This window comes from Pseudomonas sp. (assembly GCF_048265905.1).
Classification (GTDB): Bacteria; Pseudomonadota; Gammaproteobacteria; order Pseudomonadales; family Pseudomonadaceae; genus Aquipseudomonas.
This window is the reverse complement of record NZ_JBLXAP010000008.1, coordinates 56,831-112,997: the sequence shown is the minus strand read 5'-3', so window position 1 is coordinate 112,997 and position 56,167 is coordinate 56,831. Positions and strand designations below refer to the sequence as shown.

Annotated in this window: 57 protein-coding genes and 1 tRNA gene (2 of these 58 cut by a window edge); 33 read left to right on the top strand and 25 right to left on the bottom strand. The window is 52.8% G+C overall.

What is annotated here, in order from left to right; all coding sequences use genetic code 11:
* Positions 1-111, bottom strand: the 5' end (the start) of a protein-coding gene (gene gloB / locus ACN0UH_RS12825) for a hydroxyacylglutathione hydrolase (RefSeq protein ID WP_417662402.1). It extends 663 nt beyond the left edge of the window; only the first 111 of its 774 coding nucleotides appear in the window; it begins with the start codon at positions 109-111; its stop codon lies off the left edge, out of view.
* A gap of 77 nt (positions 112-188) precedes the next feature.
* On the opposite strand from gloB, the gene ACN0UH_RS12820 reads away from it, so the two are divergent.
* Both ACN0UH_RS12820 and rnhA read left to right on the top strand, forming a co-directional pair.
* A complete protein-coding gene (locus ACN0UH_RS12820; RefSeq protein ID WP_417662401.1) occupies positions 189-965 on the top strand; it encodes an SAM-dependent methyltransferase in 777 nt (258 codons plus the stop codon).
* A gap of 53 nt (positions 966-1,018) precedes the next feature.
* Positions 1,019-1,471 carry a ribonuclease HI gene (gene rnhA, locus ACN0UH_RS12815; protein ID WP_339512465.1) on the top strand — a complete coding sequence of 151 codons (453 nt, stop codon included), beginning with the start codon at positions 1,019-1,021 and terminating at the stop codon, positions 1,469-1,471.
* A 30-nt stretch (positions 1,472-1,501) separates the two neighbouring features.
* Here rnhA and ACN0UH_RS12810 read toward each other — a convergent pair whose 3' ends face one another.
* Together ACN0UH_RS12810 and ACN0UH_RS12805 are read right to left on the bottom strand one after the other, a co-directional pair.
* A complete protein-coding gene (locus tag ACN0UH_RS12810; protein ID WP_417662400.1) occupies positions 1,502-2,158 on the bottom strand; it encodes a CoA transferase subunit B in 657 nt (218 codons plus the stop codon).
* Positions 2,159-2,184: 26 nt separating this feature from the next.
* On the bottom strand, positions 2,185-2,883 hold the full coding sequence (locus tag ACN0UH_RS12805; protein WP_417662399.1) for a CoA transferase subunit A: 699 nt from the start codon (positions 2,881-2,883) through the stop codon (positions 2,185-2,187).
* 116 nt (positions 2,884-2,999) lie between these two features.
* On the opposite strand from ACN0UH_RS12805, the gene ACN0UH_RS12800 reads away from it, so the two are divergent.
* The 6 genes from ACN0UH_RS12800 (at position 3,000) to nudC (ending at position 10,756) form a co-directional block, all read left to right on the top strand.
* Positions 3,000-3,887: a LysR family transcriptional regulator gene (locus ACN0UH_RS12800; RefSeq protein WP_417662398.1), complete on the top strand. Its 888-nt coding sequence runs from the start codon at positions 3,000-3,002 to the stop codon at positions 3,885-3,887.
* 51 nt (positions 3,888-3,938) lie between these two features.
* Positions 3,939-4,715, top strand: coding sequence for a DNA polymerase III subunit epsilon (gene dnaQ, locus ACN0UH_RS12795; protein ID WP_417662397.1), 777 nt, complete (start codon positions 3,939-3,941; stop codon positions 4,713-4,715).
* Positions 4,716-4,835: 120 nt separating this feature from the next.
* A complete protein-coding gene (locus tag ACN0UH_RS12790; RefSeq protein WP_417662396.1) occupies positions 4,836-7,091 on the top strand; it encodes an Orn/Lys/Arg decarboxylase N-terminal domain-containing protein in 2,256 nt (751 codons plus the stop codon).
* A gap of 295 nt (positions 7,092-7,386) precedes the next feature.
* Positions 7,387-8,199, top strand: a complete 813-nt coding sequence (locus tag ACN0UH_RS12785) for a crotonase/enoyl-CoA hydratase family protein (RefSeq protein WP_417662395.1) — start codon at positions 7,387-7,389, stop codon at positions 8,197-8,199.
* 50 nt (positions 8,200-8,249) lie between these two features.
* Complete coding sequence (locus ACN0UH_RS12780) at positions 8,250-9,926, top strand: ferrous iron transporter B (protein ID WP_417662394.1); 1,677 nt, start codon at positions 8,250-8,252, stop codon at positions 9,924-9,926.
* Positions 9,926-10,756, top strand: a complete 831-nt coding sequence (gene nudC, locus ACN0UH_RS12775) for an NAD(+) diphosphatase (protein WP_417662393.1) — start codon at positions 9,926-9,928, stop codon at positions 10,754-10,756. Before ACN0UH_RS12780 ends, nudC begins: the two co-directional genes overlap by 1 nt.
* Here the strand turns inward: nudC and ACN0UH_RS12770 are convergent.
* On the bottom strand, positions 10,724-11,503 hold the full coding sequence (locus ACN0UH_RS12770; protein ID WP_417662459.1) for a TSUP family transporter: 780 nt from the start codon (positions 11,501-11,503) through the stop codon (positions 10,724-10,726). The two genes, nudC and ACN0UH_RS12770, sit on opposite strands and share 33 nt — an antisense overlap.
* A 107-nt stretch (positions 11,504-11,610) precedes the next feature.
* On the opposite strand from ACN0UH_RS12770, the gene ACN0UH_RS12765 reads away from it, so the two are divergent.
* Entirely contained in the window at positions 11,611-12,258 is a 648-nt protein-coding gene (locus ACN0UH_RS12765; protein WP_417662392.1) for a hypothetical protein, read from the top strand.
* Positions 12,259-12,339: 81 nt separating this feature from the next.
* Here the strand turns inward: ACN0UH_RS12765 and ACN0UH_RS12760 are convergent, their stop codons facing one another.
* The 4 genes from ACN0UH_RS12760 to ACN0UH_RS12745 all read right to left on the bottom strand — a co-directional run bounded on the left by ACN0UH_RS12760 (position 12,340) and on the right by ACN0UH_RS12745 (position 15,607).
* Positions 12,340-13,107: an SDR family oxidoreductase gene (locus ACN0UH_RS12760; RefSeq protein WP_087516525.1), complete on the bottom strand. Its 768-nt coding sequence runs from the start codon at positions 13,105-13,107 to the stop codon at positions 12,340-12,342.
* 25 nt (positions 13,108-13,132) lie between these two features.
* Positions 13,133-14,200 carry a phosphotransferase family protein gene (locus ACN0UH_RS12755; RefSeq protein ID WP_417662391.1) on the bottom strand — a complete coding sequence of 356 codons (1,068 nt, stop codon included), beginning with the start codon at positions 14,198-14,200 and terminating at the stop codon, positions 13,133-13,135.
* 330 nt (positions 14,201-14,530) lie between these two features.
* On the bottom strand, positions 14,531-14,842 hold the full coding sequence (locus ACN0UH_RS12750) for an SCP2 sterol-binding domain-containing protein (protein ID WP_417662390.1): 312 nt from the start codon (positions 14,840-14,842) through the stop codon (positions 14,531-14,533).
* Positions 14,843-14,896: 54 nt separating this feature from the next.
* A complete protein-coding gene (locus ACN0UH_RS12745) occupies positions 14,897-15,607 on the bottom strand; it encodes a histidine phosphatase family protein (RefSeq protein WP_417662389.1) in 711 nt (236 codons plus the stop codon).
* A gap of 364 nt (positions 15,608-15,971) precedes the next feature.
* On the opposite strand from ACN0UH_RS12745, the gene sohB reads away from it, so the two are divergent.
* On the top strand, positions 15,972-16,991 hold the full coding sequence (gene sohB / locus ACN0UH_RS12740) for a protease SohB (RefSeq protein WP_417662388.1): 1,020 nt from the start codon (positions 15,972-15,974) through the stop codon (positions 16,989-16,991).
* A gap of 123 nt (positions 16,992-17,114) precedes the next feature.
* Positions 17,115-18,107: a YhdH/YhfP family quinone oxidoreductase gene (locus ACN0UH_RS12735; RefSeq protein WP_417662387.1), complete on the top strand. Its 993-nt coding sequence runs from the start codon at positions 17,115-17,117 to the stop codon at positions 18,105-18,107.
* A 54-nt stretch (positions 18,108-18,161) separates the two neighbouring features.
* Here ACN0UH_RS12735 and ACN0UH_RS12730 read toward each other — a convergent pair whose 3' ends face one another.
* Positions 18,162-19,166, bottom strand: a complete 1,005-nt coding sequence (locus ACN0UH_RS12730; protein WP_417662386.1) for a DUF2860 family protein — start codon at positions 19,164-19,166, stop codon at positions 18,162-18,164.
* Between the two features lie 318 nt (positions 19,167-19,484).
* A complete protein-coding gene (locus ACN0UH_RS12725) occupies positions 19,485-20,528 on the bottom strand; it encodes an AraC family transcriptional regulator (protein WP_417662385.1) in 1,044 nt (347 codons plus the stop codon).
* 359 nt (positions 20,529-20,887) lie between these two features.
* Between ACN0UH_RS12725 and ACN0UH_RS12720 the strand changes: the two genes are divergently transcribed.
* Positions 20,888-23,170: a tetratricopeptide repeat protein gene (locus ACN0UH_RS12720; RefSeq protein WP_417662458.1), complete on the top strand. Its 2,283-nt coding sequence runs from the start codon at positions 20,888-20,890 to the stop codon at positions 23,168-23,170.
* Positions 23,171-23,234: 64 nt separating this feature from the next.
* Here the strand turns inward: ACN0UH_RS12720 and ACN0UH_RS12715 are convergent, their stop codons facing one another.
* The gene (locus ACN0UH_RS12715) at positions 23,235-23,672 is read right to left on the bottom strand and encodes a group II truncated hemoglobin (protein ID WP_417662384.1); all 438 of its coding nucleotides are present in this window, start codon (positions 23,670-23,672) and stop codon (positions 23,235-23,237) included.
* Between the two features lie 107 nt (positions 23,673-23,779).
* Here ACN0UH_RS12715 and ACN0UH_RS12710 point away from each other — a divergent pair, with 107 nt between their 5' ends.
* Entirely contained in the window at positions 23,780-23,962 is a 183-nt protein-coding gene (locus tag ACN0UH_RS12710) for a PLDc N-terminal domain-containing protein (RefSeq protein ID WP_417662383.1), read from the top strand.
* Here the strand turns inward: ACN0UH_RS12710 and ACN0UH_RS12705 are convergent.
* Positions 23,957-24,454: a methylated-DNA--[protein]-cysteine S-methyltransferase gene (locus ACN0UH_RS12705; RefSeq protein WP_417662457.1), complete on the bottom strand. Its 498-nt coding sequence runs from the start codon at positions 24,452-24,454 to the stop codon at positions 23,957-23,959. The genes ACN0UH_RS12710 and ACN0UH_RS12705 overlap by 6 nt on opposite strands.
* Before the next feature lie 2 nt (positions 24,455-24,456).
* Entirely contained in the window at positions 24,457-25,344 is an 888-nt protein-coding gene (locus ACN0UH_RS12700; protein WP_417662382.1) for a DNA-3-methyladenine glycosylase family protein, read from the bottom strand.
* Positions 25,345-25,576: 232 nt separating this feature from the next.
* Between ACN0UH_RS12700 and speE the strand changes: the two genes are divergently transcribed.
* The 10 genes from speE to ACN0UH_RS12650 all read left to right on the top strand — a co-directional run bounded on the left by speE (position 25,577) and on the right by ACN0UH_RS12650 (position 38,094).
* A complete protein-coding gene (gene speE / locus ACN0UH_RS12695) occupies positions 25,577-26,446 on the top strand; it encodes a polyamine aminopropyltransferase (RefSeq protein ID WP_417662381.1) in 870 nt (289 codons plus the stop codon).
* A gap of 408 nt (positions 26,447-26,854) precedes the next feature.
* Positions 26,855-28,939 carry an LTA synthase family protein gene (locus tag ACN0UH_RS12690; RefSeq protein WP_417662380.1) on the top strand — a complete coding sequence of 695 codons (2,085 nt, stop codon included), beginning with the start codon at positions 26,855-26,857 and terminating at the stop codon, positions 28,937-28,939.
* A gap of 270 nt (positions 28,940-29,209) precedes the next feature.
* Positions 29,210-31,603 carry a flavin-containing monooxygenase gene (locus ACN0UH_RS12685; RefSeq protein WP_417662379.1) on the top strand — a complete coding sequence of 798 codons (2,394 nt, stop codon included), beginning with the start codon at positions 29,210-29,212 and terminating at the stop codon, positions 31,601-31,603.
* A complete protein-coding gene (locus tag ACN0UH_RS12680; RefSeq protein WP_417662378.1) occupies positions 31,600-32,361 on the top strand; it encodes an SDR family oxidoreductase in 762 nt (253 codons plus the stop codon). The genes ACN0UH_RS12685 and ACN0UH_RS12680 overlap by 4 nt, the downstream gene beginning before the upstream one ends.
* Positions 32,362-32,710: 349 nt before the next feature.
* Positions 32,711-33,058 (top strand): ribonuclease E inhibitor RraB, encoded by a 348-nt coding sequence (locus ACN0UH_RS12675; RefSeq protein ID WP_087516541.1) that lies wholly within the window; start codon positions 32,711-32,713, stop codon positions 33,056-33,058.
* Between the two features lie 125 nt (positions 33,059-33,183).
* Positions 33,184-33,918 carry a type 1 glutamine amidotransferase gene (locus ACN0UH_RS12670; protein WP_417662377.1) on the top strand — a complete coding sequence of 245 codons (735 nt, stop codon included), beginning with the start codon at positions 33,184-33,186 and terminating at the stop codon, positions 33,916-33,918.
* Between the two features lie 222 nt (positions 33,919-34,140).
* Entirely contained in the window at positions 34,141-35,550 is a 1,410-nt protein-coding gene (locus ACN0UH_RS12665; protein WP_417662376.1) for a circularly permuted type 2 ATP-grasp protein, read from the top strand.
* 2 nt (positions 35,551-35,552) lie between these two features.
* Entirely contained in the window at positions 35,553-36,503 is a 951-nt protein-coding gene (locus ACN0UH_RS12660; protein WP_417662375.1) for an alpha-E domain-containing protein, read from the top strand.
* Positions 36,500-37,297 (top strand): transglutaminase family protein, encoded by a 798-nt coding sequence (locus ACN0UH_RS12655; protein ID WP_417662374.1) that lies wholly within the window; start codon positions 36,500-36,502, stop codon positions 37,295-37,297. Before ACN0UH_RS12660 ends, ACN0UH_RS12655 begins: the two co-directional genes overlap by 4 nt.
* Positions 37,298-37,359: 62 nt before the next feature.
* Complete coding sequence (locus ACN0UH_RS12650; RefSeq protein ID WP_417662373.1) at positions 37,360-38,094, top strand: peptidase; 735 nt, start codon at positions 37,360-37,362, stop codon at positions 38,092-38,094.
* 36 nt (positions 38,095-38,130) lie between these two features.
* Here ACN0UH_RS12650 and ACN0UH_RS12645 read toward each other — a convergent pair whose 3' ends face one another.
* Entirely contained in the window at positions 38,131-38,943 is an 813-nt protein-coding gene (locus tag ACN0UH_RS12645; protein WP_417662372.1) for a c-type cytochrome, read from the bottom strand.
* Entirely contained in the window at positions 38,940-39,173 is a 234-nt protein-coding gene (locus tag ACN0UH_RS12640; protein ID WP_417662371.1) for a hypothetical protein, read from the bottom strand. The genes ACN0UH_RS12645 and ACN0UH_RS12640 overlap by 4 nt, the downstream gene beginning before the upstream one ends.
* 773 nt (positions 39,174-39,946) lie before the next feature.
* Here ACN0UH_RS12640 and ACN0UH_RS12635 point away from each other — a divergent pair.
* Both ACN0UH_RS12635 and ACN0UH_RS12630 read left to right on the top strand, forming a co-directional pair.
* A complete protein-coding gene (locus tag ACN0UH_RS12635; RefSeq protein ID WP_417662370.1) occupies positions 39,947-41,152 on the top strand; it encodes an acetyl-CoA C-acetyltransferase in 1,206 nt (401 codons plus the stop codon).
* 88 nt (positions 41,153-41,240) lie between these two features.
* Complete coding sequence (locus ACN0UH_RS12630; protein ID WP_417662369.1) at positions 41,241-43,385, top strand: 3-hydroxyacyl-CoA dehydrogenase NAD-binding domain-containing protein; 2,145 nt, start codon at positions 41,241-41,243, stop codon at positions 43,383-43,385.
* Between the two features lie 70 nt (positions 43,386-43,455).
* Here ACN0UH_RS12630 and ACN0UH_RS12625 read toward each other — a convergent pair whose 3' ends face one another.
* The 3 genes from ACN0UH_RS12625 to ACN0UH_RS12615 form a co-directional block, all read right to left on the bottom strand.
* Entirely contained in the window at positions 43,456-43,695 is a 240-nt protein-coding gene (locus ACN0UH_RS12625) for a hypothetical protein (protein WP_417662368.1), read from the bottom strand.
* A gap of 203 nt (positions 43,696-43,898) precedes the next feature.
* Complete coding sequence (gene ptrC / locus ACN0UH_RS12620; RefSeq protein WP_417662367.1) at positions 43,899-44,093, bottom strand: type III secretion system co-regulatory protein PtrC; 195 nt, start codon at positions 44,091-44,093, stop codon at positions 43,899-43,901.
* A 39-nt stretch (positions 44,094-44,132) separates the two neighbouring features.
* Positions 44,133-44,276, bottom strand: coding sequence for a hypothetical protein (locus ACN0UH_RS12615; RefSeq protein ID WP_417662366.1), 144 nt, complete (start codon positions 44,274-44,276; stop codon positions 44,133-44,135).
* A 314-nt stretch (positions 44,277-44,590) separates the two neighbouring features.
* Here ACN0UH_RS12615 and ACN0UH_RS12610 point away from each other — a divergent pair, with 314 nt between their 5' ends.
* Positions 44,591-45,316: an amidotransferase gene (locus tag ACN0UH_RS12610; RefSeq protein WP_417662365.1), complete on the top strand. Its 726-nt coding sequence runs from the start codon at positions 44,591-44,593 to the stop codon at positions 45,314-45,316.
* A 49-nt stretch (positions 45,317-45,365) separates the two neighbouring features.
* Here ACN0UH_RS12610 and ACN0UH_RS12605 read toward each other — a convergent pair whose 3' ends face one another.
* The 6 genes from ACN0UH_RS12605 to ACN0UH_RS12580 all read right to left on the bottom strand — a co-directional run bounded on the left by ACN0UH_RS12605 (position 45,366) and on the right by ACN0UH_RS12580 (position 49,559).
* Positions 45,366-46,340 (bottom strand): magnesium and cobalt transport protein CorA, encoded by a 975-nt coding sequence (locus ACN0UH_RS12605; RefSeq protein WP_417662364.1) that lies wholly within the window; start codon positions 46,338-46,340, stop codon positions 45,366-45,368.
* A 137-nt stretch (positions 46,341-46,477) separates the two neighbouring features.
* Positions 46,478-47,200 (bottom strand): lysophospholipid acyltransferase family protein, encoded by a 723-nt coding sequence (locus ACN0UH_RS12600; protein WP_417662363.1) that lies wholly within the window; start codon positions 47,198-47,200, stop codon positions 46,478-46,480.
* A 145-nt stretch (positions 47,201-47,345) separates the two neighbouring features.
* Entirely contained in the window at positions 47,346-48,035 is a 690-nt protein-coding gene (locus ACN0UH_RS12595) for a crotonase/enoyl-CoA hydratase family protein (protein ID WP_417662362.1), read from the bottom strand.
* 132 nt (positions 48,036-48,167) lie between these two features.
* Positions 48,168-48,608, bottom strand: coding sequence for a DUF2628 domain-containing protein (locus ACN0UH_RS12590; protein WP_417662361.1), 441 nt, complete (start codon positions 48,606-48,608; stop codon positions 48,168-48,170).
* A gap of 45 nt (positions 48,609-48,653) precedes the next feature.
* Positions 48,654-49,106, bottom strand: a complete 453-nt coding sequence (locus ACN0UH_RS12585; RefSeq protein WP_417662360.1) for a hypothetical protein — start codon at positions 49,104-49,106, stop codon at positions 48,654-48,656.
* Positions 49,107-49,166: 60 nt separating this feature from the next.
* Entirely contained in the window at positions 49,167-49,559 is a 393-nt protein-coding gene (locus ACN0UH_RS12580) for a VOC family protein (RefSeq protein ID WP_417662359.1), read from the bottom strand.
* A 214-nt stretch (positions 49,560-49,773) separates the two neighbouring features.
* Between ACN0UH_RS12580 and ACN0UH_RS12575 the strand changes: the two genes are divergently transcribed.
* From ACN0UH_RS12575 to ACN0UH_RS12565, 3 genes are all read left to right on the top strand, one after another.
* Positions 49,774-49,863, top strand: a tRNA-Ser gene (locus ACN0UH_RS12575).
* A gap of 296 nt (positions 49,864-50,159) precedes the next feature.
* Positions 50,160-51,476, top strand: a complete 1,317-nt coding sequence (locus tag ACN0UH_RS12570) for a HipA domain-containing protein (protein ID WP_417662358.1) — start codon at positions 50,160-50,162, stop codon at positions 51,474-51,476.
* Positions 51,473-51,859 carry a helix-turn-helix domain-containing protein gene (locus tag ACN0UH_RS12565; protein ID WP_417662357.1) on the top strand — a complete coding sequence of 129 codons (387 nt, stop codon included), beginning with the start codon at positions 51,473-51,475 and terminating at the stop codon, positions 51,857-51,859. Before ACN0UH_RS12570 ends, ACN0UH_RS12565 begins: the two co-directional genes overlap by 4 nt.
* 60 nt (positions 51,860-51,919) lie before the next feature.
* Here the strand turns inward: ACN0UH_RS12565 and gcvA are convergent, their stop codons facing one another.
* The gene (gene gcvA, locus ACN0UH_RS12560; protein ID WP_417662356.1) at positions 51,920-52,852 is read right to left on the bottom strand and encodes a transcriptional regulator GcvA; all 933 of its coding nucleotides are present in this window, start codon (positions 52,850-52,852) and stop codon (positions 51,920-51,922) included.
* 195 nt (positions 52,853-53,047) lie between these two features.
* Between gcvA and ACN0UH_RS12555 the strand changes: the two genes are divergently transcribed.
* From ACN0UH_RS12555 to ACN0UH_RS12540, 4 genes are all read left to right on the top strand, one after another.
* Entirely contained in the window at positions 53,048-53,899 is an 852-nt protein-coding gene (locus ACN0UH_RS12555; RefSeq protein ID WP_417662355.1) for a transketolase, read from the top strand.
* The gene (locus tag ACN0UH_RS12550; RefSeq protein WP_417662354.1) at positions 53,896-54,894 is read left to right on the top strand and encodes a transketolase family protein; all 999 of its coding nucleotides are present in this window, start codon (positions 53,896-53,898) and stop codon (positions 54,892-54,894) included. The genes ACN0UH_RS12555 and ACN0UH_RS12550 overlap by 4 nt, the downstream gene beginning before the upstream one ends.
* Positions 54,895-54,963: 69 nt before the next feature.
* The gene (locus ACN0UH_RS12545) at positions 54,964-55,728 is read left to right on the top strand and encodes an SDR family NAD(P)-dependent oxidoreductase (protein ID WP_417662353.1); all 765 of its coding nucleotides are present in this window, start codon (positions 54,964-54,966) and stop codon (positions 55,726-55,728) included.
* A gap of 123 nt (positions 55,729-55,851) precedes the next feature.
* On the top strand, positions 55,852-56,167 hold the 5' end (the start) of the coding sequence (locus tag ACN0UH_RS12540; RefSeq protein WP_417662352.1) for a TRAP transporter substrate-binding protein. 659 nt of this gene lie beyond the right edge of the window; 316 of the gene's 975 nt are visible here — the first part of the coding sequence; the start codon lies at positions 55,852-55,854; its stop codon lies off the right edge, out of view.

Below are 56,167 nucleotides of genomic sequence, written 5' to 3'. Positions count from 1 at the left end.
AACGGGCGCTGCATCGCCTGGATCCACTACCGCGCAGTGGCGTAACGCGGGGTCTTGTAACAACCAGATATAGTTGTCGGAGAATGCAGGTAGGGCTTCGATGTTTATCATGGTCGTCATTCGCCAAGGTTTAAACAAACGTGCATCTTAGGCCTCACTGGCGCTAAGGGCTACGCAGGAACCGATTAATGTCAGATCAGCATCGCTCAGAAACACCTTTTGCCGACGCCGATGCCCAATGGTTGAATTTGATTACCAATGCTCGGGAATGGTTTCAAGGGCCTTATGGGCAACTACTGCTTGAAAGTGAGCAGCCCTTGCTTGAGGAAGAGCTCGCACGCTTTTTTGGCAGCTATATGTTGCACTACGGACCTTTTGCCGGCGAGGTGCCTGACGCTGCACAAATTCAACATAGTGTGCGGGTCGGCGCACCCTTTGCCGGAGTTGATATCGCCTGCGAAGAACAGGCTTGGCCAATGACCGAACATGCGGCTGATGTGGTGTTGTTACAGCATGGTTTGGATTTCAGCCTGTCACCCCACGGATTGTTGCGTGAGGCGGCGCACAGCGTTAGGCCCGGTGGACATTTATTGATCGTCGGAATTAACCCGGCAAGCTGCTGGGGCCTGCGTCATGTGTTGACGCGCGATGCCTTGCATCAGGCGCGCTGTATCTCAGCCAATCGGGTGTGTGACTGGCTGCATCTGCTTGGTTTTGCGCTGGAGAAACGCCGCTTCGGATGCTATCGTCCGCCGCTTGCTTCCCGTACCTGGCAGGCGCGATTGACCCCATTGGAATCATGGGGTGGCGCTTGGCAAGCTCCTGGCGGTGGTTTCTATCTATTGGTAGCGCGCAAGTTGGTCGTGGGTTTGCGGCCACTGCGTCAGTCCCGTCGTGAGCCTATGGGCGCAATGGTGCCGATGCCGGTGGCTAAGGTCAGTCGCCGAGATTCCGACAAACCTTAGGGGATGAAGGCGAGTTCGCCTGTTTGATTTAATTATTGAGAGAAATGCTCTGCATGTCAGAACAAGTTGAAATCTATACCGATGGCGCGTGCAAGGGTAACCCTGGCGTAGGTGGCTGGGGCGCTTTGCTGGTGTTCAAAGGTGTCGAGAAAGAGTTGTGGGGCGGTGAAGCCGAGACCACCAACAATCGCATGGAACTGACTGCGGCAATTCGTGGGCTGGCTGAACTCAAGCGCGAATGCGATGTACGTCTGGTGACGGACTCACAATATGTCATGCAGGGTATTCAAGACTGGATGCCTAACTGGAAAAAACGCGGCTGGAAAACTGCCGCCAAGCAGCCGGTCAAGAATGCAGATCTATGGCAACAGCTAGACGAGCAGGTTAACCGGCACAAAGTGACCTGGCAGTGGGTGCGCGGCCATACCGGCCATCCCGGCAATGAGCGCGCCGACCAACTGGCTAATCGTGGGGTTGATGACGTCAGGGCTTTGAAGCACGCCTGACTTCACCACCGCTGCCTGGCGGTGACGGAGTCAGAATGTCATTTCCGGCACTTGCTCGGGGATGATCAGCCGCCCCGCCGTTTTCTCGACAATTTCCTCGACACTAACTCCTGGCGCGCGCTCGCGCAGAATGAAGGCGCCGCCTTCAATTTCCAGGTAGGCGAGGTCGGTCAGCACTTTTTTGATGCAACCGGCACCGGTGAGGGGCAGGCTGCAGCGTGGTAGCAGTTTGGACTCACCGTCTTTGGATGCGTGGGTCATGGTCACGATGATATTGTCGGCACCCGCCACCAAATCCATGGCGCCGCCCATGCCTTTGATCAGCTTGCCCGGAATCATCCACGAGGCGATGTTGCCGTCGACATCGACCTCGAAAGCGCCGAGCACGGTGAGATCAACATGACCGCCGCGAATCATGGCGAAGGATTCGGCGGATGAAAAAATAGAGGCGCCTTTGACTGCCGTAACGGTCTGTTTGCCAGCATTAATCATGTCAGCATCGACTTGATCGTCCCTGGGGAAGGCGCCCATGCCGAGCAAGCCGTTCTCTGATTGCAGCATCACTTGGATGTTATCGGGCACGTAGTTGGCCACCAGTGTTGGAATGCCAATGCCCAAGTTAACGTAGTAGCCGTCCTTGAGTTCGCGCGCCACGCGTTGAGCCATTTGTTCGCGGGTAAGTGCCATAGTCGCCTCTTGTCAGTTCGGATGGGTCACGCCAGCACGGTGCGTTTTTCAATGCGCTTTTCGAAGCGGCCTTGAATGATTCTGTCGACGTAGATGCCGGGAGTGTGGATCTGTGCCGGATCGAGTTCGCCGGGTTCGACGATTTCCTCAACTTCGACCACGGTGATGCGCCCTGCAGTGGCGGCCAGTGGGTTGAAGTTCTGCGCTGTGTGCCGATAGATCACGTTGCCGAAGTGGTCTGCCTTCCAACCTTTGACGATGGCGAAGTCGCCGGTTATCGACGGTTCCAGGATGTAGTTGCGACCTGCGTACTCGCGTACTTCTTTACCTTCAGCAACTGGCGTGCCGTAACCGGTAGCGGTAAAAAACGCCGGAATGCCTGCACCGCCTGCACGTAGCTTCTCGGCAAGTGTGCCTTGTGGTGTCAGTTCCACTTCCAACTCGCCGCTAAGCAGTTGTTGTTCAAACAGTGAGTTCTCGCCGACATAGGAGGCAATCATCTTGCGAATCTGCCGGTCCTCAAGCAGCACGCCCAAGCCAAAGCCATCAACGCCGCAGTTATTGGAAACCACAGTCAGGCCCTTTACCCCAAGACGGCGTATTTCAGCGATCAGGTTTTCAGGGATTCCACAAAGGCCGAAGCCACCGGCCAGTACAGTCATGTCATCGGTGAGACCGGCAAGGGCCTCCGCATAGCTGTTAACGCGTTTATCTAGTCCTGCCATCTCGTTGCTCCTGTGGTAGTGGCATCGGTCGGGGACCGGAGATGGCTTCAGTGTCGGTTGCCAGGTATTATTTGTTAAGTTTGTTTTTTATTAGTATTGATAGGTTTTTCTGAATAATGTCGATCAAGCAGCTTCGTGCTTTTCTGGCTGTTGCTCAGTCCTTGTCCTTTGCGCAGGCTTGCCAGCATTTGCACCTGTCCCAGCCAGCGTTGAGCTTGGCGATCAAGACCCTTGAACAATCGCTTGGCGGCCCGTTACTGGTGCGTACCACCCGTAGCGTGGCGCTGACCCGTGAAGGTGAGGTGCTGTTGCCAATGGCGCGTAGGCTGGTTGCCGATTGGGACAATGCCGAAGAACACCTGCGCCAACACTTCACCCTCCAGCTCGGCCGGGTGGCGATTGCGGCGCTGCCGTCATTTGCCGCAAGCCTGCTGCCAGTAGCGCTCAAGGCGTTTCGCGACGGGCACCCAAATATCAATGTCACAGTGCATGATGTGATCAATGAGCAGGTGGTGGAAATGGTGCGCAACCACCGCGTTGAGTTGGGGGTAGTGCTGGAGCCTGAGTCACTTGAGGGTTTGACTTTTATCCCGTTGTATCTGGATCGATTTATTGCTGTGGTACCTGCAGCCAGCCCGCTTGCCGACAACGAAGAACTGCAATGGAGTGATTTGCTGGGCGAGCCTTTTATTGCCCTGCAACGACCCTCGGCGGTGCGTAGTTTGCTGGAGCGGTGTGTAAGCGAACGTCATGGGCGCTTGCCTGTGGCGTTTGAAAGCCATCAACTGGTGACCGTAGGGCGCATGGTTTCCCAGGGTTTGGGTGTCAGCGTGGTACCAGGTTTATGCCGCGAGCAAATGCAGGCACTCGGTGCACGCTGCGTGGCCTTGAGTCAGCCGCGGGTTGAGCAGCGGGTGGGCTTGATTCATCTGGCCGGGACAACGCTTTCGGCTGCGGCAAAAGCGTTGATCGAGAAGCTAATTGAGACTACTGACAGGCCCTAGGATGGATTTACCCATGTTAAGATTCAGCCTGTGTTTAGAGGCGGGTATACGATGACGGTTAACAATCAAGCAACTGATAGAAAAGTAGTTCTCGATACAGAAACGACCGGTTTGCCGGTTACTGATGGCCATCGGATTATCGAGATCGGTTGTGTTGAGATGATCGGCCGACGCTTAACGGGGCGTCACTTTCATGTGTACCTGCAGCCTGATCGCGAGATCGATGAAGGCGCCATCGCCGTCCACGGTATTACCAACGAGTTCCTCACCGACAAGCCGCACTTCAAAGACATCGCCGACGAGTTCTTTGAGTTTATCAACGGCGCCCAGTTGATCATCCATAACGCACCGTTCGATATTGGTTTCATCAACAATGAGTTTGTGCTGCAAGGTCGAATGGATCGTTCTGATCTGACCGATCATTGCTCGGTCCTCGATACCCTGGTGATGGCCCGTGAGCGTCACCCAGGCCAGCGCAACAGTCTCGATGCGCTGTGTAAGCGATACGATGTCGACAACTCGGGTCGTGATCTGCACGGCGCCTTGCTCGATGCCGAGATTCTGGCTGATGTTTACCTGGCCATGACCGGCGGCCAGACCAACCTGTCGTTGGCTGGTGACGGCTCCGAAGGTGATGGTACTGGCGGGCGTCAGCAACCGACGCCAATCAAACGCTTGCCAGCGGATCGTCCCATGACCAGGATTATTGCTGCCAATGAGACGGAGTTGAGCGAGCATGCGGCGCGGTTGGCTGCGATTGAAAAGTCTGCCGGGGCGCTGCCGTTGTGGCTGCAAATGGAGCTGCCCAAGGTCGAAGCCGAGTCTTGAGAATTATTCGCGCGCGACCTTTTCGTACACTGTGAAGCAGTGGGGGTTCCGCCAGCGTTGCGCAAGCTCTAACCTGAGGTGATAGGCAGGCCGTGGCCTGTCACTTTCAGGGACAACACAATGCATAAAGATCTAAAGTTTCCTGTACTCATTGTTCATCGCGACATCAAGGCCGATACCGTCGCCGGTGATCGCGTGCGGGCGATTGCGCAAGAGCTGGAGCAGGATGGCTTCAGTATTTTGTCGACAGCAAGCTCGGCTGAAGGGCGCATCGTTGCTTCAACCCACCACGGTCTGGCCTGCATTCTGGTGACCGCCGAGGGGGCGGGGGGAAACAAGCACCTGCTGCAGGATATGGTTGAGCTGATCCGCATTGCCCGTGCGCGTGCTCCGCAACTGCCAATCTTCGCCCTTGGTGAGCAAGTCACTATCGAAAACGCGCCCGCCGAGGCAATGGCTGATTTGAATCAGTTGCGCGGCATTCTTTATCTGTTTGAAGATACCGTGCCATTTCTCGCTCGTCAGGTGGCCAGAGCTGCACGTAATTACCTTGATGGTTTGTTGCCGCCGTTTTTCAAGGCCTTGGTGCAGCACACTTCACAGTCCAACTATTCCTGGCACACGCCGGGGCATGGTGGCGGTGTGGCCTATCGCAAAAGTCCGGTGGGACAGGCGTTTCACCAGTTTTTTGGTGAAAACACCCTCCGTTCGGACTTGTCTGTCTCCGTGCCAGAGCTTGGCTCACTGCTCGATCACACCGGGCCACTGGCTGAGGCTGAGGCGCGCGCGGCGCGTAATTTCGGCGCTGATCACACCTATTTCGTGATTAATGGCACCTCAACCGCAAACAAGATTGTCTGGCACAGCATGGTCGGACGTGATGATTTGGTGCTGGTGGATCGCAATTGCCATAAGTCGATTTTGCATTCGATCATCATGACTGGTGCGATTCCGCTGTATTTGTGCCCGGAGCGTAATGAGCTGGGCATCATCGGACCGATTCCCTTGAGCGAGTTCAGTCGCGAGTCGATTCAGGCGAAAATCGACGCCAGTCCGCTGGCCCGCGGCCGCGATGCTAAGGTCAAACTGGCTGTGGTCACCAATTCGACCTATGACGGGCTCTGCTACAACGCTGAACTGGTCAAGCAAACCCTTGGCGATAGTGTTGAAGTGCTGCATTTCGATGAGGCGTGGTTTGCCTACGCGGCCTTTCATGAGTTTTACCGTGGTCGTTACGGTATGGGCACCACCTGTACCGAGAACACGCCGCTGGTGTTTACCACACATTCGACGCACAAGTTGCTCGCGGCATTCAGTCAGGCATCAATGATCCATGTGCAGGATGGCGGCGTGCGTCAGCTCGACACTGATCGCTTCAATGAAGCCTTCATGATGCACATTTCAACCTCGCCTCAATACGGCATCATCGCTTCGCTGGATGTAGCCTCGGCGATGATGGAAGGTCCGGCTGGCCGTTCGTTGATTCAGGAAACCTTTGATGAAGCGCTCAGCTTCAGGCGTGCATTGGCCAACCTCGGGCAAAATCTCAGCGCCGATGATTGGTGGTTTACTATCTGGCAGCCGCCGCAAGCTGAAGGCACGGTTGACATCGCAACCGCTGACTGGGTGTTGCAACCGCAGGCTGATTGGCATGGCTTTGGTGACATTGCCGAAGATTATGTGCTGCTTGACCCGATCAAGGTCACCTTGGTCATGCCCGGGCTCACCGCTGGCGGCAAGCTGGATGAGCGTGGGATTCCCGCGGCTGTGGTCAGCAAGTTTCTCTGGGAACGCGGCCTGGTGGTCGAGAAGACTGGCCTGTATTCCTTCCTCGTATTGTTCTCAATGGGCATTACTAAAGGTAAATGGAGCACGCTGCTCACCGAGTTGCTGGAGTTCAAGCGCAGCTACGACGCCAATTTGCCTTTGAGCAGTGTCTTGCCATCCATTGCCAAGGCCGGTGGTGCGCAGTATCACGGGCTAGGGCTGCGTGATTTGTGCGATGCGCTGCACGATTGTTACCGTGAAAATGCCACGGCTAAAGCCCTTAAGCGCATGTACACGGTGTTGCCTGAAATCGCCATCAAACCAGCTGATGCCTATAACCAACTAGTACGTGGTGAAGTTGAGGCGGTGCCAGTGAGCCAACTGCAAGGGCGCGTGGCTGCGGTGATGTTGGTTCCATACCCGCCAGGTATCCCGCTGATCATGCCAGGTGAGCGGTTCACTGCGGCGACGCGCTCAATCATTGATTACCTAGAGTTCGCCCGTCGTTTCGATGACAGCTTTCCAGGTTTCGACGCTGACGTGCATGGCTTGCAACGCCGTGAAGATGCTGGTGCAGTGGTTTATACCGTCGACTGTATCCGCGAATAAACCCTTCTGTTGCGTGCTTTGCACCGCGCACCGACGGCAACGGGTTGCTGGGTTCCGCCACCACCCGTTGTTATCCGCCAAGATGTTATCCGCAAAGACCGAATCGGCCATAGGCCGATATCGATTCTCGGTAGATCAATACCTTAGCTACGCTTATCAAAGCTATGCTTTAGCCTGAGAAAGTGGCCTGCGTCACAGTGGATAGGATCGACATTTATGTCGTGCTTGATATAGTTGGGCGGCTATTTTTAGAAGAAAATTTTGCGCGCTCAATCTGCCGCTGAGGAACCAAGCCATGGCCGAATACAAAGCCTTTCAGGTTGAATTGGCAGATAAAATTGCCCATGTGCAAATCAACCGCCCTGAAAAAATCAATGCAATGAATGCAGACTTCTGGTCAGAGATCATTGAAGTCTTCCGCTGGATTGATGCCACGGACGAAGTTCGGGTTGTAGTGCTTTCAGGTGCGGGCAAGCATTTTTCATCGGGCATCGACCTGATGATGCTGGCGCAGGTTGGTAATGACTTAGGCAAGGATGTGGGGCGCAACGCCGAAACCCTGCGCCGCAAAATTCTAGAGCTGCAAGCGTCTTTTACTGCCGTGGATCTGTGCCGTAAGCCTGTGCTGGCGGCAATTCATGGTTATTGTCTGGGCGGTGCGATTGACTTGGTGTCGGCTTGTGACATGCGTTATTGCACTGAAGATGCCCAGTTCTCGATCAAGGAAATCGATATTGGCATGGCCGCCGACGTGGGTACATTGCAGCGGCTGCCACGTATCATCGGCGATGGCATGATGCGCGAGCTGGCCTTTACCGGCCGCACTGTCGACGGGCTTGAAGCACGCAGTATTGGTCTGGTTAACCGCACCTACGCCGACTATCACGCCTTGCTCGATGGGGTCATGCAGCTTGCAAGACAAATCAGCGAGAAATCACCTGTGGCAATCCGCGGCACCAAAGAGATGATTCGCTACATGCGTGATCACCGTGTCGATGATGGCCTTGAGTATATTGCTACCTGGAACGCCGCCATGCTGCAGTCGGCAGACTTGCGCGTGGCCATGGCTGCTCACATGAGTAAGCAAAAGCCGGAGTTCGCCGACTAATGCAATGCCCGCAATTTTTATTACCTACAGCGCGGGAGGCGCAATAGCTCATGGTTTCCGGTGCTACTTCGCTTAATCTGGTTCGTGAAGAACTGTTCGCCACAATGTTCGAGGCAGAGTCGAGCCTTGAGCAGTTCATTCTCGAGCGCCACAACGGCAGCCTGTTGCAGCAAGCTGTAGAAAGCTTGCATCAGGTGCGAGGCACGCTCAATTTGATTGAGCTGGCTGGTGCTGAGTTACTGGCTCAAGAAGTGCTCGATCAAGCCACCGATATTCCTGCAGGTGCCGGTGAAGAGCGAGATGTGCAGATCGCTGCGCTGAGCAATGCGCTGCACGTGTTACGTCGCTACCTTGAAAATCTTGATGCGCACCGTCAGGAAATGCCTGAGCTGTTGTTGCCCGCAATCAATGATCTGCGTAAAGCGGGCGGCCAGCATGCATTGCCAGAAAGTTTTTTCTTTAGTGTGCGAATCGATCAGCCGCGTCCGCGTACGGCGCCGCCTGCGCTGGATGCTGCTGCTAAAGAGGTGGAAGGTCGTCGTTTACGGCAGATGTATCAGGTCGGTCTGCTCGGTTTTATTCGCGAGCCGAATCCGCAAAGCAGCCTTAAATTGATGACTCGGGCGATGCAGCGCCTCGACGGCCTGTTTGCTAATGAACCCCGTGGCCGTCTTTGCTGGATTTGTGCGGCCGCATTAGAAGCGCAGAACGAAGGGTTACTGCTATCGCGTCAGCCACGTAAGCAATTGTTTGGCCGGGTTGATCGTGAGCTGAAAAAAATCCTTCTCAACAGCACCTATGAGCCGCCACGCAGCCTGCTCAAAGAGCTGCTTTACCTGGTCGCATTATCCGATAGCGCCGGGCCGCAGGTGTCTGCCTTGCGCAAGGTGTTTGGTCTAACCCCGCTGCCCTTTACCGATCACCTTCTTGAGCAAGAGTCGCAGCGTTTGGCTGGGCCGGGACAGTCGGTTATGCGCTCGCTTAGCACCGCGATTCGTGAAGAGCTTTCTAGCGTCAAAGACATGCTCGACCTGATTGAGCGCGGTACTGTGCAGGCCGATGTTCTAATGAGTCTGCATGCCTTGCTTGGCAAAATGAGCAAAACCCTGGGCATGGTCGGTTTAAGCTCTGCCGGCAACTCATTGAGTGAACAAGTGCTGGTCGTGGCAGGTTGGAGCGAGGGCACTGTGCCGTCGACTGCCGAATTGCACAAACTGGCTGATACGATTCTCTATGTTGAGGGTATGGTCTCCAGTCTCAACACGGATCAGCCGCGGATGCGGGCACCGGCTGAGCCACAGCGTAGCGAAGCAGAGTTGTTTGCTTACCATCAATTGCTCGAAGCGCGAATTGTCGTGATCGATGAGGCGCAAGCGGGGTTGGCCTTGAGCAAGCGGGCAATTACCGCTTATCTGGAGTCCAATGGTGACCGTATGCATCTGGCAAACGTGCCATTCAGTCTGCAAGCGGTACGTGGCGGGCTGTGGTTCCTCGGGCAGGAGCGGGCTGCTGAGTTGATCGGTGCGTGTGCGTCCTATATTCAAACTCAAATGGTTGATACGACCCAGATGCCAAGCGAGCATATGCTCGAAACGCTGGCTGATGCGCTCAGTAGCCTTGAGTACTACCTGGAAGCGGGTGCGGTGATGCGTGAAGAAACTCGCCCAAGTGTGCTGGATCTTGCGGCTGATAGCGTGCGTACGCTGGGCCTCTCGGTTGCTGCCTGATGAATACGCGCTGGCAGCCATCAATTATCGATCACAACCAGCCGGGTGGTTGGGCAATAGCACATTGTAAGCAACACTTTCTGGCCGACAGTAATGGTGTTTTGTTCCCACGTGAGTGGCTAAAAAAACAAGACATTGAGGTCATCGGCGAGCACGGTATTGGGCATTTCGATGGCGATGCCATCTACTTGCTCGAAGTCGATCAGCCGATTGAACTCGCCGGTTCCAGTTGGCAGGGTCTGCGTCAGTTCATGCTGCAGGGTGATGCGGATATGTTCCGCTTGCTGAGTTTTGCTGCGCAAATTGGTACTTGGTCGCGTGAGCATCGTTTTTGCGGCAGTTGCGCCGCAGCCATGCAGCAAGTACCGGGCGAGCGCGCGATGGAATGCACCCGCTGCGAATTGCGCAATTACCCGCGTTTATCGCCGAGCATGATTGTTCTGGTAACACGCGGCGATGAAATCCTTCTGGCGCGCTCGCCGCGCTTTGTCAGCGGTATCTACAGCACCTTGGCCGGCTTTGTCGAAGCGGGTGAGTCAGTTGAGCAATGTGTGGCTCGTGAAGTCTTTGAGGAAGTCGGCGTTGCAGTCAAAAACATCCAGTATCTAGGCAGTCAGGGTTGGCCATTTCCGCATTCGTTGATGCTCGGTTTCCATGCTGAATATGCCTCTGGCGATATCGTCATGCAGCCAGAAGAGATCGAAGATGCGCAGTGGTTTAACGTGCATGAACTGCCGCCATTGCCGGCCAGCCGTTCAATCGCTCGTTATTTGATTGATGTGTATGTGGCGCAGCGTTTAGGCCTGCCCGAACCAGTGTTGCCAAGCTAGGCGTGCAGTCAGTGCTAACACCACCAGAATAAACACCGGGCGGATAAACTTTGAGCCGCCTTTAATAGCGGTGCGCGCACCAATATAGGCGCCAACCATCAGCGCTGAACCCATGCAGATCCCGAGTACCCAAGCCACCTGGCCGCTGGCGATAAACACCGCGAGCGCACAGATGTTGCTGACGAAATTCATGGTCCGTGCAACACCGCTGGCGCGAACTAAATCAAGCGGGTAGAGCAGCAGTGTACTGACCGTCCAGAAGGCTCCGGTGCCAGGCCCAGCAACGCCGTCATACAAACCGAGGGTGATACTTTGGGGCCACTGACGACCTTTGGCGATTGGCGCATCAGGATTAAGTGGGGCGTCCGGTGACTTGCCGAAAAGCAAATACAGTCCGCAGCCGAATACCACCACAGGCAGCATTTGGTTGAGCCACTCTGCAGGTAGCCATTGAGCGATTGCTGCGCCGAGCAAAGCACCAATAGCGGTACCGATTAAGGCATTACGCCAGTTTATTGGGCTGAACAGCTTGCGCCGGTAAAAGGTATAGCTGGCCACGGCTGCGCCAAATGTGGAGCTGAGTTTATTGGTGCCGAGCACCAGATGGGGTGGCAAGCCCACGGTGAGTAGTGCCGGAATGGTGAGCAGACCGCCGCCTCCAGCAATTGCATCAATAAAACCGGCAATAAATGCGACGCCCGCCAGAATTAATAAAGTAGTTGGGTCAACAGCAAGCTCGAAAGGCAGTAGCATAAGAAAAGAAGACCTGTGTCCGGTTGTTCAGCTCTGGCGCTGGGCGGTGATGCAGTCGCTGCGCATAATGCCAGCATTTTCATCAATAAGGGATGTGCTTGATGCAATACGATGGCTTGGCATGGGCAACAGCGCTGCTGGCGATTATTACGGTGCTGGTTGCTGCGCGTATTTTATTTGGCGGCAACTGGCTACTGGGTTGGCTGCGCGGCACCTGTGGTTTGCTTTTCTTGGGATTGGCAGCCCTTATAGGCTTGGTTGCCTACGACCTTTATAGCTATTCACCGTTGCCAGAACGCGGGCCGGTTGCAACTTTGAGCTTTAAGGCGGATGGCGATCGCTATCAGGTGCAAATCACTGAAGGTGAAGCTGTGCACAGGGTGATCATTCAGGGTGACTTGTGGCAGCTGGATGCGCGTTTACTGCGCTGGAAAGGCATCGCTGATCTTATTGGACTTAAACCGGGCTATCGCCTGCAAAAGCTTACCGGACGCTTTTTGGCGATCGAGCAGCAATCCATGTCGCAACACGCTCAAGCGGAGCTTGGGAAAAGCCCTTACGGTATTGATCTGTGGCGCTGGATGCGTTTAGGTAAACACGACTTGATGATGTTTGATCCGCAGGCGCTTCGCGTGACCTATTTACCTATCGCCGACAATGCACAGTATGCGGTGAGCCTGACGCCGACTGGGTTGCTTGCAGAGCCGACTAATGAGGCTGCTAAACAGGCGCTCAAGGATTGGAAGTGACCCACTGAGCTGTTTGTGCCGCCTAAACAAAAGGGACCTTGATGGTCCCTTTTGTTTAGGTCTTGATTCTGCCAGTGGCTGCTATGAAAGGAAGCCACCATCGACATTCAGCGCAACGCCAGTGGTGTAGCTTGAGGCGTCGCTGGCAAGGTAGAGCACGGTCCCGGCCATTTCGCTTGGGTCTGCCACGCGCTTGAGCGGAATGCGTTGCAGTGCAATCTTGAGAATCGAGTCGTTCTTGGTTAGTGCCGAGGCAAACTTGGTGTCGGTCAAACCTGGCAGCAGGGCGTTGCAACGGATGCCGAACTGCGCGCATTCCTTGGCAAAAACCTTGGTCATGCTGATAACGGCTGCTTTGGTTACCGAGTAAATCCCCTGGAACTCGCCAGGCGATACGCCGTTAATCGAGGCGACGTTGATGATGCTGCCGCCGCCGTTTTGCTTCATCAGCTTGCCGCCTTCGATCGACATGAAGTAATAGCCGCGAATGTTGACATCGACGGTCTTCTGGAAGGCCGAGAGATCAGTGTCGAGCACGTTGCAGAATTGTGGGTTGGTCGCTGCGTTGTTGACCAGAATATCCAAGCGACCAAACTGCTCGCGGATCTGCGCGAAGACATTCTGGATTTGCTCCATCTCACCAATGTGACAGGCAATTGCAGTGGCTTTGCCACCCTCGGCGATGATCGCATCGGCAACGGCTTGGCAGCCATCAATTTTGCGGCTGGAGACGATCACGTGAGCGCCTTGCTGGGCCAACAATTTGGCAATGGCCTCACCAATGCCACGGCTAGCACCGGAAACAAATGCGATCTTGCCGTCGAGGTCGAACAGTTGCGTCTTGGACATACAATTCTCCTGAAATTGGGTCAGCTTAAAGTTGTGATTTATTGATGACCTGCAGGCTCATTTGCTCGAGTAGCTTGTTCATCTGGATGAACTGCGCAAAGCGTTTGTCCTGAGTCTGGCCATGGTAAAAGCGGTAGTAAATCTGCTGGACAATCCCAGCCAGACGGAACAAGCCATAGGTGTAGTAAAAATCGATGCTGGCGATTTTGATACCGGCGCGTTCGGCGTAGTAATCGGCAAACTCCTGGCGCGTAAGCATCCCCGGCGCATTGCTTGGCTGGCGGCGCATCAGTTGCATGGGGGCCGAGTCATTCGCTTCGATCCAGTAGGCAAGGGTGTTGCCCAGATCCATCAGTGGATCACCAATGGTGGTCAGTTCCCAATCAAGTACACCAATGATCTGCATTGGATTATTCGGGTCGAGAATGACGTTATCGAAGCGATAATCGTTGTGCACAATGGCAGACTTTGGATGGTCTGCCGGCATTTTGTCGCGCAGCCAGGCCTTGACCGGCTCCCATAGCGGCGCATCAGGGGTGAGGGCTTTTTCGTAGCGGTCTGACCAGCCGTTGATTTGACGTTGTACGTAGCCTTCAGGCTTGCCCAGATCAGCCAGGCCGCAGGCCTTGTAGTCAACGTTATGCAGGTCGACCATTTTGTCGATAAAGCTCATGCACAGTTGGCGCGTCTTCTCGGCGTCCAGGTTAAGTTCGGCAGGAATGTCTGAGCGCAAGATAATGCCGTTGACCCGCTCCATGACGTAGAACTCAGCGCCAATCACGCTCTCGTCCGTGCAGTGAACATAGGCTTTTGGACAGTATGGGAAGCCATCATTCAGTTGGTTGAGGATACGAAACTCACGACCCATGTCGTGAGCTGACTTGGCTTTGTGTCCATGAGGAGGGCGGCGCAACACAAACTCTTTATCGGCGTATTCAAGCAAATACGTCAGGTTCGATGCGCCGCCTGGGAACTGGCTGATGCGCGGTGTGCCGCTCAGACCTGGAATATGCGCCTTGAGATAGATATCGATTGTTGCCGCATCAAGCTCTTCGCCTTCGCGGATGCGGGTGGACTGATCAGTAAGCGCCATACTTATCCCTTTTACTTATGATTAGGGTCCGAGATTATTGACTAATCTAATGCCGAGACTGCACCGCTACAAGCAATTCGCACCGTTATAGACGGGGTTGTTTCTGCTAAATCAAGGTGCCTGATTCTTGCGTGCCCTGTGAGGTTTTCCAGATCACCAGCTCGTAAGGATAGGCGAGGTTCTTCCGCGTGTTTGCAGTGATCGACAGGGGTTATTTCTGATGAAAAAAAACCGGAGCCTGGGCTCCGGTTTTACAGATATCTGCATAACAGTCTTGATAACTGGGCTTGAGCAACAGGTCACTTGGCTCAGCCGGTCATCAAGCAGCTATCAAACTGGGAATAGTTCGCCCAGTTTCATTGCCAGCATCATGTCGCCTTCGGCGCGTAGTTTGCCAGCCATGAACGCTTGCATACCGTCGGTTTCGCCGCTGGTGATGCCTTTCAGGGTTTCAGTGTCCATGATCAGAGTCACGTTGGCGTCATCGCTTTCGCCTTGGTGAACGGCGCAGGTGCCGTCTTTAACGACCAGGTAGTGGTTCTCGCCATCTTCGATGTTGAACTGGAAAACCAGGTCCAGGCCCGCGGCTGCATCGGCGTTGAACTTGGAATTCATGGATTGGACGATGTCTGCAACGCTCATGGTGTATTCCTTTATTTTCAAGTTTTATTGCGCCTAGGCGCATGTATTTAGAACTCACCGATAAGTGATGAGTTCTGGGGTCTTCTCCAGCGCTAAATGCACATTGCTGTTGAAGGAAGCCAGGCTCACTTGTTTGCCGCGAAACCTCAGGCAACTCAGCGAGCTGTTAACGATTTGCCAGTTAAGCTCAAAAGCTTTATCCGGGCGTATACCAGTGATCAGCTGAAGCAGGGCGGTGATTGTGCCGCCTGAGGTAAATACGGCAATACTTTCTTTGTCGTGCGCGGTTTCCAGCAAGCGGTTGAGGCCTTGCTCAACTTGGGCAACAAAGCTGAACCAGCTTTGAAGCTCCGGTTTGTCGTGCTCACCACTGATCCAGCGACCGATCAGAAGGGCAAACAGACGTTGAAATTCGTTACGCTGCTGTTTGGCGTTGCGTAATATCTCCAGCGCTTGCGGTTCCTCCGCTGCTATGTCCGGGAGCAGAGCGCGAATAACCGCTTCGGCATCAAACTCGTTAAACGCTGAATCAATTTGTAATTGCGGTGCTGCATAACCCGACTTGCTCAACTCAGCCATGGCTGAGTTGGCTGTATGTTGCTGGCGACGTAAGTTACCGCTGATGCAGCGATCAAGGCGAATGCCCTGGGCGGCCAAATGCGCGCCTACTATCTCAGCCTGACGGATTCCTATCGGCGACAGCACATCATAATCATCACTGCCGAAGGAGGCTTGGCCATGTCGAATCAGGTAAATTTTGCCCACGTGCGCTGGTATCCAGGTACGTTGAAGTTTAGCGAGGGTATGAGCTTCACAGGGATGCTGTCAACGAAAAAACATACGCTTGTTTGAATCTCTGTGTTGCAGTGCTTCCCTCGCTGCGAAGTTGCTGGGTAATCGAACTATCCCGCAGCTGTTCCACTGTAATAGCGGATGCCGTGCGCCTGGCCTAGTACCTCTGCGTTGCTGTATGGGTTGGCATTAGTTGTTGTGATTGGGTTTGACCCACTCCCTAGGCGTTATCGGGGGAGATCGGTATGCTTGATCGATCTGCCACTAAGCTGCTTCCGACAACTGATTCGGATGAGCCCTGTGCGCTGTAGTGTTGACTCTATTTTGAGGGAATAACGTGGATTTTCTTGCTGATTACGCAGGTTTCTTGGCCAAAACAGTTACTTTGGTTGTTGCAGTTTTAGTTGTACTTCTAGCCATGGGTGCGGCACGTAGTAAGGGGCGGCGTGCGCCGGGGCAGTTGCAGGTTAAAAAGCTCAATGACTTTTATAAGCAGTTGCGTCATGGCCTCGAAGAGTCGGTGCTGAATAAGGATCAGCTAAAGCAATTGCACAAGGCTGAGGCCAAAGCGGCCAAGCAGGAAAAGAAATCCCCTTCGACAAAGCCTCGCGTCTTTGTGTTGGATTTCGACGGTGATATCAAAGCTTCGGCTACCGATAATCTACGTCATGAAATCACCGCTTTGCTAAGTATCGCGACTGCTCAGGATGAAGTTGTTGTACGTCTTGAAAGTGGTGGTGGAATGGTCCACAGCTACGGCTTGGCTTCGTCACAGCTGGTGCGTATTCGGGATGCAGGTGTGCCCTTGACCATTTGCATTGACAAGGTCGCAGCCAGCGGCGGTTATATGATGGCGTGCATTGGCGAGAAGATTATTTCTGCACCATTCGCGATTCTCGGCTCTATCGGTGTAGTTGCCCAGTTACCCAATGTGCATCGTCTGCTGAAAAAACATGAAATTGATTTTGAAGTTCTCACTGCCGGCGAATACAAGCGCACCTTGACGGTGTTTGGCGAAAATACCGACAAAGGCAGGGAGAAGTTTCAAGAAGATTTGCAATCTACACACGAGTTGTTCAAGGGCTTCGTTTCGCGTTATCGCCCGCAGCTTGATATTGATGCCATTGCCACCGGGGAAGTATGGCTAGGCATGGCTGCGCAGGAAAAACTGCTGGTTGACGAGCTGAAAACCAGTGATGAATATCTGGCAAACAGAGCGAAACACGCTGAATTGTTTCACCTGCATTTTGCCCAGAAAAAGACATTGCAAGAGCGCATCGGGATGGGCGCAAGTGTTGCGCTTGACCGTTTTGTGCTGAACTGGCTAAGCCGCCTGACTCAGCAACGTTTCTGGTAGAGATTAATGTAAATTGGTCTGTCAAAACCTGGTTACTTATTAGTCGTACTAAGCTGGCGCAATAACTGTGTGCCGGTTAACCCCAGCTAACAGCAGCTGATAACGTAGTTTTGGAGAGTTGCGATGAGTACATTCAATGCTTTGGTTGCGCGCGAGGGCGCTGACGGTAAATTTGAGCAAGTTGTTGTCCAGCGCGACATCAACGACTTACCGGCTGGCGACCTGTTGATTCGAGTTAAGTACTCATCGGTAAACTTCAAAGATGCATTGTCAGCCAGTGGCAGCAAGGCGGTGACCAGGCATTTTCCGCATACCCCGGGCATCGATGCTGCAGGTATTGTCGAACGCTCAACTGTGAGCGGTTTCAAGGACGGTGATGAGGTGATCGTCACCGGTTACGACCTCGGTATGAATACCTCCGGAGGTTTGGCTGAATACATTCGCATTCCTGCCGCTTGGGCGATCAAATGCCCGCAAGGCTTGACTCTGCGTGAGTCTATGGTTCTGGGAACTGCCGGCCTGACTGCTGCGTTGTGTATTGATAAGTTGCAGTCGGTGGGCGTTCGTCCAGAGTCTGGGCCGATATTAGTCACAGGTGCAACCGGTGGCGTTGGCACGGTTGCGGTGTCACTGCTGACCAAGCTGGGGTACAGCGTTACGGCCTCAACGGGTAAAGCGTGGCAGAGTGATTTTCTCAAGGCGCTTGGTGCTACCGAGGTGGTGTTACGCAGTGATTTACAGCAAGGCACTGAGCGGCCGCTGCTTAAAGAGCAATGGGGAGCGGCTGTTGATACGGTTGGCGGCGCGATTCTATGCAACGTGATCAAATCACTGCGCTATGGCGCAAGCGTCGCGGCCTGTGGTTTAACTGCGGGTGTAGACATGAACGGCACTGTATTGCCGTTTATTTTGCGCGGGGTCAACTTATTAGGTATCGATTCAGTTGAATTGCCGCTGGCAGTAAAGACAGCAGTCTGGAATAAGCTGGCAAGCGAGTGGAAGCTCGATACCTTAGACAGCTTGGTGACTGAGGTCAGCCTTGAGCAAGTCCCGCAAGCGCTGGAAAAACTGCTCGAAGGTCAGATGGTTGGCCGGGTAGTCGTTGCTTTGAATTAGGCTAGAGCCGGGCAAGTGTCATACCGCACTTGCCCGGAGCGTTTAGGCTGCAACCTAGAAGTTGTAGAGCATACCTAAGCTAAGACTCTTGATACTGGTGTCGTAGAAGTCGATATTGCTGTCTTCCTCGCCGTAGTTGGCAACAACTCGAGCACGCCAATTCTTCATGCCAAACGGCTCTTTGTAGGTCGCGGCAAAGGAAATACCCATGCGATCCAAGTCGGCCTTTTTGTCGTAGATCGGGTTGCTGTCATCGCTTTCCAAATGTCCGGCTGTCAAATTGGTCACCAGCTCCCAGCGGTCAAAACCGGTGTAAGCATAGTTAAGCTCCATTTGATAACCGTCCATGGCCATGGCATCGCCATCAAGGTCACGATTTATGTAGCTGAGGGTTGGGATCACAATGTGGTCACTGCCAATGCCCCATACATAACGCACGTCGAGTTTGGACTCATCGCCTTCACGATCAAGCAAGCTGCGCTGCGCCGAAGTCAGGCCCAATGCATCGCCGCTGTTTTCGTCGTCGATCTCGACCTTACGATGGGTATAGGTCACATCGAAACCAGACTCAAAGATGTGTTCCCAAGCCATGCGCGCACCGGAGCTTGAGCGGTCGGTTTCTTTGCGTTTGCCATTAACCAGATAAGGATCTTCCCAAACTTCCACTGGCGTCGAGGCAAGTACGCTGGCGCTGACATTGCCGAAGTGACCAATGCCCTGGCGCACACCCAAAGCAAGGGTGCCATCCTGGGTCAGGAAGTCTTCCAGTTCGGTACCGCCGAAGATAACGGTGCGGCTGCCTTGCAATTTATAGGACAGGCCAAAAGCAGGCACAATTTTGCTGAAGCTTTTGCTGTCCGGGGAGCTGTTTAAAGAGTCTATCCGGCTGTCACTGACATCTGTTCCGGCCAACGTTGCGACGGTGTTGCTTTCCATGCGGTTGGTGCTGGCGCCAAGGTATGCATAACCACTGAAGCCATCTTTTTCTGGGATTCGGTCGAAAGCTTGTGCAGAGCACGCTACCGCCATACCGAGAGTGGTAAGGATAAATCTACGCATGTGGAACTCCTGTAAACGCAGCTGGGCTTAAGAAATGATGCAAACGTGCATGGGACTTAGAAACACACGCTTGATAGGTGCGCGTAACAACGTCGTGGTCAGTTTGCTGAGCAAATTAGAGCATGTTCTAGTGGCTGCGAGCTAAAAATATTTGGAATTGAAGTTATGTTTTATGACTCTCACTCTAAAAGTTAATAACTCCTACGCCGGGGGTGTGACATTACTGAGTTTTGTGCAGAGACTATTGCAAGATAAATACAGTAAAGCTGATTGCCTGAGACGTACATTAATAGTCAAGTATTTGTTTGGCGGTAAATACTACAGGCGTTGTGATCTCACTCGATAGCGTTTGTTTAGTTGCTGGCTGGTGTTTTGTTTCTTCCACTGACGGGGGCTTACGCCAGTCCAGCGTTGGAATGCGCGTGAAAAAGCACTTAGCTCAGAGTAGCCAAGCAGTTCGGCAAGTTGAGTCAGGCTGGTTGATGAGTCGCGTAGATAGCGCGTTGCCAATGATTGCCGGGTCTGGTCGAGCAAGCTCTGAAATGAGGTGCCTTCCTCGGCTAAATAACGTTGCAAGGTCCGGGTGCTCAGCATCATGAAGTCAGCAATCTGTTCAATTGTGACGCGACCATTGGGTAAGAAATTACGCAGAAGCTGCTGTACGTAGCCGGGCAGTTCACCGAGTTGCAGCTCATCGAGGTTATCCAGATGTTTTTGCAGCAGCTTGTGTAGTTCTTCATCGGCAGAACTTAAAGGGATTTCCAGTAATTTGGCATCAAATAACCATGCGTGATAAGGGCTGTTGAACTGGGGCGTTACACCCCAGGCACGTCGATAGCTGTTCTTGCTGGCGAGTGGCGCATGCTGTAGCAGTACACCTTGCGGTTGCCAGCGGCTGCCGAGCAGGGTGCGCATAAGTTGTGCACCAACTGAAATAGCCAGTTCAGCTGCTTGGGGTAAACCCGGCAGATTTTGTTCTTCTATGTGATAACACAACAGCACATGGCTGCCTTGAACTTCGATACGTACTTCTGCGGCGCCCATATGCAGGTGGAAGTAGTTACCAAGGTCGCGTAACGCCTCACCGACATTGCGAGCATTACGGATTAAATAAATGAGCGGCCCAAATACACTTATGCCTTGGTGTAGACCATAGTGCAGTCCAAATAAAGGGTCATTGCATTTTAGGGCGCTAATGTTCAGCAAGTTGACAAACTTGCGATATGAAATCAACGTTTCCTGGCTATTGAGGGTATCGCTAGGCAGCTTGGCTTGAGCAAGAAGTTCGGTCGGGTTGAGCCCCTTGCTAAGGGCAAATGCATGATAACCGGACAGTGTGGAGGCGCGTGCAAAGTCGCTCATGTTGGGGCCATTTATTGTTATATGTTGAAAAGTTAAATGGTTAGTGTGGCGCTGATAGTCTTGTTGTTGTCATGAAATGTCAAGTTTTTGGTTGTTTTTCATCATGGCTCGGTTGGTTGAGAAAATGTTGCTGCTTAATGCTTGCAAACACAATGAAGTGACTATTCAATCGGCATCAGGACGCAGCGATCATCAGACGGGTTAGAAACCACTGAAAGCGACTCGCGCTCGATGTGCATTCGTAACAGCTTCACAACGCTGCACCGGTTGCCAAGCATCCCTAGCGCAATAGTTCCAGCGGTTCGTTAGCGCCTCCAAGCATATTTAAGGATTACGCTTTGCTTTACATTCGCTCTTTCATGATTAGTTTGCTGGTTGTTGTGTTGGGGAATACAGCTGTATTCGCAGGTGAGGCGCCAGTACCGGCTATGGCTCAACAGGCTGAAGGCTACGCGCCAGAAGGGGCCTGTGACAGTTGCCATACTCAGCAAGTTAAAGACTGGAAAGACTCTGATCATGCATGGGCAATGCGCAAAGCCACTGCAGATAATGTGTTGGGTGACTTCAATAACGCGATATTCAAAGATGGTGAAATTCAGGCGCGTTTTTTCAAGCGCGATCACAAGTATTTCGTCAATATTGAGGGCGAAGACGGCAAGCTCCATGATTTCGAAATTGCCTACATCTTTGGTCATGATCCGCTGCAACAATATTTGGTTGAGTTTGACCGCGGTCGTTTGCAAAGCCTGACTATCGCTTGGGATTCTCGTGCCAAGGCCGCTGGTGGCCAGCGGTGGTTCTCTCTGTATCCGGGGCAGAAATTTACCCCTGATGATGCATTGCACTGGACTGGGCGCTATCAGAACTGGAATGCGATGTGTGCAGATTGCCATTCAAGCAACCTGCAAAAAAACTACGACGACAAAACTGACTCATTCGCGACCACATGGCATGAGCAGAATGTCGGCTGTCAAAGCTGCCATGGCCCGGGCCAGGCGCATGTCGATTGGGCCGGCGAGGCTAAAGAGCAAGCATCAACAGAACAAAGCTACAGCATTGCTGCGGATATCGGGTTGCCGGTCGACTTCAAAAAGCTAGGGAGTCACGGTCAGGTAGAACAATGTGCGCGCTGCCACAGTCGTCGGCAGTCATTGGGCGTAGGCCCGCTACCGGGTGAGCCACTGTTGAACACGATGCTGCCATCGACTTTGCGCCCTGATCTTTATCATTCGGACGGCCAGATTGACGGAGAGGTTTACGTTTATGGTTCATTCACCCAAAGCAAAATGTCTGCGGCCGGGGTGACCTGCACTGACTGCCACAACCCACACAGCGGTAATGTCAAGATTGAAGGTAATGGTCTGTGCTTGCAGTGCCACACTGAAACCCCGCCTGAGCGCTTTCCAAGTCTGCGGGCGAAAAATTATGACAGTCCCGAGCATCATCATCACCCGGCGGGTTCAGAGGGGGCCCAGTGCGTCAACTGCCACATGCCGACCAAGACGTACATGGTGGTTGACCCAAGACGCGACCACAGCTTCCGCATTCCACGACCTGATCTGGATGAAATTACCGGTAGTCCGGATGCCTGCACGGCATGTCATACCGATCAAAAGCCGAAATGGGCCGCTGATGCAATCAAGGGCTGGTTCGGTACACCCGCATTGCCGACTCATTACGGTGAGGCGTTTCAGGCTGTGCGCCAAGGCCACCCAGACTCAATTGGCCAACTGGCCGGCTTGATTAATGACTTGGGTAAACCTGAAATTGTTCGTGCAACGGCTGCTGATCAACTGGCAAATATGGGGGCTCCAGCCGTCTCGGCTTTAGAACCGGCACTTAAGGATGACAGTGCTTGGGTACGCGCAAGTGCCGCTTCGGGTTTTGTTGGGCTGAGCCCGGTCGAGCGAGTTAAGCGCTTATTGCCGCTAATGGATGACCCGCATTTGGCGGTTAGAGATGAAGCCGTGCGCGCACTGGCCGGCATTCCGTTGATTGCTCTGCCCAAGGATAGTCGTGAAGACTTCAGCGCCGCCTTGCAAGACTATGAAAAGCGCCTGCGCTCGAATGCCGATCTGCCTGGCAATCGGCTCAATCTTGCAGTGCTGATGGAGCGGCAAGGGCGCGTGCTGGAAGCACTTGATCAGTATCGTCAAGCCTTGAAGCTTGACCCATACTTTTCACCAGCTCGGGTCAATTTGGTTACGCTGGCGAATAGCAATCTGCGTCAGAGCGAGGCCATCAGCGCCTTGCGCGAAGGCCTGGCGCTGCCAGATATGCCGCAAGGCGATCGCGGTAATTTGGCTTATATGTTTGCGTTGCTGCTGGTTGAGGCCAGGCAGCAGGAGGAAGCACTGAAGTGGATGGATATTGCCGCGCAGGCGCTGCCTGAGAATTCACGCATTCTCTATAACCAAGGGTTGCTCAACATGCAGATGAAGCGTCCGGCGCAAGCGGTAAAAGCGCTTGAAGCGAGCGTTGCACTAAACCCCAATGATCCGGATGTGCTGTATGCGTTGTTGTTTATGAATGCAACGTCGGGCAATCGTGAAAAAGCTGCTGAATACTATCAGCGCATGCAACAAGTCGCGCCTAACGATCCACGTTTGCAGCAATTACAGCAGCAGGGCGGACCACGTTAAGGCTTAAAGCATCGCAGGCTTGGCGACCCGAGCCCCAAGCCTGCGTGAAGCCACATCGTGGCGGCTATTGTTGTGCTGCGCGGCGGTTAGTGCTGGCTTGAACCACGCGTTCAGCTGGAATCCGTAGTTGACGTAACAGGTATTGCGCGAAATCTGCAGAGTAGTCTTGCCGTTCTATTGCCAACTTCATGCAGTGTAGCCATGCCTCACTGTGCGCTTGATCAATCGGCCATTTAGCGTGGAATGCCGGGATCGAGATTGAGCCGTACTTCTCGCTAAAAAGTCTGGGGCCACCCAGCCAGCCGCTGAGAAAGCATGCCAGTTTGTCACGCGCCATATCCAAGCTAGCTGAATGCATGGCCCGCACATCCCGTGCTAGCGGCTCGCTGTCGAGCAGCAGGTAAAAGTCATCGACGAGCTTGCGTATGCCATCAATCCCTCCTGCCGCTTGATATGAAGCGTCAGCGTTGCCGTATTCGTTTGCTGGGTTTGCTGGGGTCATGACAATGTCTCAGCTTAGCTTTGCGCAGATTATCGCGTGGTTGTTTTGGGGAGTCATTTAATTGCAGTCTATGCTCAGTTTGGTAACCCAAATCAAGGAAATAGCACATGCTATCTAACATTGTCGCATTGATAATTTTGGTGCTGGATATCTGGGCGATCATCAATATCGTCAAAAGCAATGCAGAGACTGGCAAGAAAATATTATGGGTGATTCTGGTGCTGTTGTTGCCAGTGATTGGCCTGATTATCTGGGCGCTTATGGGCCCACGGGGGAACGTCAAGCTATAACGACAACAATGCCTGTTCAGGGAATGAAGCGCCTTCCAGCGTTAGTAACTGCGCCTTGCGTTGCAAGCCGCCAGCATAGCCGGTAAGGCTACCGTCGCGGCCAATGACTCGGTGACAGGGAATGATCACCGATATTGGATTTGCACCATTAGCCGTGCCGACGGCGCGTACGGCTTTGGGATTGCCAATCTGCTCGGCAAGTCTGCTGTAATAGCTGGTTTGGCCGTAGGGAATGTCTTGCAGGGCTTTCCATACCTGCTGCTGAAACACCGTGCCTTGTGGCGCCAGGCGCAGATCAAAGCTTTTGCGGCGACCGGCGAAGTACTCATCGAGTTGTAGGCAGACGTCGTCAAACTGTTTGCCCGCAAGTTGCCAGTCCGTGCCGATAGTCCATGGGTGACGTTCTACGTCCATTAAAAGTTGTTGCAAGCCGCTATCGTCGCCACTGAGAAATAAGCGGCCGATTGCACTGTCGTGATAACGATAAAACACACTCATACCTCGGAATAGTTTTGCCATAAATGTGCTGCCGCGTAGGCTCGCCATGGACGCCATGCTTCTGCATGAGCATGCAGTTGTTTAGCACTGATACCTTGCTCACCCCAGACTGGTGCCTTAAGTAGACCCAAGTCGCTTGCTGGAAAAGCATCTGGTTCGCCAAATGCGCGCAAAGCAATGTACTCAGCAGTCCAAGGGCCAATGCCGGGGAGGGCGCAGAGTTTCTCCACCAGCGACAGGTAACCCTGTTGCATGCTCAGCTGCAATTCACCACTGGCAATTTGTCCGGCAAAATATTGCAGCGTTTGCACACGTTTGCCGGGCATGCCGATACCATCAAGATTCGCCTCGGCGATGGCTTGTGGCGATGGGAACAGGCGCTCAATACCTTCTGGGTTGGCACCGCTTAACGGCTCACCCAAGCGGCTGACCAAGCGACCGGTGACTGTGACAGCAGCCTTTACCGTGACCTGTTGACCAACAATTGCGCGCACCGCCTGTTCAAACGGGTCAAACGCAGTGGGCAAGCGCAGGCCGGGGTTGCGTTTGACCAACTCAGCAACATGTGGATCAGCACTGAAGTGTTGAGCAATCGCCAGCGGATCGGCGTCAAGATCAAACATGCGCCGAACTCGCGGAATCAGTTGATCAATCGCGTCGAGTGCTGACTCACTGACGCTGAGTTTGAGCGCATTTTGCTCAGCTAGCGGCTCAATACTGAACCAACCAGCGTGTGCGCCCAGCTGGAAACTGCGTGTGTAGCGGTCATCACTCAGATGCTCGACGCCAAGTAGCTTGCGTAAAGCAAAATGTGCATGAAATTGTTGCCAGTGCCACGGCGCGCTGTAAGGCAGTGAAACGGGTGATTCGCTGGAGGTTTTCATGCCTCGACAATAACGCCGCGAGGCTATTTTGTCAGGTGTTATCGGTAATACAGGTTCGACCTGTCATATGGCGCAACGTAGAATAGCCGCCTTGATTTATTTGGCCGCCAGTATGGCTGTCAATCGCACGGCCATATTGGTCTGCCGCGATACATTATTTCGACGATTTTTTCTCGGCATTCGCAATTGCAGCGTGTGCCAGTCATGTTTTGAGTTTGCTAGGAGCACGTCCATGAGCGATTACCAAGAAACGCTTTACCCAGGCTACGGCCAGCGCTTTGCAATGGATAAACTATTGCACGAAGTTCGCACCGAGCATCAGCATTTGGTGATCTTTGAGAATGCGCGCATGGGCCGGGTGATGGCACTTGATGGTGTGATCCAGACCACTGAGGCCGATGAGTTTATCTACCATGAAATGCTCACCCATGTGCCGATTCTCGCCCATGGTCTGGCCAAGCGTGTATTGATTATTGGGGGTGGTGACGGTGGCATGCTGCGCGAGGTGTGCAAGCACGACTCGGTTGAGCACATCACCATGGTTGAAATCGACGGCACCGTGGTCGATATGTGCAAAGAGTTTCTGCCCAATCATTCAAGTGGTGCCTATGACGATTCACGGCTGAATTTGGTCATCGATGACGGTATGCGCTTTGTTGCAACTACCGAAGAGAAGTTCGATGTGATCATCTCTGACTCAACCGACCCAATCGGTCCGGGCGAGGTGTTATTCTCAGACAACTTCTACCAAGCCTGCCGACGTTGCCTGAACGATGGCGGAATCTTGGTAACGCAAAATGGCACGCCGTTCATGCAACTTTCTGAAGTGCAAACCACGGCAGGGCGGATGAATGGCTTATTCAGCGACTGGCATTTTTATATGGCAGCGGTACCGACCTATATTGGCGGCAGCATGACCTTCGCGTGGGGCAGTACTGATGCGGCTTATCGAAAAGTCTCGTTGGAAACTTTATGTGCTCGTTTCACCGGCAGCGGGATTGTTACCCGGTACTACAATCCGGCGATTCATATCGCTGCATTTGCATTGCCGCAGTATGTTCTGCAAGCAATCAACAAGCCGAGCAATGACTGTATAGAGTAACTCTTAAAGTCGTAAAAAAGGGCCTGATTCGGCCCTTTTTTGTGCATGTTGACCCGTCCTATAAACAAATCAGAAAGTGTAAACCTCTTTCAGGAATGGGCAGGTTGTTACAGTGTGACACGATTTGCAGCAGATACTGCGTTTGAAAAGTCGAGTAAAAGACGGAATTTTCACACTTTAACGCAACAGGTTGCTTTATTCTCGTCACCGTTCAGGCGCGTTGAGCAAGATTATGCCTGTGCGTTTATCAAGAGCATCTCGAAATAGTAAGTGTCTACCCGCGTTGAATCTATTCACGAGTTTTTTTGCCGTGCGTGCGAGCGTTTTGTGCGGCTCGATGTGTATTTAGATAAAAACCTGACGTGCTGACTTCAGCTTAAAATGATTGTCCAACGGATTCGGAACTACATGGCTACCAAGGTTAACAAGACGAGCACTGAGTCACCTGCCGCGGCGCACTTCACACCGACGATTAAAAGCCACTTGGGCTTCACTGCGCTCAGCGCTGTGGCGCTATTAGTTATATACGCATTATTGCGTGTGGCGCTGCTGGTCTATAACCGTGAGCTGATTAATGATGCGCCGGTGTCTACTTTCGTCGAGGCGTTCTACAACGGTTTTCGTTTCGATTTGCGCTTGGTGGTGTATGCCTGCGCGCCGTTGTTGTTGTCGCTGCTGAGCGTTAAAGCCATGACTGCTCGTGGCTTTCATCGAGCTTGGTTAACCTTCTTTGCCAGCGTCACCTTGTTCCTTGGAATTACCGAGCTGGATTTCTATCGCGAGTTTCACCAGCGCTTGAATAGTTTGGTTTTCCAGTACTTCGAAGAAGACACTAAAACCGTCATGAGCATGATCTGGAACGGTTTTCCAGTGGCGCGTTATTTGATCGCTTGGGCTGTCGCGACATGGTTATTGGCCAAGTTGTTCAAAGCACTGGATTTGCTCAGCCGACCGAGTGTCTCTACAGCGGGCCCTCGCAAAGCACCTGCATGGTATCTGCGTGGTTCGGTGTTTGTTGTGTGTTTGTTGATTGCGGTCATCGCTGCGCGCGGCCATCTGCGTCAAGGCCCGCCATTGCGTTGGGGCGATGCTTATACCACTGACTCTATGTTCGCTAATCAGTTGGGCCTGAACGGTACGCTGACGTTGGTTACCGCAGCAAGGGCCAGTTTTTCCTCGCATCGTGACAATGCATGGAAATCAACCATGCCCGACGAAGAAGCATTGGCAGCGGTGCGCAAGATGCTGCTGACGCCGAATGACAAGCTAGTCGATGCTGACACTGCAGCAATCCGTCGAGACTTCACCCCGCCAGCTGACAACACCTTGCCGGTGAAAAACGTGGTTGTGATCCTCATGGAAAGCTTTGCTGGACACTTCGTTGGTGCGCTCGGGGCGCCGGGCAATATCACCCCGTACTTCGATGAGCTGGCCAAGGACGGTCTGTTGTTTGATCGCTTCTTCTCTAACGGTACGCACACCCATCAGGGTATGTTTGCGACCATGGCGTGCTTCCCCAACTTGCCTAGCTTCGAATACCTGATGCGCATGCCAGAAGGCGCTCACCAGTTCTCTGGCCTGCCACAGTTGCTCAGTGCCCGGGGTTACGACGACTTGTATGTCTACAACGGTAACTTTCAGTGGGACAACCAATCGGGTTTCTTTAGCAATCAGGGCATGACCAACTTCATCGGTCGTGAAGACTTCGTTGACCCGGTCTACATGGACAAAACCTGGGGCGTGTCTGATCAAGATATGTTCGACCGTGGTGCTGCAGAGCTGGAGAAGAACTTTGCTGGCAAAGACAAGCCGTTCTATGCCTTGCTGCAAACGCTGTCTAACCACACGCCGTACGCGTTGCCTGAAAACCTACCGGTTGAGCCTGTCACAGGTCACGGTTCCACCGATCAGCACCTGACTGCAATGCGCTATTCGGACTGGGCGTTGGGCCAGTTTTTCGAGAAGGCTAAGAAGTCGAAATACTATAAAGACACTTTGTTTGTGATCGTTGGTGACCATGGTTTTGGCAGTGACGAGCAGCTAACAGAGATGGATCTGTTTCGTTTCAATGTACCGCTGCTATTGATTGCACCGGGTATCCAAGAGAAGTTTGGCAAGGTTAATCATAATGTCGGTACGCAGATTGATATCGTGCCAACCATCATGGGCCGTCTCGGAGGTGAGGTGCGCCACCAGTGCTGGGGCCGTGATCTGCTGAACTTGCCGGAAGGTGATCAAGGCATAGGTGTGATCAAGCCGTCCGGCGGTGGGCAGACAGTTGCAATCGTAACGCCTGAGCGAATTTTGATTCAGCCAAAGGACATTGAACCACGCCTATACGAGTACCAACTGGGTGCCGAGCCGAGTGCAACACGCTTGCACACTGATATCGACCCGAAACTGCAAAAGGACCTCGAAGCCTTTCTGCAAACCGCTACCAAGAGCCTGCTCGATAACAGTGCCGGGGTAAAGGATAGTCTCAACAAGCAGTAATTAACCGGTTGGCAATTTTTGTCTGACTTCGAAAAACCGCACTTGAACGTGCGGTTTTTTTTTGCAGGGCTACAAGCCAATTGGGTTACTTTTTATACCCGGCTATAAGAATAGTCATGCCGGATTTATCGCTTGATTGTGCGACATATCAGTCATTTCACAGGACTATTTTTCATCCCCCCACAATCAATCCTCGGCCTATGTCATAACTCTTGGGAGTCGCTGGAAAACAGCAAACCTGATTGATGTCAGCACATTGGGCCTATAACAATGGATAAAAAACCCGAAACATCCGCGGACGTGCGCGTAATAATTATTGGTACCGGCTTTGCGGGCTTGGGGCTTGCCATACAACTACAAAAGGCAGGTATCGATAGGTTTCTGCTGCTGGAGAAGGCAGAAGATGTTGGCGGGACGTGGCGTGACAACAGTTATCCAGGGGCCGCCTGTGACGTGCCATCGCATCTGTACTCCTTCTCGTTTGAACCCAAGCTAGACTGGACACGTAAGTTTGCTCCGCAGGCTGAAATCCACAGTTACATGCAACATTGCGCCGACAAGTATCAATTGCGCCGGCATATTCGCTTTAACAGCGAAGTGGCAAGTGCCACTTACGAGGCTGCGCACTCTCAATGGCGCGTTACGCTCGTGAGCGGCGAGCAATTCGTTGCGCCAATACTGGTGAGTGCTTGTGGCCAGTTGAATCAACCTGCATACCCTTCGATACCGGGTCGTGACAGCTTTGCTGGGGAAGCTTTCCATTCGGCTCGTTGGCCCCACGATATCGATTTAACAGACAAGCGCATCGCGGTCATTGGCACGGGCGCATCCGCTATTCAATTTGTGCCGCAAATTCAGCCAAATGCTGCTCATTTGACGCTGTTTCAGCGCTCGGCGGCTTACGTGATCAGCAAACCTGATCGTGCCTATCGGCCATGGGAATTGGCTGTTATGCGTCGCTTTGGCTGGTTGCAGAAAATTGATCGTGGGCTTAAGTACATTCAGCATGAGTCGCGTGCGCTGGCGTTTGTGTCATTTCCACTGTTGCTCAAAAGCGTGCGTTTTAGCTTTAAGCGTGCCCTGGCGCGTGGTGTTGCCGATAAACAGTTACGCAGTCAATTAGAGCCCGATTACCCAATCGGCTGTAAGCGTATTTTGATCAGCAATGATTACTATCCGGCGCTGAGCCAAGCCAATGTCAGTGTGGTCAGTCAGCGTATCAAGCAGATCAGCAGCGATGCGGTTATCACTGAAGATGGTGTTGCGCACCCTTGTGATGTGCTGATTTACGGCACGGGCTTTACGGCTACAGACTTTTTGTCGCCGATGACTATCACCGGCCTCGATGGTCTCGATCTCAACCAAGTGTGGCGCGAGGGTGCGGAGGCCTATAAAGGCATTAGTGTCAGTGGCTTCCCCAACCTGTTTCTGTTGTACGGGCCCAATACTAACCTGGGGCACAACTCGATCATTTACATGCTTGAGAGCCAGTTTCGCTATGTACTTGGGTGTATAGATGCTTTAGACCGCTACAACCTGACGGCGCTTGATGTTAAGCCAGATGTGCAGCGCCAGTTCAATGACAAGATTCAAAGCGCAATCCACCGTACTGTCTGGGACCAAGGGTGCACAAGTTGGTATCAAACAGCGTCGGGCAAGCACACAAATAACTGGCCAGGTTATACATTCAATTACCGGCGGATTACCCGAGCACCCGAACTTCAGGATTATCAAACCGTACCCGCACGCTTCACGCCTCCGGTGGATGCCCAGCCAGTTTTGCGCACAGTATTGCGCGGTGGGCTGAAGGTGCTGTTTCGCGGAATAGTCAGGCCGCCTGTACCGGTTGCGCTGCAACGCTGGCTGGTGACAGCCTTAACCACGGTGCATTGGGTCGAAACCGATGGCAGCCGCACTAAAGGCAAGATTGCTGGCCGTTCATGTGAGTGGTACAAGCCGAGCCAGGAAAGTGATTGCGTCATTCTTTATTTTCACGGTGGCGCCTATGTTATTGGCGGGGCCAATACACACCGGGCTATCTGTAAAACACTCATGAGCAAAGCTCAGGTCCAGCTCTGCGCACTGAACTACCGATTAGCACCTGAACATCCGTTTCCGGCAGCCCGTGATGATGCTGTCGCAGCTTACCAAGCCTTGCTGGAACAGGGGTATGCGCCGAGTAAAATCATTATTGCGGGCGACTCTGCTGGCGGAAATCTAGCGCTACTCACGGTGTTGCATCTTCGACACTTGGGACTGGCGCTGCCTCGCGCATTGGTCTGCTTGTCGCCGCTTACGGATTTCAGCCTTGCGCAGTTGCATAAGCCTGAAGGGGGTGACCCGATGCTCAGTCAAGCTTGGTTGGAGCAATCCAGACGTGATTTTCTCTCTACGCATATAGCCCCGCAGGACCCAGTTGTATCTCCCGTATTTGCAGACCTAAGCGGGTTGCCACCGATACTGATTCAGGTTGCGGAGCAAGAGCTGCTACTTAATGACAGCTTGCGGTTTGAGCAATGTGCTAAAGAGGCGGGTGTTGATGTACGGCTAGAGTTTTACCCCGGTGTCTGGCATGTATTTCAGGCGCATGCTGGCTTACTCAAAGTATCTGACTATGCACTGGCACGGGTTGTCAGCTTCATCCGCGAGCAGGGGCTTGTATGAATAATATTTTGATTACCGGCGCGGCCTCGGGTATCGGTGAAGCTACTGCTCGCTTGTTTCATTCGCGCGGGTGGCAAGTGGGTTTGCTGGATATCAACGCCGAGGCGTTAGCCAGTTTATCTGCTGAGCTGGGAGGTAGCTGGTATCGCCAGCTTGATGTGACTGATATTGATCAGGTTAAAGCGGCGCTCGCTGAGTTCTGTACCAAGCATGATGGCCAGTTGCGGCTGCTGTTTAATTGCGCAGGTATTTTACGGTTCGGCTATTTTGAAGAAATTGAACACGCAGAGCATATGCGCATCATGCAGATCAATGTGGAAGGGGTATTCAACATGACCCATGCTGCATTTAGCTACCTGAAAGCCACGCCTAATGCGCAGGTTATTAATATGGGCTCGGCGTCTGGCCTCTATGGTGTGCCCGAAATGGCCACGTATTCAGCTTCAAAATTTGCTATTCGTGGGTTTACCGAGGCGCTGGATATTGAGTGGGCACGTCACGATATCCGGGTTGCAGATTTGATGCCGCCGTTTGTAAATACGCCCATGGTTAGCAGTCAGAAGCACACGCCAGCAACCTTGTCGCGCTTAGGGGTGAACCTTGAGGCTCGCGAAATAGCCAACGCAGTGTGGCAGCAGATTGATAGCAACGCTGTACACCGACCGATTAGCCTGCAATTTAAGCTGATGTATTGGGCAGGGCAGATTTCACCTGCATGGATGTCACGCCTGAGTATGCGCTGGTTAAGCCGTAAGTAGGGTGGCTGTGGCTTTGTGGGTGCTTGGCATGGAAACCGAGCGCTATGCTGAGCAGGTCGGGTGCCGGTCACCAGCAAAAGCATGCATAAACTTTTTAACAGCGCTATTCTGCAATCAGAGGCGTCGCGTGAAATCTGTAAAGGGCGTGTAACAGCGGAGGGGGATCACGCTCTATAACGCAGCGTCTTAAGGCCTTGGGTCCACTTCAAGGCCGTGACACATCAGTCAGGACCTAGTTTGCACTTTGTTGATACTCGGGCGACACGCTTCATGGTGTCGCGACACCGCTGAGGTTCAAGCGGTTGCAATGGAAGAGCAGCATCCAACCATCGCCTGAGGAGTTCGTATCATGAGCATAGTCATGCAAGATGATGTCAGCAGCAACGTCCTAAAGCGCATGAAAGAAGGTGGTTTTGATTTCGCGCGCTTTCATCCCATCGAGTTCTACGCCATTTTCCCCGACGAGGAACGGGCCCGTATGGCGGCCACAAACTTTCGTGGTGAATCACTTAATGCGCAAGTCACACCGCGTGAAGATGGTGTCTGGCATTTGCAGGTCAGCAAAGTAATGTTCGCGACCTATTACGGCATCGGTGATTTTGAGCAGGACCTGGGCTCAGTTGTTCACCCATTGGGTGGCAAGCTTGAAGGCTGGGGTGTAACGCAGGAACGTAAGGATTTGCTGCCGGTCGATTGAGGCTGGTAGACGCTATATACACGTTGGCCAACTGCGGTTGGCTGGCGTGTAGATTGATCATCTTTTACAGGAAACATATCGACCTCCGACAAACTAATGCGCGAGACTGGCGCAAAGGAGGGTGCATGACTGACATTCTGATTATTACCCATATTGACTATTGCACACCGGGTCATCTGGCCAAGGTGCTTGATGACGCGCAGCTATCGTTTACCGAGTTACGGGCAGATCTCAACCAGCTTGAAGGCTACGATCTGAATCGGCCAAAAGCCGTTGCGATTATGGGTGGGCCCATGAGCGTTAATGATCCTCTGCCGTGGCTACAAACTGAAATCAATGCGCTGCAACACTTTATTAAGCGGGACATCCCTATACTTGGTCATTGCTTGGGCGGGCAGCTATTGGCTAAAGCATTAGGTGCGCAAATCAGCAAAATGGCCTATACCGAAAGTGGTTGGCAGCAACTGCAGATTGTCGCAGGCGCAGAGCAAAACCCTTGGCTTGCACACCTTCCTGACAGTTTTAGTATTTTCCAGTGGCACGGCGATACATTTGCCTTGCCTGATGGCGCTCAGCCGCTGCTCAGTAGCCGCTGGTGCCCTAACCAAGGATTTGCTTGGGGCGATAAAGTTCTGGCTTTACAGGGGCATCCCGAAATGACCAGAGAATTAGTCAGTCAATGGTTGTACGACTGGTCGCATTTACTGGATGCCAGCCAGCCTAGCCAGCAGTCGCAAGAGTTCATGCTGGATAAGCTTGATGATAAGGTCAAGGCGTTAAACCAGGTGGCCGAGGGTTTCTACCGGCATTGGCTGAATCTGGCCACAGGGCTGGATGTTCACTCGAGCGATTTGAATTAAATGCGTCGGCATTGTCTATATTAAAACTGAAAGTACAGGGGGATAAGAATTAGATTACGGATGCTTCGCCTTAGCGCAGGACAAGCTGAGGCGCTTAATACGTTGCACAGTTTCGGTGCTTGATATTTTTGATTAATAACTAACTGTTTGATTTTTAATAAAAATATCAGGTGGCTCGAGCTTTGCAGCGTTATGGCACATACGGGTGACAAGGAGTTAAGTATGACCCACACCTTTTATGATGAGATGTACTTTGCGAATGGTGAGTGCCGTTCTCATTATCGGGAATTTACCCGTTGGCTGGCAGATACGCCCAGCGATGTGTTGGCGCAGCGGCGGCGCGAAGCAGACCTGCTGTTTCACCGTGCTGGCATTACCTTTACGCTCTACGGTGACGATCAAGGCACTGAGCGATTAATTCCATTCGATATTATCCCTCGTAGCATTCCGGCTAGTGAATGGCGCATTGTTGAGCGTGGTTGTATTCAGCGGGTGCAAGCGCTGAACATGTTTCTTGCCGATATTTATCACGATCAGCGCATCCTTAAGGCTGGAATTATTCCGCCGGAACAAGTGCTGGCCAACGAAGGTTATCAGTTAGCAATGCAGGGCCTCGACCTGCACCGCAACATCTATTCGCATATCTCTGGCGTTGATCTGGTGCGTGACGGTGACGGCAGCTATTACGTGCTGGAAGACAACCTGCGTACGCCAAGTGGCGTGAGCTATATGCTCGAAGATCGCAAAATGATGATGCGTCTGTTCCCAGAATTGTTCGCGGCTCAGCGTGTAGCTCCGATCAATCACTACCCGAATATGTTGCTCGATACACTTAAGTCATCCAGCCCGATGGAAAATCCAACGGTGGTGGTGCTAACCCCGGGACGCTTCAACAGCGCCTACTTCGAGCATGCGTTCTTGGCCCGTGAAATGGGGGTCGAGCTGGTCGAGGGCGCCGATTTGTTCGTGCGCGATGACAAGGTTTACATGCGCACCACTGCTGGCGCAAAACCCGTTGACGTGATTTATCGCCGTCTTGATGATGCTTTCCTTGACCCGCTGGCCTTCAACCCCGACTCCATGTTGGGCGTGCCGGGACTGCTGGCAAGCTATCGTTCGGGTAATGTGGTGCTGGCAAATGCGGTGGGGACAGGGGTTGCAGATGATAAGTCGATCTATCCATACGTCGATGAAATGATTCGCTTCTATCTGTCAGAAGAGCCGATTCTGAAGAACGTACCGACTTGGCAGTGTCGCAAGCCTAAAGACTTGTCGCATGTGTTGGCCAACCTGCCTGATCTGGTGGTCAAGGAGACACAAGGATCGGGTGGCTATGGGATGTTGGTCGGGCCAGCTTCAACCAAGGCTCAGATCGAGGAGTTCCGCGCACGCTTGATTGCTCGGCCAGAGGCGTATATCGCCCAGCCAACCTTGTCGCTGTCGACCTGCCCAACCTTTGTTGAGAGCGGTATTGCGCCACGGCATATCGATTTGCGTCCCTTTGTTTTGTCAGGACGGGAAACCCGTCTTGTACCCGGAGGATTAACCCGCGTCGCGCTGCGTGAGGGGTCGCTGGTCGTCAACTCCTCGCAAGGTGGCGGAACTAAAGACACATGGATAGTGGGGGACTAATTATGCTCAGTACTACAGCCTCCAATCTGTACTGGATGTCGCGATACCTAGAACGTGCAGAGAATCTTGCGCGTATGCTTGAGGTCAGTTACTCGCTTTCTTTGATGCCGCAGGATGATCACGGCAATGGTCTCGATGAGTTAGCCATGCCGTTGATCATCACCGGTACGCTGGATGAGTACTTGGAACTGAACGGAGAAATGCACGCAGAGCGTATGCTCAACTTTTTCGGGCTCGACGCTAATAATCCAGCCAGTATCTATTGCTGCCTGCAAGCTGCCCGGGTCAACGCACACGCTGTGCGCGGCCGTATCACCGCCGATATGTGGGAAAACATCAACGCCAGTTGGCTAGAGATTCGTGACATCGCCCAGCAGGGAATTGGTCGATACGGAATCAGTCACTTTTGCGAATGGGTCAAGGAGCGTTCGCATCTGTTTCGCGGCGCCACATTCGGCACCATCATGCGCGGCGAAGCCTACCGGTTTATCCGTTTGGGCACATTTATCGAGCGTGCTGATAACACTTTGCGCCTGCTAGATGCGCGCTATGAGTTGCTGGGTGAGGACATCGACGAAATCGAAGGGCGTTCGGCACGTAGCTATTACCAGTGGACTGCCTTGTTGCGTGCACTGTCTTCATTTGAGGCTTTTGCCGAGATTTATCGTGGGTCGCCAGGCGCGCGCAAAGTATCTGAGTTATTGCTGCTGCGCCCTGAAGTTCCACGCTCACTGCGTTCGTGCACAGAAGAGCTGTATTTGATGCTAAGTAGTTTGCCCGGTGACAACGGTCGTCCGGCGCAACGTCTGGCAGCAGAGCTTGAAGCGCGTTTGCGCTACACAACCATCGATGAAGTGTTGGACGAAGGCCTGCACACTTGGCTGAATGATTTAATTCTGCTGATTCGTGAGCTGGGCCAAGCCATTCATAGCTCTTATCTGGAGGTCGCATGAGACTGTCCATTAGCCACGACACTACCTATAAATACGACGAGGAAGTCCGCTCCAGCATCCAGTACTTACGCATCACGCCGCAGCAAAATGAACAGCAACAAGTGCTCAGCTGGGAGCTCAACCTGCCACGTCCAGTCCGTGCCCAGCGCGACCCTTACGGCAATATCTTGCATGTGCTGACCGTGGATGTACCGCATGACAGTATCGTCATTGGTGCGCACGGCCAGGTTGATATTGATGACAGGTGTGAGTCAATACACGAGAAACAATCGGCTCTGCCGTTCTTGCGTGTAACGCGGCTGACCGAGCCTAATCAAGCATTGCGTGAGTTTGCCAATGTTCAATGCAAAACGCGGCGTGATCGCACTGCAATGATTGATTTGATGCAGGCCCTGAACGCGCATATTCGTTATGAGAAGGGTGTCACCACAACCGAGACCAGCGCTGGTGAGGCTTTCGCTGCCGGGTGTGGTGTTTGTCAGGATCACGCCCATGCATTCTTGGCTTGCGCGCGCAGCTTGGGCGTGCCTTCACGTTACGTTTCAGGCTATTTGTACACCGATGATAGTGACCACTTGGCCAGCCATGCTTGGGCGGAAGCCTGGCTCGACGGGGCCTGGTACAGCTTTGATATCACCAATAACCTGACCCTGCCTGAACGCCATTTGAAGCTTGCGGTGGGTCTTGATTATTTGGATGCGTGCCCGGTCCGTGGCATGCGACGTGGCGGTGGAGGCGAGCAGATGCACGCTCACGTTGATGTCTCGCCACTACTCATGGTGCAAGCGCAGTAGCACGAAGAACTGAAACACAGAAGGCCCAGTATTGCTGGGCCTTGTCATGTAAAGGATTGGTTATGACCTATTGCGTTGGAATAAGCTTGGAGCAAGGCTTGGTGTTTGTGTCGGATTCACGCACAAATGCCGGTGTGGATCACATCGCTACATTCCGTAAGTTGCATGTATTCGGTGTGCCGGGTGAGCGGATTATCGTTCTGCAAACCGCGGGTAACTTAGCGACGTCTCAGTCAGTGATCAGCCTGTTACAACAGCGCTTGAATGGCGAGTGTCTCAACCTCAACAGCGTAGCTAATCTTTACCAAGCGACTTCACTTGTGAGTGAAACCATGCGCGAGGTTTTGGCGCGCGACAGTAATGGGGTGATGATGCAAGGCGTTGACCTGAGTTGTTCTTTTATCGTCGGCGGGCAGGTGAGTGGTGAGGCGCCGGGGCTTTATAATATTTATCCGCAGGGCAACTTCATCGCCGCAACTGAAGACACACCTTACTTTCAGATTGGTGAAAGTAAGTACGGCAAACCTATCCTCGATCGCTCACTGGATAATGGTGCGAGCCTGCAGCATGCACTATTGACTGCACTAATCTCATTCGACTCAACGATTCGCAGTAATCTCTCTGTCGGCATGCCTCTTGATGTACTGGTTTACAACGCTAACAGCTTGCATGTACCAAGCGGTTTTCGTGTCAATGAAGATGATGTTTATTACCAAGGCATTCGCCAGCAGTGGGGCGATACATTGAAGCAGTTGCTGTTGGAGCTGCCGTCAACACCTGAGCAATACCTGCTGTAAAAAGGCGCATGCAACAGCTGTTGCATGCGCAAGGACTTACTGGAGCTTGCGCCCTGCCATATGGCCCAAGTATGCCAATAGTTGTTTCAGCTCCACGTTGCTGATGCTGGCCTCACTAAAGGCTGGCATTTTGCCTTGTGGCCAGTGACGCATACTTTGCGGGTCGCGAATGTAGCGGCTGAGAAATTCAGATTTGAAGTATTCAGTTGGGTTGTGAGGCAGGTTCAAGTCAGGGCCAAACTGCGAGTCGCCAGCCTTGTTTAAACGGTGACAAGCCATGCAGTTTTTTTGGTACTGAGCAAAGCCGAGTTTCACCTCTTCACTCGCATCAGTGGCCGGCAAAAGCGCCGGAAAACGTTCTTCAACCGCAGGCAGGCGACGCAAAGTCGCAACTTGATATGGCCATTGTTCGGGGCCTATATTGCCCGCCTGAGGGTTTTGCCAGACCACGTAAAAAGGCCCAGCACTGTAGCCTTTATTACCCAGCGCCGGCCATGGCTTTGAGGGTTCCTCGATCGCCAGCCAAGCTTTTGCTCCTTGGGTTTTCAGCAATCGGGCCGCGGGTAGCTCTGCGGCAAATCCATCAGCGGCAACGGCTTGAATATGCTCATCGGGTTTAACTGATTCGAGCAGAACGGCAACTGGTACTGCTTTGTAACTCATGGCGCGTTTGTAGCTTACATCAGCAGGAATATTGATTTCTCGCATCTGCGGCAAAGCCAGCAGCTCAGCGGTCGACCAGCTTTTACTTTGCTCGTCTAGCTCGACGTTCAGTTGCGCTGCATGACTGCTTGCGCAGGTGAAAAATACTGAAAACAGCGCAACGCTAAGAGGAATGTGCGGTTTCAATCGCGAGCCTCCTGCACAGTCTTTAATCGGTCATGGTTGTGTGTGTTTGTGATGTGGCTGTAACTCAGCTTGATCAGTTGGTCTTGCGCGACTTCTTCCTTGTCGCTGCGCACATCAATCAACAGAGCATCCTTTGTTTGAATCGCATCTATTGCTTCTAGCTGGTCAACATTGGCAGCGGAAATAGTCGCGCTTAAGCACAGTGCGGACAAACCCATTAGAACGCGCATGATCGTCTCCTTTGACCATTACTGGTAGCGTCAAGATACCAGCAAACTTCCCTGTGTTGTGGGTGTGTTGTACTGCGGAAGCTGTCCGTATTAACGGTTAAGTTGCCCGGTGAGGGCGAGAGTTACCTGATGATATGCGTCAGGTTAGGGATGATCAGTACGACTGCAATGACGAACACAATCAAACTGGCTTGGCGGATTTTTGGCTGATTACGCATGGCAATTGCCTTTTATTGTTGGAACAACAACTGTTACATGAACGCGGCCGTTGACTCTTCAACTGAAGAAACTTCGCGTTCAAAGTTTTGACTGACATTGCGGGTACTTCGGGAGGGCGGATATGCCCAATCAAGATCAGCAGGCCACGACCTTAAACAACAGTCGGTAGCAAACTAATATTAGGCTTGTGTCACAAAAAATCTAGATGACTTGGTTGTAATTGGCGTTGCTTTAACAACTTGTTGTTATGTCAGCGCACCGTTAGCCAAGGGCAACCCTTGAGCCAGAGGCATTCATTGCTTTTTTATAACAAAGTGCCACTACAGAACCGTTTGTCTGAGAGTTGATAATGGCTCTCGATGCGGTTTTGCTGGGTTTGAGCAAAGCGGTCAATGGTGCTGAGCACATCGGTCATTGAGGCCAGAGCCATGCGGCGTATTGTGATCATCAGGAACGTATTGGCGTTGCTGGCCGCGACAAAGCAACCTGACGAGCTAATTACAACAAGACGCCTGGCGCTGGCCGCCAGCCTCCTGAGGGAGTTTGAGGACGTTATGACCGAAGCATATATTTTTGATGCGGTGCGCACGCCCCGCGGTAAAGGTAAGAAGGACGGGGCGCTCTACAGCGTTAAACCGGTCAATCTGATTGCAGGTTTGCTACACGCCCTGCAAATACGTAACAACCTCGATACTAGCCATGTGGATGACATCGTCCTGGGCTGCGTGACCCCGGTCGGTGATCAGGGCGCAGATATCGCTAAAACCGCAGCGATGGTTGCCGACTGGGATGTAAGTGTTTCGGGTGTGCAGCTTAATCGGTTTTGCGCCTCAGGCCTTGAAGCCGTCAACCTTGGTGCAATGAAAATCCGTTCAGGTTTTGAGGACTTGGTGGTGGTCGGCGGCGTTGAGTCGATGTCGCGGATTCCCATGGGCTCGGATGGTGGCGCATGGGTAATGGACCCCGAAACCAACATGCATACTCACTTCACCCCGCAAGGCATTGGTGCTGACTTGATCGCCACGCTTGAGGGGTTCAGTCGTGCTGATGTGGATGCCTACGCACTGCGTTCGCAGCAAAAAGCGACGCGGGCCAGCGCTGACGGTTCGTTCAATAAGTCCTTGATTCCGGTTGTCGATCAAAACGGCATCGTGCTGCTTGATCACGATGAGTTTATTCGCGGTGATTCTACTGTCGAAGGTCTGGCCAAGCTAAAGCCCAGCTTCGAAATGATGGGGCAGATGGGCTTTGATAGCACGGCGCTTCGAGTTTATAGCCATGTTGAGCGTATAAACCATGTACACACGCCGGGTAATAGCTCAGGCATCGTCGATGGATCCGCGCTGATGCTAATCGGCTCCGAGGCCAAGGGGCGCGAGTTGGGGCTAAAGCCACGTGCTCGTATCGTCGCCACGGCAGTTACCGGCACCGATCCAACCATCATGCTTACCGGACCTGCGCCAGCAACGCGCAAGGCTCTGGCAAAGGCGGGCTTGAATGTTGATGACATCGATCTGTTCGAGGTCAATGAAGCCTTCGCTTCGGTGGTGATGAAGTTCATGAAAGACATGGGCGTCAGCGAGGACAAGGTCAATGTCAACGGTGGCTCGATAGCAATGGGGCACCCGTTAGGTGCAACAGGCTGCGCAATCCTCGGCACTTTGCTCGACGAGCTGGAAAAGCGCGAACTGCGCTACGGCCTGGCCACTTTGTGTGTCGGCGGCGGCATGGGTATCGCCACCATCATTGAACGAATTTAATCGGCGTTCAGCGCATGCTTGCTGGCTAACCCAATAGGCGGATTGCCACCTTGCGCTAAACCTCTCCCAACTGCAGGGATATCAAGACATGACAGATGCTATCCAGTACCAAAAAGGCCAGGACAATATCGTCGTCCTGACCATCGATATGCCGGGGCAAAGCGCCAATACCATGAACGCGGTTTACCGCGAAGCGATGGCCGCAACTGTTGACCGACTTGAGGCCGAAAAAGACAACATTTCCGGCGTGATCATTACCTCCGCCAAGAAAACCTTTTTCGCCGGTGGCGACTTGAACGAACTGGTCAAAGTCACAAAGGCTGATGCCAGTGACTTTTATCACATGGTACTCGGTATCAAGGCGCAATTACGCCGCCTAGAACTACTCGGAAAGCCGGTAGTGGCGGCCATTAATGGCGCCGCATTGGGTGGCGGCTGGGAGATTTGCCTGGCGTGTCATCAGCGTATTGCTCTGGATAACAGCAGTGTGCAAATCGGTTTGCCCGAAGTCACCCTTGGTTTGTTGCCAGGCGGTGGTGGAGTGGTGCGTATGGTGCGTTTGCTTGGGCTTGAGAAGGCTTTGCCGTTTCTGGCTGAAGGCAAGAAAGTACGCCCGGATGCAGCGCTGAAGGCGGGGTTGGTCCATCAATTGGCGACTGATAAAGACGAGATGATGGCCAAGGCGCGGGCCTGGATTAATGATAATCCAGCTGCCAAACAGCCTTGGGATACGCCAGGCTATAAGATTCCGGGCGGTACTCCGGCAAGTCCAAGCGTGGCGCAGATGCTGGCGATTGCGCCGTCTGTTTTGCGCGATAAAACCAAGGGTTGCTTCCCTGCGCCCGAGAAAATCATGTGCGCAGCAGTTGAGGGCGCGCAAGTTGATTTCGACACCGCTCAACTGATTGAAACCCGTTACTTCACCGAGTTGACGACCGGCCAAGTGGCGAAAAACATGATTGGCACCTTTTGGTTCCAACTCAATGAAATCAACGCGGGCGGCTCGCGGCCCAAAGGCTTTGAGCCGAGTGTTACACGCAAAGTTGGTGTGCTGGGTGCTGGCATGATGGGCGCTGGTATTGCTTATGTCTCAGCCGCAGCAGGCATCGAAGTGGTGCTCAAGGATGTGTCGCTGGAGGCTGCGCAGAAGGGCAAAGCCTATTCCACCAAGCTGCTCGATAAGAAAGTTTCGCGCGGTCATATGACGGCTGAAAAACGCGAAGCGTTTTTAGCCTTGATCAACCCAAGCGATAACGAAGCGGATTTCGCTGGCTGCGACTTGATCATTGAAGCTGTTTTTGAAGACCGCGATCTCAAGGCCAAGGTTACAGCCGCTGCCGAGCGTAATGCGTTGAGTGATGCGGTTATTGCTTCAAACACTTCAACCTTGCCGATTACTGGCTTAGCCACGGCTATTGAGAAGCAAGATAAGTTTATTGGTCTGCACTTTTTCAGCCCGGTCGACAAAATGCCGTTGGTTGAGATTATCCGCGGTGAGCACACCAGCGATGAAACCCTCGCGCGAGGCTTCGATTATGTGATGCAGATTAAAAAGACCCCGATAGTGGTGAATGACAGCCGTGGCTTTTTCACCTCGCGGGTGTTTGGCACCTTTACCAATGAAGGTATCGCCATGCTTGGCGAAGGAATTAGTGCGGCGTTGATAGAGAATGAAGCACGTAAAGCTGGGATGCCAGTGGGGCCGTTGGCGATTAGTGATGAAGTCTCGATGAGCCTGATGAATCACGTGCGTCAACAAACCATCAAAGACCTTGCCGCAGAAGGTAAGCAACTGCCGGAGCACAAGGCCTTTGCGGTTATCGATATGATGCTCAATGAGTACAAGCGTCCGGGTAAGGCTGCCGGCGGTGGTTTTTATGAATACCCGGAGGGCGCCAAGAAGTACCTGTGGCCCGAGCTGAAAACTCGCTTTGAGCAAGCGTCTGCGCAAATATCGCAACAGGATGTACGCGACCGTATTCTGTTTATTCAGGCAATTGAAACTGTGCGTTGCCTGGAAGAGGGCGTATTGACCTCGGTTGCAGATGCCAATATCGGTTCAATCTTCGGCATTGGTTTCGCGGCTTGGACTGGCGGTGCGCTGCAGTTTATCAACCAATATGGCTTGAAGGATTTTGTCGCGCGTGCCGAGTACCTGGCTCAGCAATATGGCGAACGTTTCAATCCGCCGGGGCTGTTGCTGGACAAGGCAGCCAAAGGCGAAACGTTTTAAGACGCCTTGGTTGCACTAAAAATGCCGGCCGCCAGGGCCGGCTTTTTTATGCTGTGCCCAGCAGTTTTGCCTAGACGAAATTTACCAGTTCGAACCGATTGGCAAACGCAAGCGCAGCCCTGGTTGGCGGATTGCCAGTAATGGGTTTCAAGCCTTTGGCGACCTGTAGGTTACGCGCAATTTGTGAATTGCACTCAATAGTGCGCGCCAACGCGCCCGCTGAGCCGTAGTTGAATCCCATTAAAGACAGGCCATTGGTCATGATTGCCAGTGCCGCGATGATAAGCAGATTTCGATTTTTCAGTTTCATGATGCACTGGCCTTCAATGAGGTTTTATGGGTCCTTGGTTGATGAGCGTTGAGTTTGTGAACGCTGATTTTGAGCAGTACTAAAGCGTCTGCACTCCTCAGGGCTGGATGTTCCCAGTGATTTTTTGCGATGTATAAGCCTGGACTATCCGGCTTTCCCCAGCGCTGTAGCAAATGCTCAGGGCTGGGGAAAACCTTCTTTCTTTAACAGCTGTATTGCTGGCAAACCACCTGTTCAATTGCCTTGCGCTCACTGAGCTGAGTCGGCATTCGTAGCGTGGTTAACTTGCCGTCAGCCAACTGGATTGCCAGTTCAGATTCATAGTGAATCCCGCGCTCATCAAAGGTTGCGTAAGTCACTGCGTAAACATTTTGCTGAGTGATAAATTCGACAGTCATGACTCGTTTCCCCGCGCTGTAAGTGAGCCGTTGTCCGATTTATTTGCTGGACGAAACTGCGGGCTTCAGCGTTTGAGTCTGAGCGCTTTGCGCTTTCTCAACGTGACGCTGACTGTCTGCACTGACATTACTGGTGAAGGCTGAGGCGGCGATCAAGCTGGCAATTGCGGCGAAACTGTTCATGGCGAGTATCCTTTTATCCAATGTGGGCAGCTGCCCGATGGAGTGATAATCCGCCGTGGCTGGTATTAACAGAAGTGAATGGTCGTTATGGTAACTATCAAGACCACTGATAGATCAGCGACGCTGTGTCTTGGTAACGGTCTGATATGTCTAATCCTTAACATCAGGTGCTTGCCTTAAAAGGCCCCACAAGGCAGGCTACTGACGCTTGCAAAAACCAATATGAGGGGCGGCTCTGATCGCGCCATTTATCGACCTTGGACAGCTTTTTGCAGCTAAATGAATGACTACCACCCGTGGCCCAGGACACTTCCATGCCGTTGCAGATTTGTATTCTTGAAACAGACGTACTTCGCCCCGAGCTGATCGATCAATATCAAGGCTATGGCAAGATGTTTGAGCGCCTCTTTGCGCTCCAGCCGATTGCTGCTGAGTTCACCGTATATAACGTCATGCAAGGTGAGTATCCGGCAGACAACGAGCAGTACGATGCCTACTTGGTAACAGGTAGCAAGGCTGATTCATTCGGCGAAGATGCCTGGATTCAAACCCTCAAGACATATTTGCTTGAGCGCTACGCCCGTGGCGATAAATTGCTCGGTGTGTGCTTCGGTCATCAATTGCTGGCACTGTTGTTGGGCGGCGAGGCCAAGCGTGCTGATCAAGGTTGGGGCGTCGGTATTCACCGCTATGCATTGGCCAAAAAGGCTCAGTGGATGACCCCCGCGTTAGATGATCTGACCCTGTTGATCAGCCATCAAGACCAAGTGACCAAGCTGCCAGAGAACGCCACCTTGTTGGCCTCGAGCGAATTCTGTCCGATTGCAGCCTATTGCATCGATGATCAAGTGCTGTGCTTCCAGGGGCACCCTGAGTTTATCCATGATTACTCAAAGACCTTGCTGGATATCCGTCAGCAGCACATTGGTGAGCACAACTATCGCAAAGGTGTTGATAGCTTGAAGGACGATCATCAAGGCGCTGCAGTTGCTGAGTGGATGATGCGTTTTGTAGCCAACGGCCGTGAAGTTCAGGCCTGATCGTTAGCGTTAGCCTTTAAAGCCCAGCCCAGTGCTGGGCTTTTTAGTTTCAGAGCCAGCCGTTGTATTTGAAGCTGGCATACAGACCTACGCAGCCTGTTCCAATTAAACCGAGTACACCAAAGTAGCCGTATTGCCAGCTCAGTTCGGGCATGTTGTGGAAGTTCATGCCGTAAATACCGGCAATCGCTGTGGGAAACGCAAGTATTGCTGCCCAAGCGGCAAATTTTCGCTGGGTAATGCTTTGTCGCGCAGAGTCCATTAACAAGCCAATTTCGATTGCATGGTCAGCCATCTCCCGCAGCGCAGTAAGGTCTTCCAGCAGACGATTGACGTGGATCGCAACATCCCTGAAGTACGGACGCATTTGTTTATCGATAAATGGAAAGTCCAAGCGCTGCAACTCTTGGCAAATTTCTGCCAGCGGGCCGATATTACGGCGCAAACGTAGCAGGTCACGGCGCAGGCTTTGAATTTTTACCGCATCTGCCATGGTTACAGCGTCTTTAAGCACCGTTTGTTCAGTTTCTTCCAAGGTGTTGTTGTAGCTGTCTAATATCGGCCGGTAGTTTTCAGTCACGAAGCTGAGTAGGGCATAGAGTACAAAGTCTTCACCGTGCTCAAGCAATAGTGGCCGCGCCTCACATCGCTGGCGCACGGTTGAGTAGGGCGCAGACTGGCCATAACGGGCGCTGATGACGTAGCCGTTACCAGCAAATAATTGAGTTTCGACAAACTCAAGTTCACCGTCGGTAAGCGTGGGTGAATAAAGCACCATAAACAGCGCATCACCAAAGGTTTCAAGCTTCGGCCGGGTGTGACGAATCAGTGCGTCCTCAATGGCCAGTTCGTGCAAGTTGTATTGTGCTTGGAGTTTGGTCAACACCTCAGGCTCAGGGTCTTTCAGACCAATCCAAGCGAAGTGTCCAGGTTTGCCCAGCCAAGTCACAGCCTCATCTAGGTTGATGTCCGTAACTTTTTTTCCGTGGCTGTACACTGCTGCGGCTACAACACTCTTATCCATTTTTGACTCGGCCAATTCGTTGCACAAGATGCTCAGCTTAGCTTGAGTCAGGCATCAAACGCTGCATTCAAACGTCATGGATGCATAAAAAAGCCCGCCTCAGTCATGCTCAGGCGGGCTGGGTAAAGCGTAGAAGTCTAGGCTTCAGATAGCTCTTTATTCATAGCTTCGATACAGGCTTGCATCTGCGTTTGGCAGGTTTCCATCAGCGTGGGCACGTCGGCGATAGTCAAACCTGCAGTCGGAATCTCAGGCAGCGAGCGGATCATTATCGTGCCGCTGTTCCACTGGTTGACGCGCAGCTTATTGGCGTAAGTGCTGGTGCACACCGGGATAATTGGCACTCCAGCAGCAATCGCCATCATAAAAGCCCCTTTCTTGAATGGCAGCATTTGTGGGCCAGGATGGCGCGTGCCTTCAGGGAACACCCAAATCGAGGTGTTTTTATGTTTGAGCGTTTCGGTGGTCTGCAGCATCGCTTGCTTAGCACTGCGCGAGTTGCCACGATCGAGCAAGATATTGCCGGCCAACCAATACAGTTGCCCGAAAAAAGGTACCCACTTCAGGCTTTTCTTACCGAGGCTAACCGTGCGATACGGCACCACGCGGCCAAGTACATATAAGTCGTAATTGGATTGATGGTTGGCGATCACAACACATGACTTGGCGTGATCGCGCAGCCCTTCGGTCTGAGTTTTGATGTTCAGGTTTAAAATGCGCAATGCAGGCAGCGAGTAGATACGTGCGCAAATACGGCTGTTATCTGGATTGAAAGGGCGACAAATGCCCACTAACAAACCCAGCACACCGGCGATAATAAAGTGCACGCCCATTAACGCCATGCGCAGAATAAAAAGCATTTAATACGCTCGTTTAACCAAAAAGGCGCGCAGTGTACGGCTGTAAACTGTTTTCAGCAATTACAGCTGATCAGTAAGCTGTATGTGAATATTAAAGGCACAAAAAAGCCCGGAAATTCCGGGCTTTAGCGTCATGCAGTAAAGCTTACAGGCTGATGGTTTTATCCAGCTCAATCGCATGGTCGAGTGTTTCAAGCAATGCTTTGCGAACCTTCAGTTTGGTGTTTTTGTGCGCCGTCATGTTGATCTTTTTCAACTGCTGGGCAGCGGCTTGCGCCGTTGCCATAAGCTGTTCTGCTGGTACGACCTTATCAAGGAAGCCAGCTTCAACAGCGCCTTGTGGATCAAACATCTCGCCACAGATAACTGAACGATGGAACGCCGACTTACGCAGACGGTCACGTGCCAGCTCGATGCCCACATGGTGCATGGTCATACCGATCTGGACTTCATTGAGACCAATGCTGAAGGTGCCTTCAGTGCCGATACGGTAGTCAGCAGACAGCAAGATAAATGCGCCTTTGGCAACTGCATGACCAGGGCAGGCGACAACAATCGGATATGGGAACGACAACATGCGTCGCGCCAGCGTCGAGCCAGCTGCAACCAGATCAATGGCGTTTTGCGGGCTGGAGGTCATGACTTTCAGGTCGTAGCCACCAGAAAGAATCCCAGGCTGGCCGGTGATAATCACGACTGCTTTATCCTCTACCGCTCGGTCCAGCGCTGCATTAAAAGCTGTAATTACATCCGGGGAGATGGCGTTGACCTTGCCATTGCTCAGGGTGAGAGTGGCAATGCCACCTTCTAATTGGTAGCTGATCAAGTCGCTCATGGTCGGAATCCTTATGCTGAAGATGCGCTGACGTTACCCATACCGCGCTCGACGGTAAAGCACTAAGACCGACTGATGAGTCAGGAAATGCGCTGTTTTCCCCGAGCGTATCCTTCTAAGCCACGGCAGTGATTACCACCATCCACGGTCGTGCAAAACCCTGTGCTTATAAAAATCAATATTAGCCTTGGCGGCGAAGAAGCCAGCTGCACCGAAGTGCAGGCTGTCTGCGATTCTGGGGTAGCCAAGATAATCCAGAATGATGCTGAGGATGACAATGATCACCATCATGGTAATGGTGTAAAAGATCGCTTTTTTCCACATGCGTTTGACGAGGTAATAAAAAGGGCCGAATAAAAACGCCAAAAAATTAACGTTAAACGCTTTTTTACGTTGGCTTTTGGGCAGGCTTTTAATGTTTTTTAGCGCTGGCCCGCCCGCAGCGGTGATCGCCCGAAATCGCTCCTTCCAGGTATCAGATACCTCAAGGTGGTCAATCCTGTGATTTATAGCCTCTAGATCAGGGTCGATGACTGCTGACTTGGGCGTTGCATATGGATTCTCAGCTTGCATCAGACGTCCCTGTAAACGGTTTGCTAATGGATTTTTAGCTTGATCCTAGACCGTGCTATTCACCGCTGAATATAGCTGCGCTGCATGTCGCTTGCGCACACGAGTTAAATACAACGCTGTGCTGACCGTAATGATCAACACCAGCAGGTAACCGATGTAAATCAACGAACCTGCGCGATCAACTGCACTTTTGAAATCTAAATCTTCCGTCTGCATTACATGGCCAACAGCACCCCACACCGCGCCGGTGAGCAAACCGGTCAGCAGTGTTGGGAGATAAGTTGAGATAATCACGACTTGCGACTTTTGATGCTTGGCAGGCGCAATCAGCCAAGCACCAAGGTAAAGCAGGGAGATCACTAAAGCGCTGACGCAGATGCCTACATTCAGAGCCCAGTGCGCAAGCGGTCTATGGTCAAAGGTGGGCAGGGCTATCAATGTGAGTAATAGTGCGCAGGCACAGATAATTAGGAGCAAGAAGAGGTTTAGCGAGCGCATAACATTCCTTGTACGGCGTTAGGTTTGAGGTGAGTAATTGCAAAATCGCTGACGCGGGTGTCACTCCGCTGCGTGGCAGACCACGCATAGCTTGTTCCCGTCAGGATCCCTGAAATAGGCAGCGTAATAATGCGGGTGGTATTCAGGTCTCAGGTTTGGCGGCCCTTCACATTCTCCACCAACGGTCATAGCCGCTGCATAGACCTGCTTCACACGCTGGCGAGAGTCAGCCAGAAACGCAACCATTTGCCCGTTACCCGGCGCATGCACTTGTTTGTTGTAGGGCTGGCCAATTAGAAACAGGGGCCTATCGCTTCCAGCGGGTTGCCACGCGGCCCAAGGGTGATTTTCATCAACAAAACGAAACTCCAGACCCAGTGCATCCATCACCGGTCGGTAAAAGTTCATGGCGCGCTTGAAGTCAGTAATGCCAAGCATTATGTGCGAGAACATGGTGTCGCTTCCTCTGTTGGTCGGGCAATACCTCTACGTCTGCATATCTATATACCGCTCTGATAGACCCGCGAACAGGGGGCTGTCTAGATTTGACAGAAGGGAGCAGGGAAGGAGGGGTAAGCGCATGAAAATTCTGAAAAAACTTTTGCTTTTAAGGCATTGTTCGGATACATTAGCGCGCCTCGACAGACAGCAATGCCTGACGAGATCCGGTGAAGTGTCCGAGCGGTTGAAGGAGCACGCCTGGAAAGTGTGTATACGAGAAATCGTATCATGAGTTCGAATCTCATCTTCACCGCCACTTTCAAAAAAGCCCTGCAGATCAATGATCTGCGGGGCTTTTTGTTTTCCGGGTGTACGGCACAGAGTGCAATGCTCTTTGATTGCCCCGTTACCCTCCAAGCTGAGTGATCGTGGCTTTATGCTAGAGGCTGGAACGGGCATCTAATGCACAACGAAAACAAGTCAGACATTTGTGTAATCAGTATTAAAATGCTGAATGTGAGCCGTTCAACGCATTTATTAAGATTTATATTGCTGATTAAGCCGTTGTGAACCAGAATAATCAGCATCTTAATGCCGATTTGTGGTGCCGTAATGTATGACGCGCTAACCATACAAACTTACGTAAACGGACAATGGCACGACGCTCTGGATTTGAGTTTTTCAAATACGCAGCAGATTGCAGCTACGCGCATTACGACTTCGTACAAGATGGAATACCTGCATGCCTTCTATGACATGACAGAAAACATCTTCGAATACGCCGTCAGCGTTAACTTGCCAGTTAACTGGGGTTCTGACGATATCAAAGGTTTCCCAGCCTTTGTTTACGACATCATTCCCGCTGGGCATGCGAGGAAGTCGCTGCTAAAGCGTTTCAATGATGAAAAGCCTGAGGATATGGACATTGATCTGTTCTTGCTGGGCAGGTGCACGCCATCGTCTATTGGGAACCTGCGTGTAAAAGAGTCAGTTGAAGCTCTTGAAGACTCAGGGGCTGAAGCCTTTGCTCGCCAAGAAGTTATTGAGCATACCAATGATTTTCTTGAGTACGCCTACGAGTGTGGGGCGGCATTAGGCGGCGCGACGGGGGCTCAAGGTGAGGCCCCAAAGCTTTTACTGGCTAAAGGCAAGAACAACAAGTTTTATGCGGATGCAATGCTCGATGATTCGCTGGTGCAATCGCATTGGTTGGTCAAGTTTGCTCGGAACCAGGTAACTGAGAACGACAAGAATATTCTCCGCACCGAATACCAGTACTACAAAGCAGTGGCCAGCCTAGGTTTGAATACCATTTCCACAAATGGATTGAGCTTGGAAGAAGCCGATAAACCCAGTCTATGGATGCCCCGTTTTGATCGCATCGTGGATGGTGAGAGCGTCGAGCGTATCTCTGTTGAGTCAGTTTATTCCTTACTGGGTAACACAGAGCCAGGATCGAGGCTCAAACATGAAATCGTGTTGTCGAAGCTGATTGAGTTGTGGTGCATAAGCGGGCAAGCCGCCGAGGTTCCGGAGCTGATCTTTGAGTACATTCGTCGAGACTTGCTCAACCGAATCCTTGGAAACAGTGACAATCATGGCCGCAACACATCCATTTTTCGGTACCGGGAAAGATTTGATCTGGCACCGATCTATGATTTAGCCCCGATGATTTTGGATGCAGAGGCGGTCACTAGAGTGACGAAATGGCAGTCCGAGATAAAAGGCAGCCCAAAGTGGCGTGAAATCTGTGCCTGTTTTCCGCAGTGGTATTCGCCTGATGACCTGTACGAGCGTATCCGTGATGCAGCTAATCAATTCAGAGCACTGCCTGATTTATTGGTAGAAATGCCGCTGGATATTCGTCAATCAAATGCGCTTCCAGTAAACGATTTGGATAGGCATCTTGGATATTGGGAGCTGCGATGAAAGCCGTGAGTGGAGAACAGCGTAAGAAGCTGATCGAGGAGATCATTCAACTGCACGCAGAGGGAGAACTGAGCCTGGGCATGGCTATCCGTAGGCTTCGTCTGGAGGTCACAGGTTTCGATCAGGAAACTTTTGCCAGCATGTGTGACATGTCCACCCGAGCGTTGTATCAGTTGGAAACGGACAAGGGCAACCCGACTTTGAGCACTGTCGATTCGATACTGCGCAAGTTTGGCCTGCGAATGGGGCTTATGACGGCCATTGCCCCCAGTAAACGGTCATTATTGGTGGCTGAAAAAAACACAAATGAAGGGCGCGTCATCTCAAGAGGTGCGAAACCTAAAAGCAACAGGCCAGCAGACGCTAGGTCGCGCGATGCATAGGTTTGTCTATCCGGTAAGATTTTCAGCCAAAATCCCGATGCATACCTAGCTGCAGTGCTCTCAAAACTTAGCTTTGACAGACTTGGGAGCTTGAGGTGTGCGGCCTTCGAGCTCGCTGAACAGCCAATCCTGGAAGCTGCGTATCTTCGGGAGTTCTGCGCGTGACTTCAGTAGATTGAATGTGTAGCCCTGTATTTTCGGGCCCTCAAACCCTAGCGGGGCGACAAGAAGCCCTGTCTCGAGTTCGCGCTGCGCAAGCAGCAGACTCTCAAGGCACACTCCCAGCCCGTCGACCGCAGCACTGATTGCCATGAAAGAACGATCGAAACGCGGTCCACGCGAGACATCGAGCGGAACCTTGCGATGCTGGCGCATCCAGTCGCGCCAGCTCACCAGGCATACTTCGCTGTGGATCAAGGTGTGGTGGTGCAGGTCTTCAGGTGTGCGGATCCGTAGCGCACCAATCATGAGCGAGGGTGCGCAGAGAGGCACTATGGTCTCAGGCGGGAAGGGCAGCACCATAGTCCCGGCTGGTTGCAGTCGTTTCATGCCATAGCGGATATCGATATCCACTCCTTGCATCAGCAGGTCGGCGGCCGGCGGGTAAGACGCATTGAGCCGCACGTCCACATCCGGTTCCAAGGCGTTGAAGCGTGCCAGCCGCGGCATTAGCCATTGGGTGGCGAAGCTGGGAGTCGAATGTATTGTCAGGATGTCGCTTTTGGCGGTGCGCCCCAGCTCGCGCGTCGCCATCTCGATCTTTGCAAATGAAGCAGAGACCTCTTCGGCATAAATGCGTCCGGCATCTGTGAGCACTACAGCCCGATGCACGCGGTGGAACAAACGAACCCCGAATTGCTCCTCAAGCAGCTTTATCTGGTGGCTTACAGCCGAAGGCGTAACGAACAGTTCCTCTGCTGCAAGCGCAAAAGAGGACAGTCGTGCAGCGGCCTCGAAAGCCTGTATTGCCTTTAGAGAGATTCGGTTGTGCATTGGAGTTCACATGAGCTCAATTCAACTATCGGTCACGTTTATTCGTTTGAGCACGAAAAATCAAGGGCATATGCTTAATTTCAGTCACCGGACGCACTTTTATGGGGCGCCGGGCATGGAGGTTCATCTCTCCGACCAATAAAAACAATGCCGCCCGACGCCACAAAAAGCCGGGCCAAGCTCAAGGAGAACTGCGTGCAAAACACTATTTCACCAGTCAACACCCGGGTTGCCGAAAGCGCCTACCGCATCCGCCGCTTTGCGCTGCGCATGGGGGAAGTGCAGGGCCAGGGCTATGTGGGTCAAGCGTTGGGGTACGCCGACGTATTGGCGACCGCCTTCTGCCATTCGATGAACTTTCGACCTGAGAATCCTACCTGGGAAGGCCGCGACAGGTTCCTGCTTTCCCACGGCCACTACGCGATTGCTTTCTATGCTGCGTTGATCGAGGCCAAGATCATCCCCGAGGAGGAGCTCGAGACTTACGGTAGCGACGATAGTCGCTTGCCAATGTCGGGCATGGCGACCTACACCCCGGGCATGGAGATGTCGGGTGGCTCGCTTGGTCAGGGACTGCCGATTGCGGTAGGCATGGCAATCGGCTTGCGTCTGAAGGGTAATCCAGCCTTCGTTTATAACTCGATGTCTGACGGTGAGTTGGATGAGGGCTCGACCTGGGAAGCGGCGATGAGTGCTGCCCATCATGGCCTGGCTAATCTGATTTGCCTGGTCGACATCAACAACCAACAAGCCGATGGTCCTTCGAGCAAAGTGTTGGGCTTTGAGCCGCTTGCAGATAAGTGGGCCGCTTTCGGATGGCACGTACAGCGGGTGAATGGTAACGATCTCGCTGCAGTTATCGCTGCCTTTGACGCGGCACGTAACCTGACCGAGGCCAAACCTCGGGTGATCTTGTGCGACACCTTGATGGGTAAGGGCGTGCCTTTCCTCGAAGCCCGCGAGAAGAACCACTTCATTCGTGTCGATCAGCCTGAGTGGCAGCAAGCACTCGATATTCTTGATCAAGCCCAGGGAGCCGCCCGATGAGCACTACTGCCAAGAAACCTCGTCTGACTACCTCGGCGATGATTGCTTCGATCGCCTCCGAAGGCCAGCGTGTGAAAGCTGCGCCCTTCGGTAAGGCCTTGGTTGAACTTGCTGCCAACCGTCCTGAGATTGTTGGCCTCACCGCTGACCTCGCCAAATACACCGACCTTCATCTATTCGGTCAGGCTTACCCCGAGCGCTTCTTCCAAATGGGCATGGCTGAGCAATTGCTGATGGCTTCGGCCGGCGGTATGGCTAAGGAAGGTTTTATACCCTTTGCCACCACCTACGCGGTTTTCGGGACTCGACGTGCCTTTGACTTCGTGCATCAGGTGATCGCCGAGGAAAACCTCAACGTCAAGATTTGTTGCGCGTTGCCCGGTCTCACCACCGGTTACGGGCCCAGCCACCAAGCCACTGAGGATATTGCGTTGATGCGCGGGATTCCGGGCATGACGATTATCGATCCCTGCGATGCGCTCGATACCGAGCAGGCTGTACCGCAGATTGCTGCGCACAAGGGGCCTGTGTACATGCGTTTGTTGCGCGGCAACGTGCCGCTGGTACTTGATGAGTACGATTACAGCTTTGAGCTGGGCAAGGCCAAGATGCTGCGCGACGGTCGTGATGTGCTGGTGATTTCGTCCGGGATTCTGACCATGCGTGCCCTTGAGGTGGCCAAGGCGCTGGAGGCGGACAGGATTGATGTAGGCGTTTTGCATGTACCGACGATCAAGCCCCTCGACGTCGCGATAATCCTGCGCGAAGCAGGCCGTCTCGGTCGTCTGGTTGTGGTTGCTGAAAATCACAGCTCTGTCGGCGGGCTCGGCGAGGCAGTGGCGACTGCGCTTCTGACCGCTGGCGTGACTCCGCAGTTCAGGCAGATTGCGCTGCCGGACGCTTTCCTTGATGCCGGTGCGCTGCCGACTCTGCATGATCGCTACGGCATTTCTACCGAGGCGATGTCGGCAACCATCAAGGGCTGGCTCGGCTGAGTTTGGGTCGTCCCTCGTAACGAACAATTGAATGCACTCCGCTGGAGTACCACTGAAAGGAATTTTCTTATGAACAACGCTCTTCTGCTTGATGGCAAAGTTGCCATGATTTCGGGCGCTGCCTCGGCTCGTGGCATAGGGCTGGCGACTGCCCAGCTTTTTGCCAGTCATGGCGCCAAGGTCGTGATTCTCGATCTTGACGAGGGTGCTGCTGTCGAGGCAGCTGCCTCCATCGGGCCTGAGCATCGTGGCTATGCCTGCAACGTGGTGGATAAGGATGCTTGCCTTAAGGCTGCCGAGCGCGTCGTCGCCGAGTTTGGCCAGATTGATGTGTTGATCAACAACGCTGGCATCACTCAACCGGTGAAGACGCTTGAGATCGATTCGGCAAGCTGGGATCGCATCTTAGATGTCAATTTACGCGGTGTGCTCTATCTGTCACAGGCGGTCATTCCGCACATGAAGACGCAAGGGGGCGGTGCGATCGCCTGCATGTCCTCTGTGTCGGCTCAGCGTGGCGGAGGCATTCTCGGCGGGCCGCATTACTCGGCAGCCAAGGCCGGTGTGCTGGGGCTGGCCAAGGCTATGGCGCGGGAGTTTGGGCCGGACAATATTCGCGTTAACTGTGTAACCCCGGGTCTGATTCAGACTGATATCAGCGCCGGAAAACTCAGCGATGAGCAGAAGGCCGAGATCGCCGCCAGTATCCCGTTGAATCGCCTGGGTAACGCAGAGGAGGTGGCGGGAGTCTATCTCTTTCTGGCTTCGAACCTGTCGGCCTACATCACTGGCGCGGTTATCGATGTCAATGGAGGCATGCTGATACACGGTTGATCGGATTAGGTGCGGGTACCTGTGAGGGCGCCCGCATGGTTGGGCTGATATTTCGTATGTACAAGTGCGAAAAATGTCAGCGAGCAATGCAAACAATATCAATAAGAAACGCAGGTGAAACTTATGAAAAAGACACTGATCGCGATTGCAGCAACCTTTGCAATGGCCACTGCCTCCACAAGCTGGGCTCAGCAGATCTTGCGCCTTTCCCATAATGCCGCGCCGGGCAATCCGAAGGCGGTGGCTTCACAGAAGTTTGCCGAACTGGTCGAGCAGAAGACCGATGGCCGCGTCAAAGTCAAAGTGGGTGGAAGCGCCCAGTTTGGTGATGATGTTGAGTCGTTGACCAATATGCGTCTGGGCTCGCTGGCTTTCAGTGCTAATTCCCAGGGCAGCACCGCTGGTGTGGTCCCCGAATTCAATTTGATCGGTTTGCCTT

Excerpts from the sequence above, each read along its gene's own strand:
- ACN0UH_RS12580 (WP_417662359.1), bottom strand. The coding sequence starts at position 49,559 with ATGTTCTCGCACATAATGCTTGGCATTACTGACTTCAAGCGCGCCATG.
- ACN0UH_RS12680 (WP_417662378.1), top strand. The coding sequence starts at position 31,600 with ATGAATAATATTTTGATTACCGGCGCGGCCTCGGGTATCGGTGAAGCT.
- ACN0UH_RS12660 (WP_417662375.1), top strand. The coding sequence starts at position 35,553 with ATGCTCAGTACTACAGCCTCCAATCTGTACTGGATGTCGCGATACCTA.
- ACN0UH_RS12765 (WP_417662392.1), top strand. The coding sequence starts at position 11,611 with ATGCAATACGATGGCTTGGCATGGGCAACAGCGCTGCTGGCGATTATT.
- ACN0UH_RS12665 (WP_417662376.1), top strand. The coding sequence starts at position 34,141 with ATGACCCACACCTTTTATGATGAGATGTACTTTGCGAATGGTGAGTGC.
- speE (WP_417662381.1), top strand. The coding sequence starts at position 25,577 with ATGAGCGATTACCAAGAAACGCTTTACCCAGGCTACGGCCAGCGCTTT.
- ACN0UH_RS12675 (WP_087516541.1), top strand. The coding sequence starts at position 32,711 with ATGAGCATAGTCATGCAAGATGATGTCAGCAGCAACGTCCTAAAGCGC.
- ACN0UH_RS12605 (WP_417662364.1), bottom strand. The coding sequence starts at position 46,340 with ATGGATAAGAGTGTTGTAGCCGCAGCAGTGTACAGCCACGGAAAAAAA.
- ACN0UH_RS12610 (WP_417662365.1), top strand. The coding sequence starts at position 44,591 with ATGCCGTTGCAGATTTGTATTCTTGAAACAGACGTACTTCGCCCCGAG.
- ACN0UH_RS12600 (WP_417662363.1), bottom strand. The coding sequence starts at position 47,200 with ATGCTTTTTATTCTGCGCATGGCGTTAATGGGCGTGCACTTTATTATC.
- ACN0UH_RS12810 (WP_417662400.1), bottom strand. The coding sequence starts at position 2,158 with ATGGCACTTACCCGCGAACAAATGGCTCAACGCGTGGCGCGCGAACTC.
- ACN0UH_RS12755 (WP_417662391.1), bottom strand. The coding sequence starts at position 14,200 with ATGGCGCTTACTGATCAGTCCACCCGCATCCGCGAAGGCGAAGAGCTT.
- ACN0UH_RS12785 (WP_417662395.1), top strand. The coding sequence starts at position 7,387 with ATGGCCGAATACAAAGCCTTTCAGGTTGAATTGGCAGATAAAATTGCC.
- ACN0UH_RS12590 (WP_417662361.1), bottom strand. The coding sequence starts at position 48,608 with ATGCAAGCTGAGAATCCATATGCAACGCCCAAGTCAGCAGTCATCGAC.
- ACN0UH_RS12585 (WP_417662360.1), bottom strand. The coding sequence starts at position 49,106 with ATGCGCTCGCTAAACCTCTTCTTGCTCCTAATTATCTGTGCCTGCGCA.
- ACN0UH_RS12710 (WP_417662383.1), top strand. The coding sequence starts at position 23,780 with ATGCTATCTAACATTGTCGCATTGATAATTTTGGTGCTGGATATCTGG.
- ACN0UH_RS12805 (WP_417662399.1), bottom strand. The coding sequence starts at position 2,883 with ATGGCAGGACTAGATAAACGCGTTAACAGCTATGCGGAGGCCCTTGCC.
- ACN0UH_RS12760 (WP_087516525.1), bottom strand. The coding sequence starts at position 13,107 with ATGTCCAAGACGCAACTGTTCGACCTCGACGGCAAGATCGCATTTGTT.
- rnhA (WP_339512465.1), top strand. The coding sequence starts at position 1,019 with ATGTCAGAACAAGTTGAAATCTATACCGATGGCGCGTGCAAGGGTAAC.
- ptrC (WP_417662367.1), bottom strand. The coding sequence starts at position 44,093 with ATGACTGTCGAATTTATCACTCAGCAAAATGTTTACGCAGTGACTTAC.
- ACN0UH_RS12650 (WP_417662373.1), top strand. The coding sequence starts at position 37,360 with ATGACCTATTGCGTTGGAATAAGCTTGGAGCAAGGCTTGGTGTTTGTG.
- ACN0UH_RS12700 (WP_417662382.1), bottom strand. The coding sequence starts at position 25,344 with ATGAAAACCTCCAGCGAATCACCCGTTTCACTGCCTTACAGCGCGCCG.
- ACN0UH_RS12685 (WP_417662379.1), top strand. The coding sequence starts at position 29,210 with ATGGATAAAAAACCCGAAACATCCGCGGACGTGCGCGTAATAATTATT.
- ACN0UH_RS12545 (WP_417662353.1), top strand. The coding sequence starts at position 54,964 with ATGAACAACGCTCTTCTGCTTGATGGCAAAGTTGCCATGATTTCGGGC.
- ACN0UH_RS12725 (WP_417662385.1), bottom strand. The coding sequence starts at position 20,528 with ATGAGCGACTTTGCACGCGCCTCCACACTGTCCGGTTATCATGCATTT.
- ACN0UH_RS12720 (WP_417662458.1), top strand. The coding sequence starts at position 20,888 with ATGATTAGTTTGCTGGTTGTTGTGTTGGGGAATACAGCTGTATTCGCA.
- ACN0UH_RS12565 (WP_417662357.1), top strand. The coding sequence starts at position 51,473 with ATGAAAGCCGTGAGTGGAGAACAGCGTAAGAAGCTGATCGAGGAGATC.
- ACN0UH_RS12730 (WP_417662386.1), bottom strand. The coding sequence starts at position 19,166 with ATGCGTAGATTTATCCTTACCACTCTCGGTATGGCGGTAGCGTGCTCT.
- ACN0UH_RS12635 (WP_417662370.1), top strand. The coding sequence starts at position 39,947 with ATGACCGAAGCATATATTTTTGATGCGGTGCGCACGCCCCGCGGTAAA.
- ACN0UH_RS12640 (WP_417662371.1), bottom strand. The coding sequence starts at position 39,173 with ATGCGCGTTCTAATGGGTTTGTCCGCACTGTGCTTAAGCGCGACTATT.
- ACN0UH_RS12715 (WP_417662384.1), bottom strand. The coding sequence starts at position 23,672 with ATGACCCCAGCAAACCCAGCAAACGAATACGGCAACGCTGACGCTTCA.
- dnaQ (WP_417662397.1), top strand. The coding sequence starts at position 3,939 with ATGACGGTTAACAATCAAGCAACTGATAGAAAAGTAGTTCTCGATACA.
- ACN0UH_RS12615 (WP_417662366.1), bottom strand. The coding sequence starts at position 44,276 with ATGAACAGTTTCGCCGCAATTGCCAGCTTGATCGCCGCCTCAGCCTTC.
- ACN0UH_RS12735 (WP_417662387.1), top strand. The coding sequence starts at position 17,115 with ATGAGTACATTCAATGCTTTGGTTGCGCGCGAGGGCGCTGACGGTAAA.
- ACN0UH_RS12595 (WP_417662362.1), bottom strand. The coding sequence starts at position 48,035 with ATGAGCGACTTGATCAGCTACCAATTAGAAGGTGGCATTGCCACTCTC.
- ACN0UH_RS12820 (WP_417662401.1), top strand. The coding sequence starts at position 189 with ATGTCAGATCAGCATCGCTCAGAAACACCTTTTGCCGACGCCGATGCC.
- ACN0UH_RS12690 (WP_417662380.1), top strand. The coding sequence starts at position 26,855 with ATGGCTACCAAGGTTAACAAGACGAGCACTGAGTCACCTGCCGCGGCG.
- ACN0UH_RS12625 (WP_417662368.1), bottom strand. The coding sequence starts at position 43,695 with ATGAAACTGAAAAATCGAAATCTGCTTATCATCGCGGCACTGGCAATC.
- ACN0UH_RS12790 (WP_417662396.1), top strand. The coding sequence starts at position 4,836 with ATGCATAAAGATCTAAAGTTTCCTGTACTCATTGTTCATCGCGACATC.
- ACN0UH_RS12750 (WP_417662390.1), bottom strand. The coding sequence starts at position 14,842 with ATGAGCGTTGCAGACATCGTCCAATCCATGAATTCCAAGTTCAACGCC.
- ACN0UH_RS12655 (WP_417662374.1), top strand. The coding sequence starts at position 36,500 with ATGAGACTGTCCATTAGCCACGACACTACCTATAAATACGACGAGGAA.
- gcvA (WP_417662356.1), bottom strand. The coding sequence starts at position 52,852 with ATGCACAACCGAATCTCTCTAAAGGCAATACAGGCTTTCGAGGCCGCT.
- ACN0UH_RS12670 (WP_417662377.1), top strand. The coding sequence starts at position 33,184 with ATGACTGACATTCTGATTATTACCCATATTGACTATTGCACACCGGGT.
- ACN0UH_RS12570 (WP_417662358.1), top strand. The coding sequence starts at position 50,160 with ATGTATGACGCGCTAACCATACAAACTTACGTAAACGGACAATGGCAC.
- ACN0UH_RS12780 (WP_417662394.1), top strand. The coding sequence starts at position 8,250 with ATGGTTTCCGGTGCTACTTCGCTTAATCTGGTTCGTGAAGAACTGTTC.
- nudC (WP_417662393.1), top strand. The coding sequence starts at position 9,926 with ATGAATACGCGCTGGCAGCCATCAATTATCGATCACAACCAGCCGGGT.
- ACN0UH_RS12550 (WP_417662354.1), top strand. The coding sequence starts at position 53,896 with ATGAGCACTACTGCCAAGAAACCTCGTCTGACTACCTCGGCGATGATT.
- ACN0UH_RS12630 (WP_417662369.1), top strand. The coding sequence starts at position 41,241 with ATGACAGATGCTATCCAGTACCAAAAAGGCCAGGACAATATCGTCGTC.
- ACN0UH_RS12800 (WP_417662398.1), top strand. The coding sequence starts at position 3,000 with ATGTCGATCAAGCAGCTTCGTGCTTTTCTGGCTGTTGCTCAGTCCTTG.